Consider the following 55,453-nt stretch of genomic DNA (forward strand, 5'->3'; position numbering starts at 1 on the left):
CGGCACCGAGGTGGCACGCGCGTCCATGCCTTGCAGCGCTTCCACCAACCGCAGGTTCTGCGCCTGGAACACCTTGCGCACGATCGCCAGCGCTTCGGGCGAGGTCACCCGCAGGCCGTTGACGGTCTCCTTCACGATGCCGGCGGCAGCCAGTTCCTCGTCCAGCTGCGGGCCGGCACCGTGCAGCACGATGGGCGTCAGGCCCACCTGCTGCAGGAAGGTCAGCGACGAGGTCAGCGCGGACAGGTCGTCGCGCAGCACCGCGCCGCCGACTTTCACCACGGCAAAGCGCTTGGCGTCCAGCTGCGAGAAGCGCTTCAGGTACTGCTGGATTTCCTTCGCGCTGCCCATGCTCGAAAGCAGGCGCACGATGGTCTGACGGGTACTCTTGTTATGCATTTCCACGATCGACGATCCGGTAGATGGTTTCTGCGTACTGCTGCAATTGGTCCAGCGCCACCCATTCGTCGGCGCTGTGCGCCTGGGCGATGTCGCCGGGGCCATAGACGAAGGCGGTATAGCCAGCGGCGGAGAACAGCGCCGCTTCGGTCCAGAAGTCCACCGCGTTGCCGACCGGGATACCCAGCTCGTCGGCCAGGTCGCGCGCACGCAGGCGGCGCTCCTCGGCCCGCGCCGTGTCGCCTGCCGGCAGCGAAGGGCCGCGGAAGGTCTCCTCGAAATGCGCAGGCGCCGGTTCGGCCAAGGCGCGGAAGCTGTCCAGCAGGCCATCAGGCTGCATCGTGGGCAGCGGCCGCATGCCGAAGCGCAGCTCGGCGCTGGGGGCGATCATGTTGGCCTTGATGCCGCCTTCGATACGGCCGATGTTGAAGCGCAATCCGGTGAGGCCGCCGAAACGCTCATGCGACTGCGCGTCCACGAAATCCAGCGCCGCATCACCCCAGCGCACCGCCTGGTGCAGTGCGCTGTCGCTGGCCTTCTGCTCGCCCGAGGCGTGGCCGGCATGGCCGGCGAAGCGCATCAGCACCGACTGGATGCCGCGATGCGCCAGCACGGCCTCACCCTTGGTCGGCTCGGCAATGATCACTGCTTGATAGCTCCCCTCTCCCTTTGGGAGAGGGGTCGGGGGAGAGGGTACGGCCGGAGTCATACCGTTCGCTCCACCCTCACCCCGACCCTCTCCCACAGGGAGAGGGGGAAAAGCACGGAGAAAACCCGCGATGCACCGCGGATCGTTGGCTTCCTCATCGGTGGAGAACAACAGCGCCATGTCGCCGTCGCTGGCATTGGCCACGGCCACCAACGCCGCCGCCGCGCCCTTGATGTCACAGGCACCAAGGCCGATCGCCCGATCCGACGTGACACGCAACGCATGCGGATCGGCCGTCCACGCTGGCGAATCCGGCACCGTATCCAGATGCACGTTGAACAGGTATTTCGGCGCGCCGCGCACGGCATGCAGGCTCACCGCGCCGGCGCCGTGATCGGTCACAGTCACGTCGAAGCCGGGCAACTGAGCGCGCAGGTAATCGAAGATGCCGCCAGTGTCGATCACCCGCGGCGGGTTGCGCGTGTCGAAGCCGACCAGCGCACGCAGGTGCGCCAGAGTCGCCTCGAGCAACGCGCTCATCGGACAACCTCACGCTGCAAAGCCCCTCTCCCTGTGGGAGAGGGGTTGGAGAGAGGGTACGGGCGAAGCGAGGCTTCGAGGCACATCCGTACCCTCTCCCCCTGCCCCTCTCCCAAAGGGAGAGGGGAGTAGAGCTGAGCGCTCATGCCTTGTCGCTCCGATTTACCTCGGCCCACAGCGTGCTGCTCATGCCGAACAGCTTGATGAAGCCTTCCGCCTCTGCCACGCCCCAGTCGGCCGACTGCGCATAGGTGGCGCCCTTGGCGTTGAGGATGTGCTTCGATTCGATCGCCACCGCGTTGACCACGCCGCCATGCGTCTCCAGCGTCACTTCGCCATTGACGGTGGACTGGCTGGACGCAAGGAATGCTTCCAGGTCGGTCTTGATCGGATCGTGGAAGAAACCCTCGTACACCACCTCCACCCACTTGCGCGCCACATCGGGCTTGAAGCGGTTCTGCTGCTTGCTGAGCACGGCTTCTTCCAGCGCGCGGTGTGCGGTCAGCAGCGAAATCAGGCCGGGCGCTTCATAGATGATGCGGCCCTTCAGGCCGATGGTGGTGTCGCCGGTGTAGAGGCCGCGACCCACGCCGTAGGGCGCGAACAGGGCGTTCAATTTCGCCAGCAGCTTGTGGCCGGCGATCTTTTCGCCGTTCAGCGACACGGCTTCGCCATGCTCGAAGCCGATCTTCACCTGCAGCGGTTTGGACGGCCATTCGGCGCGCGGCTTGCACCAACCCACCGCACCTTCGCCCGGCGCCTGCCACTTGTCGATCTCGCCGCCGGACATGGTCAGGCCCAGCAGGTTTTCGTTGATGGTGTAGGCCTGCTGCTTGGCGCGCACGCCGAAGCCGCGCTCTTCCAGGAAGGCCTGCTCGTAGGCGCGCGTCTGCGTGTGTTCCTTCTGGATCTCGCGGATCGGCGCCACGATCTCGTAGTCACCCAGCGATTTCACCGCCAGGTCGAAGCGCACCTGGTCGTTGCCCATGCCGGTGCAGCCGTGCGCGATGGCGCGCGTACCCAGCTCGGCGGCGCGCTTCAGCGCGGCCTCCACGATCAGGTAGCGGTCGGACACCAGCAACGGGTACTGGCCCTGGTAGCCCTCGCCCGCCCATACGAACGGCTTGACGAAGCCGCTCCAGATCGCGGGGCCGCCGTCGACGGTGACGTGGCTGGCCACGCCCAGCTCCTTCGCGCGGTTCTCGATGAAGGCGCGCTCCTCGGCGTCCACACCGCCGGTGTCGGCGAACACGGTGTGCACGGCCCAGCCGCGCTCCTTGAGGTAAGGCACGCAGAAACTGGTGTCGAGGCCGCCGGAAAAGGCGAGGACGATGTCTTTGCTCATGGCTTGCGGAATCCTGATCGGGAAGATGTCAGTCGGAAGAAACGACGATGCGCGGTTCGCAGCGCACCGGGAAATTCACGGAATTGGCAATGAAACAGGCATGGTGGGCCGACTCGTGAGCCGCTTCGGCCTTAGCCGGGTCGCTGGTCGCGCTGATTGTGACGGTGGGATGCAGGACGACCTCGGTGAAACGGCCGCCATCACCTTCGGTGACCATGGTGCCTTCCGCGGCGTCGACATAGCCGGTCACCACCACACCCGCCACCGTCGCCATGTGCAGGTAGGACAGCATGTGGCAGGTCGACAAGGCGGTGACCAGCATGTCCTCGGGGTTGTGCTTTGCGGCGTCGCCCCGGAAGCTCGGGTCGGACGACCCGGCCAGCGGCGGCTTGCCCTCGATACGGATGACGTGGTCGCGGCTGTAGTTGCGATAGCCGTCCGTGCCGCTGCCGAGGTTGCCGGTCCATTCCACGTCGACACGATAGTGATGCTGATGGTTCACAGTGCGGACTCCTCGCGTTTGCTCATCAGGGTGGCCAATTCCAGGTCGCCATCGCCGTCGCGCTGGCGCAAGCCGGCGATCACCCCTTCGCGGTTGCGCGCGGGGTGGTTCTGGCTGAGCTTGAACTTGCCCTCGATGCGCTCGATCGTGACTTCGATACCGACGATCGCGCCCAGCAATTTCTCGACGTGATCATCGGGTGCGTCACTGATTTTCCACGGCTGGGGCTGGCCGGATTCATGGTGATCGGTGAGCGCTTCCAACTGGCGGCGAACCCATGCCGCGTCATCGACCACACGCAGCCGGCCATGCACGTGCACCACGGTGTAATTCCAGGTCGGCACTTCGCGCCCGGTCTCGTGCTTGCTCGGATACCAGTTCGGGCTGATGTAGCCCTGCGGCCCCTGGAACACCACAAGCACCGGCGCGCTATCCATCGCCACCAACTCATTGCCACGGGCGACATGTGCCTGCAGCGCGTCGCCGTTCCATTCGAACGGCAGATGGTTCGCCACCAACCCACCCTGCGCCTGCACGACCACGGTGGCGAACGGATAGGCACGAACCAGATCGCGCAAAACCTCGCTGCGTGTTTCGCGAAATGACGTGGGCGCGTACATGGTGGCTGGCTCAGCCCTGGCCGATCAGCGAGGCCATGACCGCCTTCTGCACGTGCAGGCGGTTCTCGGCTTCATCGATGGCGATGCATGCGGGCGAATCCATCACCGCATCGGTGGCCTTGATGTTCCGCCGCAACGGCAGGCAATGGCTGAACAGGCCGTTGTTGGTCAGCGCCATCTTCGCTTCGTCGACGATGAAGTGCTTGCTGGCCTCGCGGACGGGCTTTTCCTGCTCCCAGCGACCGAAATAAGGCAACGCGCCCCAGCTCTTGGCGTAGACCACGTCGGCGCCGCTGTAGGCCTCTTCGATATTGTGACTGACCTTGAGCGAGCCGCCGTTCTGCTCCGCGTTCAGACGTCCATACGCCATGTAGCGCTCGTCCAGCACGTAATCCGGCGTGGGGCACAGCAACGTGACGTCCATGCCCATCTTGGTGGCGATCAGCAAGGCGGAGTTCGCCACCGCGGTGTTCAGCGGCTTGGGATGGTAGGTCCAGGTCAGCACGTACTTCTTGTTCTGCAGGTTGCCCAGGTGTTCCTTCAGCGCCAGCGCATGCGCCAGCTCCTGGCAGGGATGGGTGATCGTTTCCATGTTGATCACCGGCACCGTGGCGTAGTGCGCGAATGCCTTGATCACGGTGTCCTGGCGGTCCACTGCCCAGTCCTGGAATTTGGGAAACGCGCGCACGGCGATCAGGTCGACATAGCGCGAAAGCACGCGCGCCACCTCGGCGATGTGTTCCTCGGTGTCGCCATCCATCACGCTGCCGACTTCGAACTCGATCGGCCACGCATCCTTGCCCGGCTGCAACACCACGGCATGCCCGCCCAGCTGGAACGCACCCAGTTCGAAGCTGGTGCGCGTGCGCATCGAGGGGTTGAAGAACAGCAACGCGATCGACTTGCCGGCCATTTGCTGCCCGCCGGGCGAGCGCTTGAATTCGGCGGCTTGGGTCAGCAGCGCGTCGATCTCGGCGCGGCTGTAATCCTGGGTGGTCAGGAAATGTCGAGGTGCCATGGGGCGATACCTTGAGTGAGAGTCAGCCAATAGATACGTGTGAAACCAATTCCGAAAACGCAAAAACCCGGCACGAGGGCCGGGCTTTTTCGTCTATCCGCATAATTAACGTGCGCGACTGCCTACCCGGCCGAAAGTCGGTACCGCGGTCGGCGCGCGCGCGACGTCATGCCAGCGGCCATGCGGGCGCTGGTGAGGACGTTGGCGGTATAGACGGCTATGGACATGCGCGGAAATCGGTGATCAGCGTTGAACATGAACATGCATGATGGCGGGAATTTCGCTGCCTTGCAACAAAAATCTGCCGCCAGCCGCACACGCGATGCAAACGAATACGCCGCCCGAAGGCGGCGCATTCCGGTGACGCTGGCGCGGGTCAATCGGCCGGCTGCACGTTCACCCGGACCCGAAGCCGTTCGCCCGGATCGTAATTGAGCCGGGACACGTAGACCTCGCCCCGATATTTGTATTCGACGTCGTAGCCAACGATACGGCGCTGCTCGCTGACCGTGCTGACCTGCCGGCACTGCGTCTGCGTGGTTTCATACGTGCCGCCATGGTTGGACGCACGATTGCCCACGGCACCGCCCGCCACCGCGCCTGCCACGGTCGCCGCGCGGCGTCCATCGCCCTTGCCCACGGTGTTGCCCAGCACGCCACCGACGACGGCGCCGAGGATCGTGCCCGCGGTGCTGTTGCCGCGCTCCTGATGCACCACTTGCTGGTCGTAGCACTCCTGCCGCGGCACTTCGGTCTGGGTGATGGCCGACACCGGATCGACGCGCAATACGTCGGCCCAGCCGTAATGCGTGTTGTCGTCGCCATTGGCGTAGCGCCCGTCCTGGGCCTGGACGCCCGTCGTCGCCAAGGCCAGCAACAGCATGGGAAACAGCAGCTTGGTCATTACGAACTCCGATCAATAAGCACTGCAAGGATTGCGGTTGCTCCGTCATTGCAACAAATTCACGCTGAATAAACGCTTAGAATCAGCGGGTTCCGCCCGCCCCGCTTACACCTTGTTAAGATGCCGGGCTGCCGTAAAACGCCAGCACGCTTGTTCTCCATCGCGGATGCTCCAACCCATGCCGATTTCGCTCTACAACGGCCTCACCCGCCGGCTCGAACCCTTTGTTCCGCTCGACCCGCAACGGGTAACGATGTATGTGTGCGGCCCCACCGTCTACAACTTCGTGCACATCGGCAATGCGCGCCCGCCGGTGGTGTTCGATGTGTTGGCGCGGCTGCTGCGGCGGCATTACCCGCAGGTGGTGTACGCCCGCAACATCACCGACGTCGACGACAAGATCAATGCCGCCGCTCAGCAACAGGGCGTGCCGATCACCACCATCACAGACCGCTTCGCCCAGGCCTTCCGCGACGACATGGCCGGCCTCGGTGTGGCCCCACCGGACATTGAGCCGCACGCCACCGCGCATATCGGCGAGATCGTCGCGATGGTCGAGCAGTTGCTCGCCAGCGGCCACGCATACGCCGCCGAGGGTCATGTGCTGTTCGATGTGGGCAGCTACCCGGCGTACGGCGAGCTGTCCGGCCGCGACACCGAGGAATTGATCGCCGGTGCGCGGGTGGACGTGGCGCCCTACAAGAAAAGCCCTGGCGACTTTGTGCTGTGGAAGCCGTCCACCCCGGAACTGCCCGGCTGGGACAGCCCGTGGGGCCGTGGTCGTCCCGGCTGGCATATCGAATGCTCGGCGATGAGCGCCGCCCACCTGGGCGAAACCATCGATATCCACGCCGGCGGCATCGACCTGCAGTTTCCGCATCACGAAAACGAGATCGCCCAATCCACTTGCGCGCATGGCGGCAAGGCGTTCGCCCGTTACTGGCTGCACAACGGCATGCTCACCTTCGGCGGCCGCAAGATGTCCAAGTCGCTGGGCAACGTGCTGCTGGTGCACGAACTCCTGCAGCAGCATCCGGCCGAGGCGCTGCGCCTGATGTTGCTGCGCGGCCATTATCGCCAGCCGCTGGACTGGTCCGACGACGCCATCCAGCAGGCGGTAAACACGCTCGATGGCTGGTACCGCGTGCTGCGCGACCTGGACGGGATCGACCTCCCCGAAGGCGCGCTGCCGGCTCCGCCCGCCGTCGAGGCCGCGCTGTGCGATGACATCAATACCCCGCAGGCGCTGGCGGAGTTGTCGCAACTGGCCGATGCCGCGCGCCAGGCCGGCACGGCCGCGGCCAAGGCTGAGCTGCTCGGTGGCGGTGCCTTGCTCGGCCTGCTGCAGCAGGCACCCGAAGCATGGTTCCAGCGCGGCGGGGAAACGATCGACGCCGTCCACATCGAAGGTCTGTTGCAGCAGCGCCGCGACGCCCGCGCCGCGCGCGACTTCGCCCGCGCGGACGCCATCCGCGCCGAGCTGGACGCGCTGGGCATCGTGATCGAGGACAGCGCCCAAGGAACCCGCTGGAGCGTCAAGTGAGGGTTATGGATGCGCCGATGAGCCAGCCGCATCCCCCCGCCTCCATCCGTTGCGCGATAATGAGCCGATGAATACGCAAACCAGCGCCGACGAGGCGCAGCAGGAAATCGCCGAGGAATTCGCCTATTTCGGCGACTGGACCGAGCGTTACCAATACCTGATCGACCTGGGCAAGCAACTGCCGCCGTTTCCGGAGGAGCACAAGACCGAGGACTACCGCGTGCTCGGTTGCCAGTCGATGGTCTGGCTGGTTCCCAGCGGCGATGCCCAGTGCATGCATTTCGAGGCGATCAGCGATTCGGCCATCGTTTCCGGCCTGATCGCGTTGGTGCTGCGCGTGTACTCGGACCGCCCGGCACGGGACATCATGGATACCGAACCCGCCTTCATCGGCACCATTGGCCTGGCCAAGCACCTCTCGCCCACCCGCTCGAACGGGCTGGCATCGATGCTGGCGAAATTGAAGGGCTACGCCGCGCAGGCACTGGCCTAGCCGCACGTCCACGACTGCGCATCGAGCGCACTCGCCGCGCGTACGCCGGCAAAGAAAAAGCCCCGCTTCAAGCGGGGCTTTTTCATGCCATTGAACCAAAGCCATCAATCGCCCATCTGCTTCTGCAGATGTTCGCGACGCTCCTGCGCATCGAGCGACAAGGTGGCGATGGGGCGGGCATCGAGCCGGTCCACACCGATTTCCTCGTCGGTCTCCTCGCAGAAGCCGTAGCTGCCTTCCTCGATCCGGCGCAACGCCTTGTCGATCTTGGAAATCAGCTTGCGGTAGCGGTCACGCGTGCGCAGTTCCAGCGAGTTTTCGGTTTCGCGGGTGGCGCGCTCGGCCTCGTCACCGACATCGCGCACTTCTTCGCGCAGGTTGTCCATGGTCTGGCGCGATTCTTCCACCAACTGGTCGCGCCAGTCGCGCAGCTTGTTGCGGAAGTAGGCCAGGTGCTGCGGGTTCATGTACTCCTCGTCGGAGGACGGACGATAACCCTTGGGCAAGGCGATGACGCTGGTGGAAGGCAGCGCGTAGCGCCCGTCTTCCCGAGTGACACCGTTTTCAAGCTTTTTTGTAGCCGATTTATTCATTGATGATGACGAATTTTTATGATTATGGTGAGAGGCATGGTGCGCGGGAGCCGGGGCCTTCCGCGGGGTCACCATGGCGATGGCACTTGCCACCTTGCCTTTGTAAAGCGCGGTGGTGGAAGCCGGAACAGCCTGTTTGTTGGGTGCAGCCACCGGTGCGGGCCGGGGAGCGGATTTGGCCGACACGGCAGCCTTTGCCGTTTTGTCCTTGGTCGGCAGCGGCGCCTTGGGTTTCGAAGCAGGCTTCGAAGCAACCTTCGCCGCGGGTTTTGCCGGTGGTGCAGACTTCTTCGCTACCGGCTTGATGGGGGTTTTCGAAACCGTCGAACGCCTGGATGCTGGTTTCTGCGCCGACTTCTTTGCGACCGCCGGTTTGACCGACGCCTTCGTCACAGCTTGCTTCACAGGGGCTTTTTTTGCCACCCCTTTCTTCGGCACGCTCTTTGCGCTAGCCGGTTTGGCAGACGCTTTCGCTGCCGGCTTGGCCGTGACTTTCTTTGCCGTCACAGCAGCCGACTTTGCCTTTTTCACGGTCGCCGGCTTGCGTGCCGCCGTGGTCTTTGCGGCGGGCTTCGCCGCAGCGGCCGGGCGCTTGGCGGTTGCCGACTTCGCCACGGGCTTGGCTTTGCCGCCCTTGACGGCGGCAGCCTTGGGCTTGCCGGCCGACTTGGTCGGAACCTTGTCCTTTTTAACCTTGGCAGCGGTCGAACTACGCGTCGTATTCGCCATATTCCTTCACCGTTTTTGGCCGTGGCGGCCGGGAGTTATAGCCCATGTGCCCTACACCGGCAAGCTCGATTCTGGAATACTCGTGGCACTGAATTCCCCAGCTCGCCGCGGTTACGTCTGTCTTGACCCGATTGATACTGTTGTTGCTCCGTTTCTACAAGCGTTGGCTCAGCCCACTGCTGGGACCGCGCTGCCGATTTCATCCCAGTTGCTCTGATTATGCACGTATCGCGGTGACGCGCTTCGGCCCGTGGCGTGGAAGTTTGTTGACCGGCTGGCGACTGCTGCGCTGCCAGCCGCTGTGCACGGGTGGTGAGGATCCGGTGCCCGAGCATTTCCACCTTGCCCGCTGCCGATCACACGACCACACCACCGGTCCCCATTGACCGTCGAGCGGCGACATTACCCGAGATCCAGCGACGCCGTCGCTGATCCCGCCCCTGCATTAGATCGCGACCGTCGGCTCACCTGACGCAACGGGTTCGTGCGCGGAACGCGGCGTGATCAGCAAGGCCAGCAACGTCACCACCGCTGCCGCGGCAAGGTAATAGCCGACGTAGGCCAGGCCACGCGTCGCCGCCAGCCAGGTGGCGATATACGGCGCCAGCGACGCACCGAAAATGCCCGCCATGTTGAACGCCAGCGATGCGCCGGTATAGCGCACCGCGGTGGGAAACATCTGCGCCAACGCCGTGCCCAGGGGGCCGTATGTCAGCCCCATCACACCCAGGCCCAGCGAAAGGAACAGGAGAACGCTGGTCATGCTGCCGGCCGTGAACAGCGGCGCGAAACCGATACCGAAAGCCAGGATCAGCAAGGTGGAAAGCACCATCGCCAGACGCGCACCGTAACGATCGGCGAAGATGGCCGACAGGGGGATGGTGATACCGAACAGGATCACGCCGAGCATCTGCAGCAGCAGGAATTCTTCGCGCGAATAACCCAGCCGCGTGGTGGCCCAACTCAGGGCGAACACCGTCATCAGATAAAACAATACGAACGTGGCCAGCGCCGTGAAGGTACCGGCCAGCAGTGCCCGCGGATGGTGGGCGAGCACCGTCAGCATCGGCATGCGCACGCGCTCATGGCGCGATATCGCGCGGGCGAAGTCGGGCGTCTCGTGCAGCTTCAGCCGCATCCACAAGCCGATCACCACCAGCGCCGCGCTGCCCAGGAACGGAACGCGCCAGCCCCAGGCGAAGAATGCGGCCTCGCCGATACCCTGGGTCAGCCACAAGAACATGCCGGAAGACAGGAAGAAGCCGATCGGCGCACCGAGCTGCGGAAACATGCCGTACCACGCACGCTTGCCCGGCGGCGCATTCTCGGTCGCCAGCAACACGGCGCCGCCCCACTCGCCACCCAGACCCAGACCCTGGCCGAAACGGCACAGCGCCAGCAGCACGGGCGCAGCCACGCCGATGTCCGCATAGGTGGGCAACAAGCCGATGGTCACGGTGGAAATGCCCATGGTCAGCAAGGCCGCCACCAGGGTCGCCTTGCGCCCGACGCGGTCGCCGAAGTGGCCGAACACCGCCGAACCGATCGGGCGCGCGAAGAACGCCAGCGCAAACGTGGCCAGCGATTCCAGCGTGGCCGAGGTGGCGTCCGCCGCGGGGAAAAACAGCGTCGGGAAAATCAACACCGCCGCTGTGGCGTAGATGTAGAAATCGAAGAACTCGATCGTGGTGCCGATCAGGCTGGCAAAAAGAATGCGGCGCGGCGAATTGACCGGCACGACCTCGGTGTCACTCATGCCATGGCTCCCCTGTTGGCTGGACGGCAATTCTGACAGAGCGCAGCCCGCCGCGGCATCATCGCGGTTCATCGCGGATGGCCGTCCATTCGAGGGCTTGCTGGTGGGTCAGGCCGCCGGCAACAGGCTGCGTTCGCTGGCCATGCGGTAAAGCTCGAGCTCGGAACCGGCACCGAGTTTCCCCATCACGCTGGCCCGATGGATATAGACGGTTTTCTGGCCAATACCCAGCTCGGCGGCCACCTGCTTGGGCGCACGTCCGGCGGCAAGCAGCAGAAACACTTCGCGTTCGCGGGCCGTCAGCCGGTGGATGGGATCAAGCGCGTCGCCTGGCCGTTCCGCACGCCGCTTGCGGATATCCGAGCTCAGGAAGCTCTCGCCATTCATCACGGCGCGCAGCCCCGCCACCAGTTCCTCCGGCGCCACGCCCTTGGTCACGTAGCCGCTGGCGCCACGGCGCATGGCTTCGGAAATGTACGGTTCGCCATCGTGCATGCTCAGCACCACGATGCGGGTCTGCGGCGCCACGCTCAGCAGATGCTCGATCAGCGGCAACCCGCTGCCGTCAGGCAACGACAGGTCCAACGCCACGAGATCGGGGAGCCACTGGGTTACCGCTTCCACCGCGTCGTCGGCGCAACGGCATTCGGCGATCACGTCCAGATCGGGCTCAAGCTCGATCAGGCGCTTGAACCCTTCGCGGACGATGGCGTGGTCGTCAACCAGAACGATACTGTGCATGACCCTACTTTACACACGCGCGTGCGCCACGGCACGACTTCCACTTCCTAAGGAACCACCGCCGCGACATGGTGCCGCACATGTACCATCGCGCCATGCTATCGAAGTCGTTCCTCACGTCATGTCTCGGCCCCATGCTGGGGCTCGCTTATTTCCTGGCGTGGATGGCGCTGTGGCCCACGGCGCAGCCATTCTGGATGTTGCCGTACGGGCTGCGATTCGGCGCCCTGCTGCTTGCACCCATGCGTTATTGGGGCTGGCTGCTGGGCGCGGAATGTGTCGCCTCGTTCGGCATCGTCATGAACCAGGGCGCGCCCGCCGGCTGGAACGGTCTCCTTTTCGGCGAACTGCCGGACATGCTGGTGATGGCCGGCGGCTTGTGGCTGGTGCGCCGGTTCGGCTGGCAGGTCACATTGAATACACCCCAGCAGATGGCGCGGCTGCTGTTGATCGTGCTGGTGCTGGTGGCTGCCACCGCGATCACCGACGCCACGGCGCTCACCGCGCTCCATCGTGGCAGCGACCAGATGCTGAGGATCCTGGGCGAACAACTGCTCAGCCATTATCTGGCGATTCTCCTGCTGGTCCCCCTGATGGTGATGCTGTTGCAGGATCGACTGGACCGCGGGGCGCTGATCAGCCTGTTGATCGACGGCGTGCTGGTGATGCTGCCTTCGATGGCAATCCTGCTTCTGCTGTCGCGACAGGCCGCTCCCGAGCCGCAATTCGCCCGCGTGCTGTCGCTGGCACCAATCCTGTATTTCGCGTTCCGGCATGGCTGGCGCGGAGCCAGCCTGGCCATGCTGGTCACCAGCGTGGGCATTACCCTGGCCGAGCACCGCCTGGGCTATGCGCCCTCGACCGCATCGGCCTATCTGCTGCTGGCGGTGGCGGGTACCGGCGCCATCATGCTGGGATCGGCCACCGACGCCTTGCGCGAGAGCAGCGCGTACGTGGCCGAGCAGAACGCCTACATGGGGGCGGTCAATTACCACCTCGACCAGCTCACCGGCCAGCTGCGCAATGCCGCGCGCGGCAACCTGCGCGCCGACGAAAACCAGCGCAGGCACCTGGCCGCCGAACTCCACGACGAACTGGGGCAGAACATCACCGCCATCCAGACCCACGTGAAACTGGCGGAAGCGCGCCTGCGGCAGGCCGGGCTGGAAGACATCAGCAGCTCGATCAACACCATCCTGGGGCATATGCGGCGGGCCCTGCATCGGCTGCTCGACGACTTGCGCCCCGCGGTGCTGGACGAGTTCGGCCTGATGCGCGCGCTTGACGAAGGCCCGATACGCGACTTGCTGACCACCGCCGGCATCGCGTACCACACGGACCTGTACGGCGATCCACGTCAGCTCGACGAGGACATCCGCACGGCGATCTATCGCCTGGCGCAGGAAAGCGCCACCAACGCCGTCAAGCACTCCGGCGCCACCGAATTCCGCTTGCGCCTGCGCATTGGCAAACGCCAGGGCATCGCGCTGGCCCTGCTGGACCTGCGCGACAACGGTACCGGCCTGCCCGCTCGCGTACCTCGTGGCGGACGCGGCCTGCAGGGCATGCGCGACCGGGTGACCTCACTGGGTGGGGATTTCAGGCTGCACCCGCAGCAGCCCGGCGTTCACCTGCGGATCCTGCTGCGAAACAGCAACGGTGGCGCCGACCCTTCCGCGCTGGCGTGAGGCGCAGCGAACAAAGAGCCTGCCTGACCGGATGCCACCGATGTCCTTGAGCTTCAAGGCGGAGGCCACGGTGAATCACCGCGTCACCTAGGAATTTTTCCAATATCCGGCCCGTGAAAGCTTCGTTAGTATCGTTCCATCGATGTGGGGGAGCCACCATCGCAAGATGGTGTATCGAAGCAACCGTGGGGACGGGCGCTTCGAGAAAAACGGCAGGATGCCGTTTTTGCCGCGACTTGTGGCGTACCCGATGCCAGCGAGCAATTCGCTGAATCGGAGCTCGACAGGTAACGGAACAACCGCAGGCGGACAGGAGTCCAACTGCGGTTTTTTTTGTGCTTTTTTTGTCCCCCTACCCGGATCTTGCCGAGTGCCGCCAGGCGGCATCAGCGCCCGGGGACCGAAGGCTCAGGCCTTCCCGGCCCGCCGCTTGGGACGCACGTAGAGAACCAGGCTGTGGTCCTCGATAACGTAGCCATGCCGGGCCGCGATTTCGTGCTGCAGCCGCTCGATCTCCTCGCTGACGAACTCAATCACTTTTCCGCTGTCCACATCGATCATGTGGTCATGATGTTTGCCGCGGTCGAGTTCGTAGACAGCCTGGCCGCCCTCGAAATTGTGCTTGACGACGATGCCTGCTGCCTCGAACTGGGTCAGCACGCGATAAACCGTCGCCAGGCCGATGTCTTCCTGATGGGCCAGCAATTTCTTGTAGACGTCTTCGGCGGTGAGATGATTGCCCTCCTCCTCGTCGAAGATCTGCAGGATGCGCATGCGCGGATGGGTGACCTTGAGGCCAACCCGACGCAATTCCCTGGTTTCCTGTTCCATCACTGACCTCCAGGCGCACAGCGCTACCGAAACGGTAGTGTATCATCCGACACCTTTATGATTGGGACGCACCACGCATGCAAAAGCTGATCTCCCTGCTGGTTTTCACCATGCTGGCGGTCTCCATCGCCGGCTGCCACATCGTCTACACACCCGATGTGCAACAGGGCAACCTGCTCGACAAGAAGACGGTCGATCAGCTGAAGCCGGGGATGACCAAGCGTCAGGTGCTGGTGCTGATGGGCACACCGTCGGTGGCCACGCCCTTCGAGCAGAGCCGCTGGGATTACGTGTCCACGCAGTCGCATCGCGGTGGCCCGATCAAGATACGCACCCTCACGCTGACCTTCAACAACGACACGCTGGTACGTACCGAAGGTGACTTCTTCCCGCAGGACGCGGAGAAGCTGCTGGAAGACAGCAAGAAGTATCACGCCGACTATCCGGTCAACGAAACCGAGGGCGACAAGAGTGAGAAGCCGAAACAGGACGACGGCGGTTTCGGCGCGGGCGCCAGCAGCGGCGGGGATAACGACGACGGTCAATGACCGTGTGAAGTAACCGGCCGGGCACGCCCGGTACGGTTTCTCAGCGGCGCCGCGCCCGCCGCCGACGCGCTTCCATGGGGTCGAGCACGAGCGGCCGGTAGATTTCCACCCGGTCGCCTTGGCCAAGCACCTGATCTGGGGATACCCGACGCGAGAAAATACCCAGTCGCGTCGGGTCAATCGTGCCGACTCGCACGTCCCTTTCCAGTTCCGAAGCAGTGACCGCTTCCATTACCGTGCTGCCAGCCGGCAATTCCAGGCGACGAACGATCTGCCGCGTTGCATCGGCATACACCACTTCCACCGTAATCGCGGAGCCGTCTGGCGTGGCGTCATCCATACAGGCGCTCGGCCTCCCGGCAGAAGTCGTCGACCATGCGGTTGCCCAGGCTCTGGAAACCCAGCTTGAGCAAGGCACCGCCGAAGCGGCCAGCGAATTCGAAATCCAGTGCCAGCGCCACCTTGCAACCGCTGTCACCGAGCGCGGCGAACGTCCACACGCCATCGAGCGAGCGGAACGGGCCACCGACCAGCCGGATGTCGATGCGCTGCGGCGGCTCGGCCGTGTTGCGGGTGGTGAAGCTGTGGCGCAGGCCGGCGAAATTCAGATCCAGCCGTGCTTCCAGCACGTTGCCCTCGCGTTCGATCACTTCCGACGAAGCGCACCAGTTGAAACGCTTTGGGTATGCTTCCACATCATTGACCAGATCGAACATCTGCTCGGGCGTAAAGCGCACCAGCGCACTGCGACGAATTTCGATCACGGCAGCCTCTTCAAATCATCAATGGCCTGGCCCCTTCCGCGGTCGCGTCAACAGCAGGGCCGAAAGGCGAGAGTTTAACGGACATGGCCAAAACGAAGGACAAGGACACCAAGGGCAGCGGCACCATCGCGCTCAACAAACGCGCGCGCTTCGAGTACCACATCGACCAGCGCTTCGAGTGCGGCGTGGCCTTGCTGGGTTGGGAACTGAAGGCATTGCGCGCCGGCCGGATCAACTTCGGTGACAGCTACGCGGTGGTGCTGAAAAACGAGATCTTCCTGGTCGGCGCCTCGATTCCGCCGTTGATCAGCGCGTCCACCCACGTGATCGCCGAGGATCGGCGCACCCGCAAGCTGCTGCTGCATCGCAAGGAGATCGACCAGCTGGTCGGCGCCGTCGAGCGCAAGGGCTACACCCTGGTGCCCACCGCGATGTACTGGAAGGGCAACAAGGTGAAGGTGGAAATCGGCTTGGCCCGCGGCAAGCAGGAGCACGACAAGCGCGACACCGAGAAACAGCGCGACTGGCAGATCGAGAAGCAGCGCACCATGCGCTCGCACAATCGCGCCTGAGGGCTCAGCCGATCAGCTTGATCTCGCGCAGCCGCTGCATGAGGTACTCGTGCGCGGTGATCGAGGTGTCATAGCGGCGCGGGTTGTCCGGCGTGATGCATGACGCCAGCGGATCGAGCACCACGTCCGGGTTCGGGTGCAGGAAGAACGGCACCGAATAGCGCGGCTTGCGCGCATTCTCGTTCGGCGGATTGACCACCCGGTGCGAGGTGGACGGAAACACGTGGTTGGTCAGCCGCTGCAGCATGTCGCCGATGTTCACCACGATGGCGTCGCCCTCGGTGGTGATCGGCAGCCACTTGCCGTGGCTCAGCACTTCCAGCCCCTCGGCGCTGGCGCCGACCAGCAAGGTGATCAGGTTGATGTCCTCATGCGCGCCGGCGCGCACGTTGGGGATGTCGATGGTGTCGTCGATCGGCGGATAGTGGATCGGGCGCAGGATTGAATTGCCGACGTCGGTCTTGTCCTCGAAGAAGTTTTCAGGCTGCTCGATGTGCAGCGCCAGCGCGCGCAGCACGCGGCTGCCGAGATCGTCCAGCGCCCGGTACAGGCCGTAGCCCCAGCGCTTGAAATCCGGCACCTCGGCCGGCCATACATTCGGCGGCATCACGTCAGCGAACTTCGAATCGCGCGGGATCTCGCGACCGATGTGCCAGAACTCCTTGAGGTCGGCGTACTGGCTGTCCTTGGCCGTTTCCACCTTGAACGGCGTGTAGCCGCGCGCGCCGCCGCTGCCGGGGACGTGGTACTTCAGCTTGGCTTCGGCAGGCAGCGCGAAGAAGCGCTGGAACGCGTCGTAGGAGCCGTCGATCAGCTCGCGGGCGATGCCGTGGCCGCTGATGCAGCAGAAGCCGAATTCGCGATACGCCGCGCCCAGTTCGGCGACGAAGGCGTCGCGGTCGCTGTCGTAGCGGCGGATATCGAGGGTGGGAACGTGTTGCATGGCTGTAGTCCAGTTGGGCCCGCATGGGCGGTGCACGTCGGGCCTACCATGGCGACCCGTACAACTACAGGTTCACGAACGTTCGGCCACCGATTTTACTATCCCCGCCAGCTTCTCCGCCAACGATTGCACCTCGTCGGCGTCGGCGCCCTCGATGGTGACGCGCACCAGCGGCTCGGTACCCGACGCACGCAAAACCACCCGGCCGCGGCCGCGCAGCACGTTTTCCACCTCGGCCTGCGCCTGGCGCACCTCGACACTGTCCAGGGACTCGCGGGCACCGTTGGCGCGCACGTTCAACATCACTTGCGGCAGTTTTTTCAGCCCCGCGCGGGCGCCGGCCAGGTCCTGGCCGGTTTCCCCCAGCGCTTCCAGCACGGCCAGGGCCGAGACGATGCCGTCGCCGGTGGTGGCCCGGTCCAGGCACAGGATATGGCCGGAGGTTTCACCGCCGAGCATGCCCTGGTGCTGCTTGAGTTGCTGCATCACGTAGCGGTCGCCCACATTGGCGCGGATCAGCGGCACAGCGATGTCCGCCAGCGCCAGCTCCAGGCCGTAGTTGCTCATCAACGTGCCCACCACCGGGCCGCGCAGCAGGCCGCGCCGATGCAGGCTGTGGGCCAGCACATAAAGGATGTCGTCGCCGTCGGCCAGCGCGCCGTGGCGGTCAACCAGCACCACGCGATCGCCATCGCCATCGAAGCCGATGCCGATGTCGGCGTGATGCTCAAGCACCGCCTGCTGCAGCGCCTGCGGGTGGGTGCTGCCCACGCCATGGTTGATATTGAAGCCGTCGGGCTTGTCGCCGATGGACACCACCTCGGCGCCCAGCTCGGCAAAGACGCGCGGTGCCACCTGGTACGTCGCGCCGTGGGCGCAATCGAGCACCAGCTTCAGCCCGCGCAGGCTGAAATCCTCGGGCACGGTGGCCTTGCAGAATTCGGTGTAGCGCGCCACCACGTCGGTGAGGCGGCTGGCCTTGCCCAGCTTCTCCGACGCCACGGTGACGAAGTCGGCATCCACTTCCTGCTCGATCGCCAGCTCCACCTCGTCGGACAGCTTCTCGCCGTCGGCGGAGAAGAACTTGATGCCGTTGTCGTGGTGCGGGTTGTGCGAGGCGCTGATCACGATGCCGGCGCTGGCGCGCATCGAGCGGGTGAGAAACGCCACCGCGGGCGTGGGGATCGGGCCGAGCAGGCCCACGTCGACGCCCGCGGCCACCAGGCCCGCCTCCAGCGCCGACTCGAACATGTAGCCGGACACGCGCGTGTCCTTGCCGATCAGGACCAGCGGGCGGCCCTTGCTGTTGCGCGCCAGCACGCTGCCGGCGGCGCGTCCCAGGCGCAGCATGAAATCCGCGCTGATCGGCCACTCGCCCACCATGCCACGGATACCGTCGGTGCCGAAATACTTGCGTTGCGTCATGGGGTTTCCTTGTCCATTCCCGGCCATCCGGCCGGCGGAAGAAGTGGATGGATCAATCGTCGTCGGGCCAGCGCGGCATCGCGCTCTTTTCCTCGCGGCGCGGCGCCGCGTCCAGCGCCTGCACCGGCTGCCACACCGCCAGCGCATCCACCGTGGCAGCCACATCATGAACGCGCACCATGCGCGCGCCGCGCTGTACCGCGATCAACGCGGCGGCGACCGAGCCGGCCACGCGCTCGGCAGGTACCTGCCGACCGGTCAGCGTGCCGATCATCGACTTGCGCGACAAGCCCGCGTACACGCCGCTGCCCAGCGAGGTGAAGCGATCCAGCGCGGCCAGCAGCGCCAGGTTGTGCTCCAGCGTCTTGCCGAAGCAGAAACCCGGGTCGACCATCACGTTCCTGCGCTCGATACCGGCCAGCTCGCAGGCGAACAGCCGGTCGGTGAGGAAGCGGTGCACCTCGCCGACCACGTCGTCGTAATGCGGCGCCTGCTGCATGCTGCGCGGCTCGCCCTGCATGTGCATCAGGCACACCGGCACGCGCAGCTCGGCGGCGGCTTCCATCGCGCCCTCACGGCGCAGTGCGTAGACGTCGTTGATCATGCCCGCGCCGGCGGCTACCGCCGCGCGCATCACCTCGGGCTTGGACGTGTCGATGGCGATGGGCACCTCGCTGCGCGAGGCCAGTTGTTCGATCACCGCGATGACGCGGTGCAGCTCCTCGTCCACCGGCACATCGGCCGCGCCCGGACGGGTGGATTCGCCGCCCACATCGATCATGTCGGCGCCCTCCTCCACCATCTGCAGCGCGTGCGCCACGGCAGCGTCCACGCTGTCGTGGCTGCCACCGTCGGAGAACGAATCGGGGGTGAGGTTGAGAATGCCCACCACGCGTGGGCGATCCAGCCGCAGTGGCCGGCCGTGGCAATCGAGTACGGGCGCCAGCAGATCCATCGACATGCAATTACCTCGTGGTGACGCCGCGCCGGGGCGACGTCACGGCGTGTGCAGCCCGCCCAGCTGGCCCATGAACTGGCGATAGTGGCGCAGTTCGCTGATGGAGTCGCGGATGTCGGACAGCGCCGTGTGCGCCGATTCCTTGCCGAAACTCTTGGCGATATCGGGCGCCCAGCGCCGCGCCAGCTCCTTCAGCGTGGACACGTCCAGGTTGCGGTAATGGAAGTAGCGCTCCAGCCGCGGCATCTCGCGATGCATGAAGCGGCGGTCCTGGCAGATGGAGTTGCCGCACATCGGCGACTTGCCCGGCGGCACCCAGGCGCGCAGGAAATCCACCGTGGCCTGCTCGGCCATGGCGTGGTCGGTTTCGGAAATCAGCACCTGCCGCCACAAACCGGATTTGTGATGCTGGTTCCGGTTCCAGCTGTCCATCGATTCCAGCTGGTCGATCTCGTGGCGGATGGCGAACACCGGGCCGTCGGCCAGCACGTTCAAATCCTTGTCGGTAACCACCGTGGCGATCTCCAGGATGGAGTCGTTGTCGGTGTCGAGGCCGGTCATCTCCAGATCGATCCAGATCAGGTTCTCGTCGTTGGCTTGGCTCATGGGTCCTCCTTGGGAGCGCCAGTTTATCAGCCTTGCCCCCGCTTGCCCGTGATCGGCGCGTGAGATGATTCATCCATGCAGACCTTTTTCTGGCACGACTACGAGACCTTCGGCGCCGACCCGCGGCGCGACCGGCCGGTGCAGTTCGCCGGTATCCGCACCACGCTGGAGCTGGAGATCATCGGCGAGCCGGTGATGTTCTACGGCAAGCCGCCGCGGGAAATGCCGCCCCATCCCGACGCCTGCATGATCACCGGCATCACGCCCCAGCTGGCTGAGCACGAGGGTGTGATCGAGGCCGAATTCGCCGCCCGCGTGCACGAGCAACTGGCCCTGCCCGGTACCTGCGGCGTGGGCTACAACTCGCTGCGCTTCGATGACGAGATCACGCGGCAGATGCTGTACCGCAATTTCTACGAGCCGTATGGGCGGGAATGGGAAAACGGCAACTCGCGCTGGGACCTGATCGACCTGGTGCGCCTGTGCCAGGCGCTGCGGCCGGAAGGCATCGTGTGGCCGACCCGCGAGGACGGCTCCCCCAGTTTCAAGCTGGAGCACCTGGCCCAGGCCAACCAGTTGAAACAGGAACGTGCGCACGATGCGTTGTCCGACGTCTACGCACTGATCGACTTGGCGCGGCTGATCCGCGTCCGCCAGCCGCGGCTGTGGGACTGGTATTACGCCCTGCGCCGCAAGCAGAAGGTGTTCGAGCTGCTGGACGTGGTGAATCGCACGCCGATGGTGCACGTGTCCTCGCGCTACCCCGCCAACCGGCATTGCCTGGCGCTGATCGTGCCGTTGGCGACGCATCCGACGCGTGCCGGCGAGATCATCGTGTACGACCTTTCCACCGACCCGGCCGAATGGCTGGCGCTGGACGAGGACGACATCGCCGACCGCATCTTCACCGCCCGCGCCGACCTGCCCGAAGGCATCGAGCGCATCCCGCTGCGTACCGTCCGCGCCAACCACGCGCCCGCGCTGGCGCCGCTATCTGTCTTGCAGGGCGTGGACACGGCGCGGCTGCAACTGGACGTCGATCGCTGCCTGGCCCACCGCGACGTCCTGCACGCGGTGGACGGGTTGGCGGAAAAGTTGCGCCGCGTATTCCAGCGCGCCGGCGCGTTGCCGCCGCCGGAAGACCCCGAGCTTGCCCTGTATGGCGGCGGTTTCCTGCCCGATGCCGACAAGCGCCTGCTGGCCCAGGTGCGCGCCACACCGCCGGAACAGTTGGGCGAGCGCGCATTCCCGTTTCGCGATGCGCGCTACCCGGAGCTGCTGTTCCGCTACCGCGCCCGCAACTGGCCGGACACGCTGGATGCGGACGAGCGCGAGCGCTGGCGGCAGTTCTGCCGCGACCGGCTCACCCGCCATACCCCGCTGACCGGTTTGACCCTCGACGATTACTTCGCGCGTCTGGCCGAACTGCGGGCCGACCCTGCCGCCCAAGGCAAATTGGCCCTGATCGACCAGTTGCAGGCCTGGGGCGAACAGCTTGCCCTCGACTTGCCGCTGTCTGCCTGATTCCTGCTTGCCTGATCCCCATCTGCCTGACCGCGACTCACTCTCCCCCAACGAAACGCCATGCCCACAAGCTATTTCACCCCCGCCACCTTCCGCTTCCTGCGCGCGCTCGACCGTCACAACGAGCGCGCGTGGTTTCACGCGCACAAGGACGACTACGAACGCCACGTGCGCGAGCCGTTCCTGCAACTGATCACCGACATGCAGCAACCGCTGGCGGCCATCAGCGAGCACTACCGCGCCGATCCGCGCAAGAACGGCGGCTCGCTGTACCGCATCTATCGCGACACCCGCTATTCCAACAACAAGCTGCCGTACAAACCCTGGCAGGGCTCGCGCTTCTTCCACGTGCGCCGCCACGAAATCCAGGCGCCGGGCTTCTACCTGCACATCGAGCCGGGCGACTGCTTCGCCGGCGGCGGCATGTGGCACCCCGAACCGGATGCGCTGAAGCACATCCGCGGGTTTCTGGTCGACAACCCGGCGGCATGGAAACGCGCCACGCGGGGCAAGGCATTTGGCGATCTGCAACTGGGCGGCGAATCGCTGATCCGGCCTCCGCGCGGCTACGACCCCACGCACGAGTTGATCGACGACCTGAAGCGCAAGGACTTCATCGCCTCCGCGCCCTTCAGCGAGGAACTGGCCTGCTCCAGCGAACTGCTGCCCTGGACGGTCGCCACCTTCAAGCAGGTCGCGCCGCTGGTCGACTACCTTTGCGCCGCGCAGGAACTGGAATTCTGAACCGCCACGGCGCTGCCCCGGGCCAGCAGCCATAGCGCCACGGCCGCACCGATCAACGCGGTGAACGCCACGTAATGCGCCGGCGCCAGCACCCCGGCGTGGTGCACCAGCAAACCGATCAGCGGCGGCGTCAGCCCGCCGAACAGCGCATAGGCGATGTTGTACGAAAACGACAGGCCCGAAAAACGCACGGCCGGCGGAAACGCCGCCACCATCACCGCCGGCACCACGCCCACCACGCCCACGGCGAAACCGGCCAGCGCATACAGCGCGATGAAATGCGCGCCGCCCGCCTGCAGATCCAGGTACAGCACATAACTGCTCAGCAGCAATCCGATCGCCCCCGGCAGCAGGGCGCGCGCATACCCGACGCGGTCGGCCAGCCAGCCGTAGAACAGGCAACCCAGCGCCAGCGCGAACGAGGCCACGCTGTTGCCCAGGAAGGCGCGCGCCGGCGCGATATGGAAGGCCGACTGCGCCAGCGATGGTGTCATCAGGATCACCACCACGATCGCCGCCGTGAGCATCCAGGTCACCAGCATCGACAGCAGCACGCCGGGCAAATGCCGCTCCAGCACCCGCTTCAGTGGCAGGCCGGAAACCAGTTCCTTGCGTGCCTGCATCGCCTCGAACACGGGCGTCTCGCTGAGCCATCGGCGCAACCAGACCGCAAGCAGGCCGAACACACCGCCGATCAGGAACGGCAATCGCCAGCCATAGTCGAGTACCTGCGCCGGCGTCATGCCGCGGTTGATCGATGCCGCGATCAGCGAGCCAATCAGGATGCCGACAGTCAGCCCCGAGGTCAGACTAGCGCAAGCGAAGCCAATCCGACGCTTCGGCACATGCTCAGCCACGAACACCCACGCACCCGGTACCTCGCCGCCCACCGCAATGCCTTGCACCACCCGCAGCAGCAGCAACAGCAACGGCGCCAGCATGCCGATCTGCGCGTACACCGGCAGCAGGCCGATGCACAGCGTGGGCACCGCCATCAGGAACACGCTGAGCATGAACATCTTCTTGCGCCCCAGCGTGTCGCCGTAATGCGCCATCACGATGCCGCCCAGCGGCCGCGCCAAGTAGCCGGCCGCGAAGATGCCGAATACCTGCAACTGCGCCAGCCAAGGCGCCGTTGCAGGGGGAAAGAACAGATGACCGAGGGGAATCGCGAAAAACACGAACACCACGAAATCGTAGAACTCCAGCGCACCGCCCAGCGCCGACAGGCCCAGCGTGCGGATGTCACGGCGATCAAGAGTCCGGTCGGCACCAGGGTCGCGGAAAAATTCGGGAGGTTTTGTTGCCATCAATCAGCACCTGATACCCGGCGGGGCGTTGCGCAAGATGATCAAGAATATCCGAGCTCGGTGATGGATCGCGGCACCCCACGCAAGTTGATTTGCTACGCTCTGGTCGCCGCCGACCGAGGCTTGGGGAGCAGCGGCGCCTGATGGTTCACGTTGACCGGGCTTTTCCTTTCACACCGTTGCAAGGAGCATTTCAATGAACATGGGCAAACGTATGACGGCCGAATTCTTCGGTACGTTCTGGTTGGTTCTGGGTGGTTGTGGCAGTGCGGTGCTGGCTGCCGGATTTCCCCAACTGGGTATCGGCTTCGCCGGTGTGGCATTGGCGTTTGGCCTGACCTTGCTGACCATGTGTTACGCCATCGGCCATATTTCCGGCTGCCACATCAATCCGGCGGTGACCTGCGGCCTCGCCGCCGGCGGCCGGTTTCCGCTGAAGGAGGTGGTTCCGTACATCGTCGCGCAGGTACTCGGCGGCCTTCTCGCGGGGCTGGTCCTGTACGTGATCGCCTCGGGCAAGCCCGGCTTCGATGCCGCGGCCAGCGGCTTTGCTTCCAATGGCTTCGGCGCGCATTCGCCGGGCGGCTATTCGATGGGCGCGGCCGCACTGTGCGAACTGGTGATGACCGGTTTCTTCATCTTCATCATCATGGGCGCAACGCACCGGAGTGCACCGGTGGGTTTTGCCGGCATCGCGATCGGCCTGGCGCTGACCCTGATCCACCTGATCAGCATCCCGGTCACCAACACCTCGGTAAACCCGGCGCGCTCCACCGGCGTGGCGTTTTTCCAGGGCGACTGGGCCGTGCACCAGCTGTGGTTCTTCTGGGTGATGCCCATCATCGGCGGCATCATCGGTGGGCTGATCTACCGTTATCTGTGGAGCGATCGGGACGCCCTGCCGGACATCAAGGGCGATACGGTCTGAGTTGATCCGGGCGCACGACGCGCAGCCCATGGGCCGCGCGTCATGCGCTCAAGCGTCGGCGAACGGGAACGCCAGCACGTCGGCGATCGCGTCGGTGCCGGCAAGACACATCAGCAGGCGCTCGACGCCGAGGGCCACGCCCGCGCAGTCGGGCATGGCGCCGAGTACGGCCAGCAGCTTTTCATCGAGCGGTACCTCCCGCGCGCCACGTTTGCGGCGCACCGTGTTGTCGCGCTCGAAACGCCCGCGCTGCTCAGTCGCGTCATTCAGTTCGTGATAGCCGTTGGCCAGTTCGTAGCGCCCCAGATACAGCTCGAAACGTTCGGCCAGCGGCGGCTCGCAAGGACGCACCCTGGCCAGAGCGCACTGGCTGGCCGGGTAATCGTGGATCACCGTGATGCGATCGGTCGGGAACGCCGGCTGCATTCGATGGGTGATCAACAGGTCGAGCCAGTCATCGCGCACCAGGCCGTCGGGATCGATGCCGAACTCGGCCAGCGGTGCGCGCAGCTCTTCCACGGTGGCCTGGTCGGGATCGATGGCCAACGCGTCCAGAAACAGTTGCCGATACGTCGTCACCATCACATCAGCGCGCTTGCCCGCCATCGCCAACGCCGCCTGCACCAGCGCGATGGTTTCCTCCATCAACCGATGGTGATCCCAGCCCACGCGGTACCACTCCAGCATGGTGAACTCGGGATTGTGCCGCCCGCCGGCCTCGCCATTGCGAAACACCCGGCCCAGTTCGTAGCAATCGCCGACGCCCGCCGCCAGCAACCGTTTCAACGGGTATTCGGGTGAGGTCCGCAGCCAGCGTTCGCGTGCGCCGGCGTCCACGTGGCCGCTGAAATGCGTGGTGAAGCTCTCGATGTTCGGCTCGGTGTTGCCGGCAGCGGAGAGGATCGGCGTTTCCACTTCCAGCACGTGGCGTTCGGCGAAAAACGAGCGAACCAGGGCATAGAGGCGCGCACGCAGATGCAGGGACGGCAGAAGCACGCTCTTCGTTTCGTCACTCATGCGTTGTCAGCAACGCCAGCAGTTGCGCCTCATCCCATACCGGCACGCCCAGCTCCTGCGCCTTGTCCAGCTTCGATCCCGCCGCTTCTCCGGCGACCACCACGCTGGTTTTCTTCGACACCGAACCGGAGACCTTCGCCCCCAGCGCTTCCAGGCGGGCTTTCGCGTCCTCGCGGGTGAGCGAAGCCAGGGTGCCGGTAAGCACGAAGGTCTGGCCGTCCAGCGGGGCGCGAGCTACGGCGGCCGTGGCGGGGATGGCATCCAGCAGACGCCGCATGGCCGTTTCCGTCTCGCGCAGGGTGGCCAGCGCCGATGGGTCGGCGAGATGGTTGTCCAGGGCGGCGGCGGCGGCTTGCGGCACGCCGGCCGTGATCCAGTGGGCAGCGCCGCCGGCCAGCAATTTGTCGACGCTGGGGAAATGTTCGGCCAGCACGCGACAGCTCTTGGGGCCGAGCTTGCTGACGCCGGTCAGGCCCAGCAATACACCCAGATCCAGCCGCTCGCGCAGCAGCGGTGACGGCGCCGCTTCATCGCTGAACACGATGCCGGCAGCCAGCAGGTCATCAACCACCTGCTGGTTGCCCTCCTGCGCAAAGAAACCAGCGATGGAGGCAGCCACTTCGTCGCCCACGTCCGGCAGCACGCGCAGCACGCTGGCCGGCATGCTGCGCACGAACTCCAGCCGGCCCAGCCAGCTGGCCAGTATCTTGGCGGTGCTTTCGCCGATGTGCATGATGCCCAGCGCGAAAAGGAAGCGGGGCAGCGTGGTCTGCTTGCTGGCCTCGATGCCGGCGACCAGGTTTTCGGCCCAGCGCGTCGCCACCTTGCCGGCCTTGACCGTTTCGGGCGTGGTGCCGTCGCGCTCGTCGAGCGCCTGTTTCATGGCCACGAAGCCTTCGACGGTGAGCGCGTACAGATCGGCCGGCGTATGCACGATGTCCAGTTCCACCAGCGCCTCGGCGAAGCGCTGGCCAAGACCTTCGATGTCCATCGCGCGGCGCGAGGCGAAGTGGATCAACGCCTCCGTGCGCTGGGCGCCGCACACCAGTCCACCGGAACAACGCCAGGCCGCGGCGCCCTCCTCACGCATCAGCGCGGAGCCACACACCGGACAATGCGCCGGCATGGTCCAGGGCACGGTGTCCGCCGGGCGTTGATCGGTCACGACGCGCACCACTTCGGGGATTACGTCGCCCGCGCGGCGCACGATCACGGTGTCGCCTACGCGCGCGTCGAGCCGCGCGACCTGGTCGGCATTGTGCAAGGTGGCGTAGGTCACGGTGACGCCGGCCACCTGCACCGGCTCCATCCGTGCACGCGGGGTTGCCGCGCCAGTGCGGCCGATCTGGATTTCGATGTCGAGCAACCGCGTGGTCTGCTCCTGCGCGGGGAATTTGTGCGCGATGGCCCAGCGCGGTGCCCGCGACACGAAGCCCATCTCGCGCTGGCCTGCATAGTCGTCCAGCTTGTAGACCACGCCGTCGATGTCGTACGGCAAGCTGTCACGCTTGGCGCCGATGCGCTGGAAATAGGCGATCAAACCATCGAAACCGCGTGTCGTATCCACCTCGGGCGATACCGGAAAACCCCACTCGCGCAACTGCTGCAAAGTGGCCGAATGGGTGGGCGGCAGCTCACCGCCTTCAACCACGCCGATGGCGTAGGCGAAGAAGCTCAGCCGCCGCTTCGCCGTGATCGCGGGATCGAGCTGGCGCAGCGAACCGGCGGCGCCATTGCGCGGGTTGGCCAGCGGCTTTTCGCCATGCCTGCGGGCGTAGTCGTTGAAGGCCTCGAAATCCTTGCGCAGCATGATCACTTCACCGCGCACTTCGAGCACGTCGGGCCAGCCCTCGCCGCGCATTTTCAGCGGGATGGCGCGCACCGTGCGCAGGTTCGCGGTCACGTCCTCGCCGGTTTCGCCGTCGCCGCGGGTAGCGCCCTGCACGAACACGCCGTGCTCGTAGCGCAGGCTGATGGCCAGGCCGTCCAGCTTGGGTTCCACCGAAAATACCGGCGCGCGGCGATCCAGCGTCTGCTCGATGCGTCGCTCGAATTCGGCGATCTCGTGGAAGCGTTCGCGTTCGGTATCGCCGGCCTGTTCGAACGCATTGCCCAGCGACAGCATCGGGATGGCGTGGCGCACTTCGGCAAAACCGCCGTGCGCCCGAGCGCCCACGGTGCGCGTGGGCGAGCTGGTCGAGGCCAGTGCGGGGTGTGCGGCTTCCAGCGCTTCCAGTTCCCGCATCAGCCGGTCGTAGTCGGCGTCGGTGATGTCCGGGTCGTCGAGGACGTGGTAGCGGTAGTTGGCCTGCTCGATCGCCGCCCGCAAGGTGGCGGCGCGGGCGATGGCTTCAGACGGGGGCGAGGGTTCGGTCATGCGCGTCTCCATGTCCCGCGCATTTTAGCGAGGCCGCGTGAACCCGCCGAGTCGCCGCTTCGGCGGCGACCCGGCAACGACATGCTCAGCGATGGAAGTGGCCAGCGGCTTCGGGCTGGTAGTCGATACCCAGCACGCGCAGCCGACGCTGATGGCCATCCGGCGTGGGCCAATCGATATGCTGGCCAAGCGACAAGCCGAGCAGCGCACTGCCCACCGGCGCCAGGATGGAAATGGTGCCCGGCGCGCCGGCGGCATTGGGGTACACCAGGGTCAGGGTGAGCTTCTCGCCGTTGTGCTCGTCTTCGAAACTGACGGTGGAGTTCATCGTCACCGTGTCGGCGGGCATGGCGGTGGGCTCGACCACCTCGGCGCGATCCAGCTCGGAGATCAGCGCGGCACAACGGGCCGCTTCGGCGGCGGGCAGCCGTTCCAGCAACGCTTCGATGCGTTCCATGTCGATGCGGGAGACAGTAATCGGTGGCTTGTTGCTCATGGCTCTTCCTGGTGCAGGCGGCGTTGCCGCACAAAAGCACACGCCGGAACGAAACCGCCCCGGCGCGTGTGGTCATTGTATGGCCGTCAGGACCTATGTAGTCACGATCGGCGGATGAAACAAGGGTAACTCTGCGCAGGACGCTCACGAAAAGCAAGCCGTCATGGCGGATACCATGCACCGCATGTCTGCCCCAGCGCCCGTGGATTCCCCGTCCGCTCCTGCTTTCGACCCGCCTGCGGCCGCTGTCGGCGAGCCGCCGCGGCTGTCGTCCCGCGTGCAGTTTCGCGGCCTGTTGTACCTGGTGGCCGCGGCGTTCTTCATGCAATCGCTGGATTCCACCGTGGTCAACACGGCGGTGCCGGCGATGGCCGGGGCGCTGGACGTGACGCCGCTGGGCATGCGCACGGCGTTGACCAGTTATGTGCTGACGCTGGCGATCCTGATCCCGGCTAGCCCGTGGCTCTGCGATCGCCTGGGCACGCGGCGGGTGTTCGGCATCGCGATCATGGTGTTCGGGCTGGGCTCGCTGTTGTGCGGGCTGGCGCAGACGCTGCCGCAACTGGTCGGCGCCCGCGTGCTGCAGGGCGTGGGCGGCGCCTCGCTGATGCCGGTGGGCCGCTACGTGCTGGTGCGCAGCATCGAGAAACGCGAATTCGTGCGTGCCATGAGTACGGTGTCCACCTTCGGCCTGCTCGGCTCGGTGCTGGGCCCGTTCATGGGCGGTGCGCTGGTCGAGTACACCTCGTGGCGACTGATCTTCCTGATCAACGTACCGGTGGCGATCGCCGGCTACTGGATGAACCGGCGCGACATGCCCGACTACCGGCTGGAACGCGCCAACCGCTTCGACTGGAGCGGTTTCATGATGTTCGCCGCGGCCTCGGCGCTGCTGCTGGTCGCCTCGGAGCTGGCCGGCAGCACGCCGGTGCCGTGGTCGCGCATCGGCTTGTACACGCTGGCGGCGGTGGCGCTGGGCGCCCTGTATGTGTGGCACAGCCGGCGCACCGCGCATCCGGTAGCCGACCTGAACCTGCTGCGCGTACGCAGCGTGCGCGTGGCGCTGGCCGGGGGCTTGTTCACCCGGCTGGGCATCTCGGGCATGTTCCTGCTGCTGATGCTGTTTCTGCAGATCGGATGCGGCTGGTCACCGCTGGCGGCGGGCCTGATGATGGTGCCGCAGGCGCTGGGGTCCATCATCGCCAAATGGGCGATCAACCGGGTGCTGGTGCATTTCGGCTACCGCCGGCTGCTGCTGGGCAACACCTTGATCGTGGCTGCGCTGCTGGCCATGTTTGCCCTGCTGGGCCCGACCACGCCGGTATGGGCCATCGGCCTGCTGGCGTTCTTCTATGGCGCTTTCGCCGGCATGCAATACACCGCGATGAATACGCTGATCTACACCGACCTCGACATCAAGCATGCATCGATGGCCTCGTCGATGGCCTCCACCGCGCAATACCTGGCGATGAGTTTCGGCATCGCGCTGGCCACCTTGTTGATGCAGGCGATGCTGGACGGCCACGCCCACGAGCAGTACGTGGTGGCGTTCCGCTGGACGGTACTGATCCTGGCGGCGATCACCGCCGGGGCCAGCCGCGTGTTCAGCCAGTTGCGGCACGATCGCCCGCCCGCCGGCGCCCCAGCGGCGGGTTGACGACCACCGCACGGCACCGCGCATGTAGCATGTCCGCTTCACCACGCGGACGTGTCACATGCATGACCCCAGCAGCATCCTGTTCACCCTGTTCATCGTTTTTGTGGCGGCCCAGATCGGTGGCGAAATTGCCCAGCGGCTGAAATTGCCCGGCGTGGTGGGCGAGATCGCGGCCGGTTGTGCCGTCGGCCCCTCGCTGCTCGGCTGGATCACTCCGGCGCAGATACTCCCTGGCACGCCGCTGGACGTGCTGGCCGAGGTCGGCGTGATCCTGCTGCTGTTTGCCGTGGGCCTGGAGACGCGGCTGGAGGATCTGAAAAAGGTCGGCAAGATTGCATTCGCGGTGGGCGTCATCGGCGTCATCGTGCCGTTCGCGATGGGCAGCGTGTGGGCCCACGGCAACGGTTTCGACTGGGACCGTTCGCTGTTCGTGGCCGCCGCCTTCGTCGCCACCTCCGCCGGCATCACCGCCCGCGTGCTGCAGGAGCTGGGCGCGCTGCAACGGGTGGAAAGCAAGGTGATCCTGGGCGCCGCCGTGATCGATGACATCCTCGCCATGCTGCTGCTGGGCGTGGTGGTGTCGCTGCAGGGCGGCGGATCGTTCGACGCGCTGCACCTGCTGATGGTGCTGGCCGGCGCCGTAGGCTTCATCGTGGTGATCGGCTGGGGCGGCGCCCGCGTGATGCGCTGGAACTCGCGCTGGCTGGATACGCCCATGGGCCCGCATTCGCCCCTGATGATCGTGCTGGCGCTGTGCCTGGGGCTGGCCTGCCTGTCCACCGTGTTCGGCCTGGCGGCGATCATTGGCGCCTTCCTGGCCGGCATGATCGCCTCGGAAACCCGCCAGCAGCACACGCTGGAACAACAGGTGAAACCGCTGCTGGCGTTGCTCACGCCGTTCTTCTTCGTGGTCACTGGCAGCAAGATCGACCTGCATGAACTGGCCGACGGCGACACCCTGATGATGCTGGCCGTGGTCACCGGGATCGCGGTGATTTCCAAGTTGGTCGGCGGCTGGCTGGGTTCACTGCCGTTGGGTACGCGCAGCGCCACCATCATCGGCTTCGGCATGGTGCCGCGCGGCGAAGTGGGCATCGTGGTGGCCACCCTCGGTCTCGCCGCCGGCGTGTTCGACAACCGCATCTACGCGTTGATCGTGGCCATGTCGCTGCTCACCGCCATGGTCACCCCACCGATCCTGGCGTGGTTGCTGAAACGGTCGGAAGTCAGCGACGGCACACCTTCGTAAGCGTCACGCGTACGTGATACCAGGCACAAAAAAAGCCGGAATCCTTGGGGATTTCGGCTTTTTCTGGACTGCGTTGTTGCTTGTATTGGTGGAGGTGGCGGGAGTCGAACCCGCGTCCGAGGATGCTCAATGCCCAGATCTACATGCTTAGCTCACCGTTCGATCTCGTTTCGCGACAAGCACGGTGGGCAAAGCGCACCGCGAAACCAGCCTGATTGATCTAGCCTAGAACCGCCAGGCAGCAGCGTTCGGCGATCTCATGATAATGACCCTACACCGACGAGCATGAGCACAAGTGGGTTCGGGGCTTACGCCTTAAGCGGCGAGAGCGTAGTTGTCGTCGTTGGCAACTATGAGTTTGCTGCTGGATTTACGAGGAAAGCTGCCCCCTCGGCATGCACCAAGTCATCTCACTACCCCCGTCGAAGCCAGGACACCCCCGGGGAAACGATATGACCAGACAAGTATATGGGGTCGCCGCGCGCGGCATCAATGCAAATCGCAGGCGGTTGCCGGTGCCGTTCAGGACGCTGGTGCCCGGGGCGGGGATCGAACCCGCATCGCCTTGCGGCGGAGGGATTTTAAGTCCCTTGCGTCTACCAGTTTCGCCACCCGGGCGCGGATGTCGGGTCATGCCGGACGCATCGGCCGGCGGCGCGAATCGTAACATGCGCGGTCCGCGATCCATGGCACTCGAAGCGGCGGCCGCGGCAACAAAAAACCCGCCATCGGCGGGTTCAAGTGGGCGTGCAACGTGCTGCGCAATGGAGGCCAAGGTCGGAATCGAACCGGCGTACGCGGATTTGCAGTCCGCTGCATGACCACTCTGCCACCTGGCCGTTGCGCAATTGCTTCTTAAAAAACAAAACCCCGGTGAACCGAGGCTTTGCAAAACTGGAGCGGGAAACGAGACTCGAACTCGCGACCCCGACCTTGGCAAGGTCGTGCTCTACCAACTGAGCTATTCCCGCATCTGAGCCGCGAATGATAGCAGAACGAGGGCCGATGTGAAGCCACCTTTGTGCAACGTCGGCGCCGTGACACCGACTTCGCGCAAGGACGGAGCCCGAACGGCCGCGGACAGCGACGATCCCGCCGTGTGCGGCGCTTACAATGTGTGCTCCCCCCGTCGTGAGCGGCGAACCGTGATGAGTGTCCTGGATACCCTGCGTGCCACCGTGGGTGACGCACATGTACGCGAAGGCACCGACGCCGCTCCCTATCTGACCGACTGGCGCGAGCGCTACCGCGGCCACGCGCTAGCGGTGGTGAGCCCCGCCTCCACCGACGAAGTCGCCGCCGTGGTGCGAACCTGTGCGACCGCCGGCGTGCCGATCGTGCCGCAGGGCGGCAATACGGGGTTGTGCGGCGGTGCCACGCCGGACGATTCGGGCCGCGCCGTCGTGCTCTCGCTGCGGCGCATGAATCGCATCCGCGCCATCGACCCGTACAACGACACCATGGATGTGGAGGCCGGCTGCGTGCTGCAGTCGGTGCAGGACGCCGCGCGCGAGGCCGGCCGGCTGTTTCCGCTGAGCCTGGGCTCCGAGGGTAGCTGCACCATTGGCGGCAACCTGGCGACCAATGCCGGCGGAACCCAGGTGCTTCGCTACGGCACGATGCGCGAACTGGCCCTGGGGCTGGAGGTGGTCACGGCACGCGGCGATATCTGGCATGGCCTGCGCGGCTTGCGCAAGGACAACACCGGCTACGACCTGCGTGATCTGTTCATCGGCAGCGAGGGGACGCTAGGTGTCATCACCGCCGCGACGTTGCGGCTCTACCCGCTGCCCGTGGCGAGCTGCACGGCGTTGGTGGCGCTGTCTTCGATCGACGATGCCGTCGCGCTGCTGTCGCTCGCGCGGCGCGGTCTCGGCGCCTCGCTGACCGGCTTCGAGTTGATGGCCGGCGACTGCCTCGCTTCGGTCACGCGTACTTTCCCCGCCCAACGGCTGCCCTTCGAGGGCGATGCCGCGACGCTGCCCTGGTATGTGCTGCTGGAGCTTTCCGACAGCGAAAGCGAGGCGCATGCGCGGGAGCGGTTCGAGACCGTCCTGGGCGACGCCGTCGCCAACGACGGTGCCCGCGACGTGGTGATCGCCAGTTCGTTCGCCCAGAGCCGGGCCTTGTGGCATCTGCGCGAAAGCATTCCGCTGGCGGAAAAGGCGGCAGGCAAGGCGGTGAAACACGACATCTCGATTCCCGTGTCGCGCATGGCCGAATTCGTGCGCGACACGAACGAAGCCCTGCAACACATCTTTCCCGGCGTGCGCCATGTCATCTTCGGCCATCTGGGCGATGGCAACCTGCATTACAACGTCGCCCCTGGTGCCGGCTGGACCGATATCGCCTTGCTGGCACGGCAGGAGGCGATCTTCGACGTGGTGCACGCCCACATAGGCCGCGTTGGCGGATCGATCAGTGCAGAGCATGGCATCGGCCAGCTCCGACGCGACGCGCTCGCGCAATTCAAGGATCCGATCGAGCTCGCCTTGATGCACACGATCAAGCACGCGCTGGACCCGCACGGCACCATGAACCCCGGCAAGGTGCTGATCGCCGATTCGTGAACGCCACTGCGCAACGGCGGCTCGACGTTCGATCAGGGCGCTGGTGGCAGCCAGGGTCCAAGCACCTGCTCGGCCAGCGCGGGCCAGTTCCGGTTCGCCGCCGGATTGGCCGGGCTGGGGTGAAGCAGATAGCGCACATCCGCGTCCGCGCCGAGTACGGCGGTGGCGCGCTGCTGCGCATAGCGTCCGATGCCCACCACAACGGATGGCTTCAATACATGGACCACGGCTGCCAGCGCGCTGTCGCACAGCGCCATCAGGGCGTCGGCTTCTGCCTTGTCCAGCCGCTCCGGAATGAGGTTGCGTCCATCCTTGAGAAAAAGCAGCGGACAGTAGTTCCAGACGAAAAAGCGCTCGAAGAACGCCTCGGGCGTACCCACGCGCGCCTGCGCCCAACGCCAGACGCGCGAGCCGCTGCCCTCGTTGCGATGGCAGGCCATGCCGAGGATCGGATAGCGGGGATGCTGTGGCGGCAGCGGTTCGCGCAGTCGCGACGCGATGTGGAACCAATCACGTACCATCGCCACGTCACCGAACAGCACGCCTGTCTGCGCCATCCCCCACGGTCCCGGATTCATGCCCAGCAGCAACACGCGCCCGCGTACGGCGCCGTAGCGCTGAAGGTATTCGCGGTGCGCGCTCCACGCATACACGAGCGGGTTATAGACATGGCTGGGCGTGTTCCAGCGCAACTGGTCGATGTCCCGCGCGAATTTTCGGACGATCTTGATCAGGCCGGTGGTGGTCATCTGTGGGGTGGAACGCAGCGGATAACGTGGCAGTGTAACGCTGGGGTAGGCAGTCAGCCGCCCGATATGTGCCTTCGGCTACGCTGGCGGGTGACAACCCGCTGTCTGCGGGCAACGAGGATATGGACAGCATGTCCAGCTGCATTTTGCTTGACCGGGGGTTCTACCAGCGCGACCCGCGCGAGGTGGCGCCGGCTTTGTTGAACAAGGTATTGCTGCGCGACGACGGGCGCAGCGGCCGCATCGTCGAGGTGGAGGCTTATTGCGGCGCCAACGACGCGGCCGCGCATACCTACCGCGGCAAGAGTCGGCGCAATGCCAGCATGTTCGGGCCAGCTGGACATATGTATGTGTACTTCACCTACGGCATGCACTGGTGTTGCAACGCCGTTTGCGGGGAAGTGGATGAAGGCGTGGGCGTGCTGCTGCGGGCGTTGGCGCCATTGACCGGCCTGGAGCGGATGCGCGCGGCGCGTGCGGCCTGTCGGCGCGACCGGGATTTGTGTCGCGGGCCTGCCCGCCTGTGCAAGGCGTTCGACATCGACGGAAGCTGCGATGGCCTCGACCTCGTCGGCGGGCTCGGCAGCCTGACCATCGTCGATGACGGCACGCCGCCACCGGCCAAGCCGATCGAAACCTCACGCGTAGGGGTTTCCCAGGCCGCCGACGAGCCATGGCGCTGGTACGTCGCCGATGAGCCCCACGTCTCGCGTCGGTAGGTCGATGTCGCGCAGGCGCGCGTCATCGAGACCGGTGGCGGCGGGAGATTCGTGAAAGCTGCCTCGTCGTAGCCGTTCTCGCGAGCCGCGCAGGACCCAGCCAGACGTGTCGATCGCAGATACAGGGACCAGGGCAGCGCGGCGAACGCCGCTTTCACCGAGCCCAGATCCGGAAACGAAAAAGGGAGCTTTCGCTCCCTTTTCGAGGAATCCGCGAGGGGCCCATCGGCCCGGCGGATCGAATTCTGGAGCGGGAAACGAGACTCGAACTCGCGACCCCGACCTTGGCAAGGTCGTGCTCTACCAACTGAGCTATTCCCGCATTGGAGCCGCGCATTCTAATACGTGAATCCGGAGCGTCAAGCGTTTTTGCTTTTTGCCGCTGATTGCGTGTCGGCGCTGAGGATCGGCCACGCCGCGCGCAGGTAATGCAGGCCCGACCAGATCGTGAGCACGCCGGCGATCACCAGCAGCGCTTCGCCGATGTGGTACAGCCGCAACGCCTCGGCGGCTTTCTCGTGCTGCACGATCAGCACCACCAGCGCCACCATCTGCATGACGGTCTTCAGCTTGCCGATGAAAGCCACCTTGACCGTGGCGCGCATGCCGATTTCAGCCATCCATTCGCGCAACGCCGACACGCTGATTTCCCGCCCCACGATCACCGCCGCGGTCACCGCCATCAGGATCCCGGGCCAGCCGCCGCGGTGCGATTCCACCAGCAGGAACAGCGTCACCGCCACCATCAACTTGTCCGCCACCGGGTCCAGGAACGCGCCGAAGGCGGAGGTGAGGTTCATGCGCCGCGCGAGGTAGCCATCCAGCCAGTCGGTGAACGCGGCCAGCAGGAAAACAACCGCCGCGGTGGCATTGTGGCCGGGGAACGGCAGGTAGAACACGACGACCATGACCGGCAGCAGTGCAACACGGAACAAGGTCAGCCAGGTCGGCAGATTGATGCGCATGATTCGATCCAGTGATTTGTCACAGTGTCTCACGCACGCGCGCAGTCGGTGAGTGAAAACTGCTGCGGTGTTCAGCCGTGCAACATGGCGTAGATGCGTTCGGCCAGCCCGCGATCGATGCCCTTCACCTGCATCAGCTCCTCGACACCGGCGGCTTCCACGCCCTGCATGCCGCCGAAGGTCTTCAGCAACGCCGAGCGGCGGCGCGCGCCGATGCCCGGCACGTCCTCCAGCACGCTGCGCTCGCGTGCCTTCTCGCGCCGCTTGCGGTGGCCGCTGATGGCGAACCGGTGGGCTTCGTCGCGTACTGCCGCCACCAGATGCAGCGCGGGCGATGAGGAACCGGGATGCAGTTCGCCGCCGAGGGTGCGATCGTCGCGCGCCAGCACCAGGGTTTCCTCGCCGGCGCGCCGGCCCGGCCCCTTAGCCACGCCGACCACCACGATGCCGCTGACGCCCAGGTCGTCCAGCACATCCAGCGCCTGCGCCACCTGGCCGGCGCCGCCATCGATCAACAGGATGTCCGGCCGCGCGCCCTCGCCTTCGGCCAGCTTGCGGAAGCGTCGGGTGAGCGCCTGGTGCATCGCCGCGTAGTCGTCGCCGGGCGTGATGCCGGCGATATTGAAGCGGCGGTAGTGGGATTTTTCCGGGCCCTCGGGGCCGAACACCACGCACGAGGCCACGGTGGCCTCGCCCATGGTGTGGCTGATGTCGAAGCATTCGATGCGCCGCGGCGGCTCGTCCAGGCCCAGCACCTTCTGCAGGTCGTCGAAGCGCGTACCCAGCGTCTGCCGACTGGCCAGACGACCCGTCAGCGAGGCCTGCGCGTTGCGCTGGGCCATCTGCAGGAAGCGCGCCCGTTCGCCGCGCACGCTGGCCTTCAATTCCACCGGATGGCCCGAGTGCTGCGCCAGCATGTCGCCCAGGATCTGCTGGTCGGCCAGGTCTTCACCCAGCACCAGTTCGCGCGGTACCGGCCGGTCGAGGTAGTACTGCGCGATGAACTGGGTGAGCACGTCGGCGGGTTCGGCATCCAGCGGCAGGCGCGGGAAGAAATCGCGCGTACCCAGGCTGATGCCGTTGCGGAAAAACAGCACGCTGACGCAGGCCATGCCCGCCTCGATGCAGCAAGCGAGCACATCCATGTCGGCGCTGGCGCCCTGCACGTGGTGCTGCGCCTGCAACTGGCGCAAGGTGGCCACCTGGTCGCGCAGTTTGGCCGCGCGCTCGAAGTTCAAGGCCTTGCTGGCCTGCTCCATCGCCTCGGCCAGCTCGTCGATCACGGCGCTGCTGCGGCCTTCCAGAAACATCTCGGCATGCCGCACGTCCTGCGCGTAATCGGCCACGCTGATCAGGCCGACACAGGGCGCGCTGCAGCGACCGATCTGGTACAGCAGGCAGGGCCGCGAACGGTTGCGGAAATAGCTGTCCTCGCACTGGCGCACCTTGAACAGCTTCTGCATCAGGCTGAGGCTTTCGCGCACCGCCCAGGTGCTGGGATACGGCCCGAAATAGCGTCCCGGCAGGTTGCGTGCGCCGCGGTGGAACGCCAGCCGCGGGTAGTCCTCACCGCTGGAGAGGTAGATGTACGGGTAGCTTTTGTCGTCGCGCAGCAGGATGTTGTAGCGCGGCTTCAGCGACTTGATCAGCTGCGATTCCAGCAGCAGCGCCTCGCCCTCGGTGCGGGTGACGGTGATCTGCACGCGCGCGATCTGCGCCACCATCGCGGCGATGCGCGGCTCCATCCGCGGCTTCAGGAAATAGCTACCCACCCGCTTCTTGAGGTTGCTGGCCTTGCCGACATAGAGCAACTCGTCCGCCGCGTTGAAGTAACGATAGACGCCAGGCGAGCCGGTAAGCGTGTGGACAAAGGCCTTGCCGTCGAAGGCCGGCGACGATGGTGACTGCATGTGCTGATTCTAGCCGTTTTGGCCAGGTACGCCGCGCCGCGGCAACGTGCGGTTCAGCGCTGACGCAGGCGCTCGATCAACCCGGCAACGCCGCGCTCGGCCAGATCCACGCACTGCCGAAAGCCCTCGGCTTCGCCGTAATAAGGGTCGGGGAAATCCTGTACCGACGTCACCCCGGCCCACGGCAGGAACAACGCGGCCTGCCCTGCGGCGCCGGGTCGTGCCAGGCGATTCAGTTCGAGCAGGTTGTCGCTGTCCATCGCCAGCAACCAGTCATGGCGATCGAAATCCGCCGACTGCAGTTGCCGTGCGCGATGGTTTTCGAGATCGAACCCCGCCGCGCGGGCCGCCGCACGCATGCGCGGGTCCGCGCCGTTGCCGGCATGCCAGCCGCCAGTACCACAGGATGCCAGCGCCACCGACAACCCGGCTTCGGCGCAGCGCTTGCGGGCCACGCCTTCCACCAGCGGCGAACGGCAGATGTTGCCGAGGCAGACGAACAGGATGCGCGGCGTGCTCATGCCTGGCTCCGCAACCAGGCTTCGGCACGCAGCAGGTCCGCCTCGGTATCGATGCCGGGCGGGAACGGTTCGGGCGACAGACGCACCGCGATGGCGTGGCCGTGTTCCAGCACGCGCAGTTGCTCCAGCGACTCGGCCTGCTCCAGCGGCGTACGCGAGAGCCGGGTGTACTGGCGCAGAAAGCCGGCCCGGTAGGCGTAGATGCCGATATGGCGCAGGAATGGCGTATGGGCGGGCAAGGCGTCACGACTTGCCGCGAATGCATCGCGCGCCCACGGCAAGGGCGCGCGGCTGAAGTACAGCGCACGGCCATTGGCGCCGCGCACCAGTTTCACCACGTTCGGGTCGAACAGCTCGTGTGCGTCCTCGATCGGCGCAGCCAGCGTCGCCATCGGCGCGTCGTCCTCGGCCAGCGCACGCGCCACCTCGCGGATGCCGGCCGCCGGCGCGAACGGCTCGTCACCCTGCAGGTTCACCACGATGGCATCGTCGGGCCAGCCGTAATGCGCCACGCATTCGGCCAGGCGGTCGCTGCCCGAGGCGTGGTCGGCGCGGGTCATGCACACTTCCACACCCTGCCCGGCCAACGCCTCGGCAATGCGCGTGTCGTCCACCGCCACCACCACCTGCGTGGCGCCGGCCTGCAACGCCCGCTGCGCCACGCGCGCCACCATCGGCACGCCGTCGATCGGCCGCAACGGTTTGGCCGACAGGCGGGTGGAACCGTAGCGCGCGGGGATGGCGACGATGAAGGAGGGATCAGGCATGGCGACCTCGGCAAGCAAGGCGCCAAGCCTACCTTGCCGCCCTGCAACAAGGTAGGAGCGCACCCTGTGCGCGATGCTCTTGCTGTTGCGAATTGCGAATCCCGCAAAAGCCATCGCGCACAGGGTGCGCTCCTACACGGATGCGATGGCGAAGCCGCAGGCGTTGGCCAATTCCCGGTAGCCGGGGAACGAGGTGGCGACATGGCTGCAATCGCGCACGTGCACCGGTGCGGTGGCGACCAGGCCGGCCACGGTGAAGCTCATGGCGATGCGGTGATCCATGTGGGTTTGCACTTCGCCGCCACCCAGCGCGCCGCCGTCGATGATCGCGCCGTCGGGCGTTTCCTCGATGCGTGCACCCAGCGCGCGCAGGCCGGTGGCCATGCTGGCGAGGCGGTCGGATTCCTTCACCCGCAGCTCGGCGGCGCCGCGCACCACCGTGCGACCGTTGGCCACCGCGGCAGCGATGAACAGGATCGGGAACTCGTCGATCATGTCCGGCACCAGCGCCTCGGGCAGTTCGATGCCGTGCAGCGGTGCGTGACGCACCAGCAGATCACCCACCGGCTCGCCGCCGCTTTCGCGGGGGTTTTCGATCTGGATATCCGCACCCATCAACCGCAGCGCCTGAAGCAAACCGGTGCGTCGGGGGTTGAGGCCCACCGCTGGCAGGCGCAGTTCGGAACCGGGCACGATGCTGGCCGCCACCAGGAAGAACGCCGCCGAGGAAAAGTCCGCCGGTACGTCGACATCGGTGGCATGCAGCGCGTGGCCGCCGTCGAGCTTCGCGCTGCCCGGCGAGAAGGTAATCGGCCAGCCGAACGCCGCCAGCATCCGCTCGGTGTAGTCGCGGGTGGGATGTGGCTCGATGATCTCGGTGCTGCCTGCAGCGTACAAGCCGGCAAGCAGCAAAGCCGATTTCACCTGGGCGCTGGCCACCGGCAACGCGTAGCGAATGCCATGCAATGGCTGCGCGCCATGGATATGCAGCGGCGGCAAACCTTCCTGCGTATCGATGCGCGCACCCATCTGGCCCAGCGGATCGGTGACCCGCCGCATCGGACGCTTCGACAGCGAGGCATCGCCGATCAAGGTGCTGTCGAACGCCTGCCCCGCCAGCAAACCCGCCAGCAAGCGCATGCCGGTGCCGGCGTTGCCGCAATCGAGCGGTTCCGCCGCGGCGCGCAAACCGTGCAGGCCCACGCCGTGCACCAGACGCTCGCCCCCGGCGGGCGTTTCGATCTTCACCCCGAGTTGCGACAGGACCGCCGCCGTGGCGCGGGTGTCCTCACCTTCGAGAAAACCGCGGATGCGCGACGTGCCATCGGCCAGCGCAGACAGCATCAGCGAACGATGGGATATCGACTTGTCACCGGGAATACGCACGCTGCCGTGCAATGGCTGGCCCTGGCCGCTGACCCAGTCAAATGAATTCACTCCACCCTCTCCTGCGTTCAAGGCAATGCCACCGGGTAGGAACCAAGCACGCGCACGGTGCCGGCGTTGCCATCGATCTCCTTCACCGCTGCCTGCACGCCCTCGTCGGAAATGTGGCCGGAGATGTCGATGAAGAAGGCGTACTGCCATTTGCCGGTGTGAGCCGGTCGCGACTCGATGCGGTTCATGCTGACCTTGTGCCTGGCCAGCGGGCTGAGCACGTCGTAAAGCGCGCCGGGTTTGTCGTTGACGGTGACCAGCAGCGAGGTGCGGTCGTTGCCCGACGGCGGGAACAGCGAGCGGCCGATGACCAGGAAACGGGTGGTGTTGTCGGCGCGATCCTCGATCGCCTCGGCCACGGTTTTAAGGCCGTACACACGCCCGGCGGTTTCGCCGGCGATGGCGGCCACGTCGTCGGCGTGGCGCGCCAGCCGTGCGGCCTCGGCATTGCTGCTGACGGCGATGCATTCCGCGGTGGGCAGGTTCAGCCGCAGCCAGCTCTTGCACTGTTGCAGCGACTGCGCATGGGCATAGACGCGCTTGACGTCCTCCAGCCGGCCGTTCTGCGAATGCAGGCACTGGTGCACGCGCAGCTCCACCTCGCCGCAGATGATCGCCTCGGAGGTGAGGAACAGATCCAGCGTTATCTGGATCATGCCCTGCCCGGAATTCTCCACCGGTACCACGCCGAAATCGGCATTGCCGGCGGCGACTTCCTGGAACACTTCCTCGATGCTGCCCAGCGGCAGGCTGTAGGCGGCGTGGCCGAAATGCTTGCGCACGGCCTGTTCGCTGAAGGTGCCCTCGGGGCCGAGGTAGCCGATCTTCAGGGGGTCTTCCTGCGCCAGGCAGGAGGACATGATTTCGCGGAACAACCGTACCATTTCGGTATCGGGCAGCGGGCCGTCGTTACGGTCGACCACCATGCGCAGCACGTGCGCCTCGCGCTCGGGGCGGTAATAGTCGATCGCGGAAAGCCCGGCGCCCTTCACCTGTGCCACTTCCTGCGCGCGGCGCGCACGCTCGGAAATCAGCTCCTGGATCTGGCGGTCGATGCTGTCGATGCGCTCGCGCATGTCACTCAGCGAGATCTTGGGGTCGCTCATGGTTCAGCCGCCTGGATGGAAAGAAGTCCAAATGATGAACGGGCATCTTGCCTGAAGAGCCCGTCCCCGGCCATTACCCGTGGCGCTTGGCAAAGTCCTGCATGAAGTCGGTCAGCGCCTCGACCGCTTCGAACGGCACCGCGTTGTACAGCGACGCGCGCATGCCACCGAGCGCCTTGTGGCCCTTCAGCGCGATCAGCCCGGCCGCTTCGGATTCCTGCAGGAAAGCGGCGTCGAGCGCGCTGTCGTGCAGGGTGAAAGGCACGTTCATGCGCGAACGCGCGGCCACGTCGACGGGGTTGCGGTAATAACCGCCCGAGCCATCGATGGCCTGGTACAAGGTCTCGGCCTTGGCGCGATTGCGCTCGGCCATGGCTGCCAGGCCGCCCTGCTCCTTCAGCCACTGCAGGGTCAGGCCGGTGATGTACCAGCCCCAGGTGTTGGGCGTGTTGAGCATCGAACCGGCGGCGGCGTGTTCGGCGTAGCGAAGAATCCGCGCCATCGGGCGCGTGGCCCGCTGCAGCAGGTCGCGCCGCACCACCATCACCACGAAGCCGGCCGGGCCGATGTTCTTCTGCGCGCCGGCGTAGATCAGTCCGAACCGCGAAACGTCGATGGGCTCGGACAGGATGTTGGAGGACATGTCCGCCACCAGCGGCACGTCGCCCACGTCGGGGACGTCGTGATACTCCACGCCGTGGATCGTTTCGTTGGAGGTGTAGTGCACGTAGGCGGCATTCGGATCGAGCTGCCACTCCGCGCGCGGCGGCATGCGCAGGTAGCTTTGCGCCTTGCTGCTGGCGGCCACGTTCACCCGCACGTATGGCGCCGCTTCACTGGCGGCCTTTTCGCCCCAGTGACCGGTGATCAGGTAATCGGCACTGCCGTCAGGGGCCGCCAGGTTCATCGGAATCTGGGCGAAATGCTGGGTGGCGCCGCCCTGCAGGAACAGCACCGCGTAATCATCCGGAATGGCCATCAGCTGGCGCAGGTCGGTTTCAGTCTGCGCAGCCAGTTCGCCAAAGCGCTTGCCGCGGTGGGATTGCTCCATCACCGATGCGCCGCTGCCGTTCCAGTCCAGCATGTCACGCTGCGCACGTTCGAGCACGGCCAGCGGCAACGCCGCCGGACCAGCGCTGAAATTCCAGATTCTGCTCACTGCGATGGCTCCCTAGGTAGGTCAAGTATTATGGCGCAGCGCAACAACCGCCGGTCAAGCGGCGCCATCAGAAACGGATCAGCAACACCATCGCGATACCCAGCGCCAGCACCGCTGCGGTAACGATGAGCCACCAGACTTCACCGCGCGGTCCGGCCACGACTTCGGGCGCGATCGGCAGGTGCAGTTCGGGCATGGGCGCCTCGGGCATCATGCCGGGCGCATCCACCACGAAGCGATGCGAGGCCACGCCAATCTGGTCGCCCGGCTGCAGCGCCAGCCGCCCGGTCACGACCCCGTTGACGCGCAAGGGGTAATTGGCCGAAGCCTGGCCTGCCTCCAGCATCAGTTCGCCGTCGTGCCAGAAAATGCGCAGCGATGCCTGCTCGCCCTGCGGCAGGTCGAGCGGCACGCGGCTCTGCGAGCCAAGTTCGAGGCTGTCGCGCAACGACAGCACGCGCCCCGACAGTGGCCCACCCACGGCCCGCAGCGCCACGGTGCAACGCCCTTCCTGCGACACCTGCAAGGCCGGGCGCCGCGCCGGGTCTTCGTCATCGCGCAACAGCATGCGGCAACCGCCCACGCTGACCACGTCACCAGCGCGCAGCAACGCCCGCTCGCGTACGGGGCGCGCGTTTACGTGGATGCGCGCGGCGGAGGAAAGCACCTGCAGCACCCAGCCGCGACGATCGTGCTGGATCCGCACGTGATGTTCCGCGGCATGGCTAGCCGCCAGCACCAGGTCGTTGTCGGGCGCGCTGCCGATGCGCAGTTGAGGCTGCGTCCAGAGGAAGTCCTCGCGGGCCGAACGGGGAAACTCGATGCGCATCGCTGTACCAGGCAGGAGAAGCGAAACTCTAGCATGCGCAAGCCGCCAAACCGCCGTGCAACCGAAGGCACCGCTGCCTTAAACTACGCGGCTTACTGCGGAGCGCGGCATGTCCAGAATCCAGCTGAAACGACCCCACCAGATGACGCCTGCCGAGGCCCGCTCGGTGATCGACCAGATCGCCGCGCGCATGCGCGAAAAGTTCGGCATGGCATGCGAGTGGCAGGGGGATGCGTTGCGCTTCACCCGGCCCGGCGTCAAGGGCGACATCGCCATCGGTGCCAGCGAGATCCTGGTCAACGCCGAACTGGGCCTGATGCTGTCGCCGATGAAAGGCATGATCGAGCAGGAAATCCAGCGCAAGCTCGACGAGCACTTCGCCTGACCCTGGGCGGTCGCGACTGATGATTCTTTGACCAGGGCCACATCCGTGGCATACTCGTCGGCTTACGCAGCCACGATGGCTGTGCACGAACACCGGACCACATGGCAAAAGACGACGTCATCGAAATGGAGGGTACGGTCCAGGAGACCTTGCCCAACACCATGTTTCGCGTACAACTGGAGAATGGGCATGTTGTCATCGCCCATATTTCCGGCCGCATGCGCAAGCATTACATCCGCATCCTCACGGGCGACAAGGTCAAGATCGAAATGACCCCGTACGACCTGAGCAAGGGGCGGATCACCTACCGCATGAAGTAAACCGGCGTGACGTAGTCAGCCCGTTGGCTTTGCCACGGCCTGCACTCAACTGGCGCGATCCGGATGCTCGAAGACAAAAGGCGGCGCAATGCGCCGCCTTTGTTTTGCCTCGCGTTTGAGCGCAGTTACCGGTTACACCACTACCGGAAACTTCTCGCTGGCCTCGCAATCGACCTGCAGCTCGCCGTCACACACGCTGAGCCGCACCTTGCCGCCGTCGGCCAGCTTGCCGAACAGCAACTCGTCGGCCAGTGCCCGCTTCACCTTCTCCTGGATCACGCGGGCCATCGGGCGCGCACCCATCTGTGCGTCGAAGCCATGCTCGGCCAGCCAGTGGCGGGCGTCCGCATCCACGTCCAGCACCACCTGCTTCTCGGCAAGCTGGCTTTCCAGCTCGATCAGGAACTTGTCCACCACACGCAGGATGTGCTCGAAATCCAGCGCGCTGAACTGGATGATCGCGTCCAGCCGGTTGCGGAACTCCGGAGTGAAGATGCGGCGGATCACTTCCATCGCATCGGACTCGTGCTTCTGTTCCACGAAACCGATACTGCGCCGCGAAGCCAGCGCCGCGCCCGCGTTGGTGGTCATCACCACCACCACGTTCTTGAAGTTGGCCTCGCGACCGTTGGTGTCGGTGAGCACACCGCGGTCCATCACCTGCAGCAGGATGTTGAACACGTCCGGGTGGGCCTTCTCGATCTCGTCCAGCAGCAGCACCGCATGCGGATGCTTCACCACCGCCTCGGTCAACAGCCCGCCCTGGTCGAAGCCGACGTAGCCCGGAGGCGCGCCGACCAGCCGCGACACGGAGTGGCTCTCCATGTATTCGGACATGTCGAAGCGGATCATCTCGATGCCCAGCTGCATCGCCAACTGTTTGGTGACCTCGGTCTTGCCCACACCGGTAGGGCCCGCCAGCAGGAAGCAGCCGATCGGCTTGGACGGATCGGCCAGGCCGGAACGGGCCATCTTGATCGAAGCGGCCAGCGCCTCGATCGCCGGGTCCTGACCGAACACCACCATCTTCAGATTGCGCTCGAGATTGCGCAGCACATCGCGGTCGGACGCGGAGACCTGCTTGGCGGGAATCCGCGCCATCTTGGCGACGATGTATTCCACCTCGCCCACATCGATGGTGCCGGTGCGCTCGTCATCCGGCAGCAGGCGCTGGCGCGCGCCGGCCTCGTCGATCACGTCGATCGCCTTGTCCGGCAGCAGCCGGTCGGGAATGTGCTTGACGGAAAGATCCACCGCGGCCTTCAGCGCCTCGTTGGTGTAGGCGACGTGGTGATGCTCCTCGAAGCGCGAACGCAGGCCCTTCAGGATCTCGATGCTGTCGGCCACGGTGGGCTCGACCACGTCGATTTTCTGGAAGCGCCGCGCCAGGGCGCGGTCTTTCTCGAACACGCCACGGTATTCCTGGAACGTGGTCGAGCCGATGCAGCGCAGCTCGCCCGACGCCAGCATCGGCTTGATCAGGTTGGACGCATCCATGGTGCCGCCCGAGGCGGAGCCGGCGCCGATGATGGTATGGATCTCGTCGATGAACAGGATCGCGCCCGGCTGCTTTTTCAGCTGGGTGATCACGCCCTTCAGGCGCTTCTCGAAATCACCGCGATACTTGGTGCCGGCCACCAGCGCGCCCAGGTCGAGCGACCAGATCGTGGCTTCCTCCAGCACCTGCGGCACTTCACCGTCCACGATGCGCTTGGCCAGGCCCTCGGCCAGCGCGGTCTTGCCCACGCCGGCCTCCCCCACGTACAGCGGGTTGTTCTTGCGGCGGCGGCACAGCACCTGGATGGTGCGTTCGATCTCGTCGGTGCGGCCGATCAGCGGGTCGATCTTGCCTTCCAGCGCCAGTTCGTTGAGGTTGCTGGCGAACTCGTGCAGCGGGTTGCCCTTGGCCTCGCCTTCCTCGCCCTCGCGCTCCTGCCCGCTGGCGGAACCGGCAGCCGGCTCTTCGCCGATTTTGGCGATGCCGTGCGAGATGTAATTGACCACGTCGAGGCGGGTGATCTCCTGCTGGTGCATGAAGTACACCGCGTGCGAATCCTTCTCGCCGAAGATCGCCACCAGCACGTTGGCGCCGGTGACTTCCTTGCGACCGGAGGATTGCACGTGATAAACGGCGCGCTGCAGTACGCGCTGGAAGCCCAGCGTCGGTTGCGTATCGCGCTCGTCGCCTTGCGGCAGCACCGGCACGGTCTCGGCGATGATGCGCTCGAGCTCGCTGCTCAAGCGTGGCAGGTCGACGCCGCAGGCGCGCAATGCGCCCAGCGCCGACTGGTTGGTGGTGAGCGCCAGCAACAGGTGTTCCACGGTCATGAACTCGTGGCGTTGCTCCCGGGCCTGCTTGTAGCAATGGCCGATGGTGACTTCGAGATCCTTGCTGAACATTCGGATCGACTCCGCTGAGGTTGGAAGCGACTTGTTGTCGCCATGCCCACCAAAATGGGGGTGCTCAAGCCTTTTCCATAGTGCACAACAATGGGTGCTGATGAGCGCGTGAATATTCGTTTACCTGGGTCACCTTGGTCTCGGCCACCTCCCGGGTAAAAACCCCGCAAACGCCGCGTCCACGAGTATGCACGTGCAACATCACCTGTACCGCCTGCTCCTGGTCGAGGTTGAAGAAGCCACGCAACACTTCAACCACGAAATCCATCGGGGTGAAGTCGTCGTTGAGCAGCAATACCCGAAACAGGGGTGGTCGCGCCACCTCCGGCTTGGCCGATTCCACCGCCAGTCCCCGGCCGTGATCATGTTCGTGTTCGGATTCGTGGGCCATGAGTTCTTGAGTGTTGTTTTCGATACCGAGTATACGCTGCGGTACTTGGCGCCCCGCGGCGAGAACTGCATGAGGTAATGGCACAATGGGCGCTTTTCCAGTGCCTGCCCATGCCTGATTCACTTACCCCGCGAAATGTCTGGTGTCCCCATGTCACGGTGGCCTGTGTCGTCGCCGATGGCGACCGCTACCTGATGGTGGAGGAAGATGCCTGCGGTCGCCTCGCCTACAACCAGCCCGCGGGCCACCTGGAAGACCACGAAAGCCTCACCGACGCCGCGTTGCGCGAGACGCTGGAGGAAACCGGCTGGACGGTCGAGCTGCAGCACCTCATCGGCGTGCAGCAATGGCGCAGTACCGAGCATGGCGAGAGCGTGGTCCGCTTCAGCTTCGCGGCGCGTGCCGTGAGCCACGACCCGGCCCGAGCGCTGGACACCGGCATCCATCGCGCGCTGTGGCTGACCCGCGCCGAAATCGCTGCCTTGGGCGATCGCGTGCGCAGCCCGCTGGTGCTGCTCAGCATCGACGCCTGGCTGGCGGGCCAGCGCTTGCCGTTGCAAACCCTGGACTACCTGCCGGGCAACCCGCCGGACACGCTCGCATGAAGGTGATGCTGGGTATTTCCGGTGGCGTCGATTCGTCGGTCGCCGCCTTGCTGCTGCAACAGGCCGGCCACGAGGTCGAGGGCCTGTTCATGCAGAACTGGGAGGAGGACGAGCGCAGCGGGCCGTGCACCACCGATGCCGACCGCAAGGACGCGGTGGCCGTATGCGGACGGCTGGGCATCCCGTTCCATGCGCGAAATTTCGCGGCGGAGTACTGGGATGGCGTGTTCGCCCATTTCCTCGACGAATACCGCGCCGGCCGCACACCCAATCCCGACGTGCTGTGCAACCGCGAGATCAAGTTCAAGACGTTCCTGCACGAGGCGCAGGCGCTGGGTGCGGAGAAGATCGCCACCGGCCACTACGCCCGCGTGGACCGGCGCGATGGTCGCTACCGGCTGCTGCGCGCCGTGGATGCGGCCAAGGACCAGAGCTATTTCCTGCACGCGCTAGGCCAGCAACAGCTGTCCGCCACGCTGTTTCCGCTGGGCGGCATCGAGAAACCGCGGGTTCGCGAACTGGCCCGCGAAGCGGCGCTGCCCACCCATGCCAAGAAGGATTCCACCGGCATCTGCTTCATCGGCGAACGCGATTTCCGCAGCTTCCTGGCGCAGTACATCCCTGCCCGCCCCGGCGAGATGCGCACGCCCGAGGGGGAACTGATCGGCGAGCACCAGGGTGCGATGTATTACACGCTGGGCCAGCGCAACGGCCTGGGCATCGGCGGGCGCCATGGAGCCAGTGGCGAGGCCTGGTTCGTGGTGGGCAAGGATGTCGCGAGCAATGTGCTGTACGTGGCACAGGGCGGCGAGAACCACTGGCTCCATTCGCACCGGCTGGAAACGGAAGCGCCGAGCTGGGTCGCCGGCGAGGCGCCCGCGCCGCACTTCCGCTGCACGGCGCGCACTCGTTATCGCCAGTTCGACCAGGCCTGCGAAGTCACGGTGCATGCCGACCGGTTGGAGGTACGCTTCGACGAACCCCAGCGCGCCGTCACCCCCGGCCAATCGGTGGTTCTCTATGATGGCGAGGCCTGCCTCGGTGGCGCCGTGATCGCCGCCACCGACGCCACCTATGGTGGCCTGCCACCTCTCCTCTTCTCTTGATCAGCGAGTCACGTTCTGGTGTTTGAAACTTTTTCGATGAATGAAGAGCGGGTGCTGGCGTTGGCCGGCATCTTCCAGGCGTGCTCGCTGGCGCAGAAGCTGGCCAACGAAGGGCGCTGCGACGACGCCGCGATGGAAGCGGGCGTGGCCAGCATTTTCCGCATCGACGCGCCGTCGGTGGTGGGCGTTTACGGCTCGGTGGCCACCATGCGGCCGGGCTTGCGCCGATTGGTGTCGCAACTGGACGAGAGCGACCGCGACATGGCACTGACGCGCATGGTGGTCACCGTGATGCGGCTGGAACGCAGCCTGTCCGCACGCCCGGACCTGCTTGAGCAGCTGCAGCAGGGCATCGTTGCGGCACAGCGCCAGGTGGAGCATTTCGGGCAGGCATCGCAGCAGGTCACGGGGCGGCTGGCGGAGCTGTATGTCTCCACCCTGTCTTTGCTGACCCCGCGCGTGATGGTCAACGGCAACCCGCAACAGTTGCAGCAACCGGCGGTGGTGGAGAAGATTCGCGCCAACCTGCTGGCCGCCGTGCGTTCGGCCGTGTTGTGGCGTCAGGTGGGCGGCCGCCAGTGGCAACTGCTGCTGTATCGGCGCCAGTGCAGCATGCTGGCGCGCGGATTGCTGACCGGCGCGATGCTGGACAACGGCTGAGCGGCGGCGCGCCGCCCTGTAGGAGCGGCTTCAGCCGCGACGCTCTTGTTTTGGAACTCCAGAAGCAGAAGCATCGCGGCTGAAGCCGCTCCTACAAAAAAGCAGTGCCGGGAACCCGCGTACTTAACCCAGCAACTTCAGCCCCGGACGCGCCCGCGCCAGCCGGCGCAGCAAGGTGGCAAATACCTGAAGGTTGTCCTGCCACGGCGACGCGTCGCGCCAGTACAACGCGATCTCGCGGCCCGTGGCCTGCCCTTTCAGCTTGGCCAGCACGATATTCGGCATCGACGCCAGCCGCTCATGCGCCAGCGCGGGCACCAGCGCGTAACCGCCACGCAGACTGACCAGCGCCGCCAGGCTTTCCAGACTCACATCCTGCACGTGGCCGTGATCGGCGCCATCCCCCCCCAGGCCGTCGGCGTGGCTCTCGGCCATCAGCGTGGCCTGGGCCGGGTCGAGCTGTTCCAGCGTCACGCTGCGCCGGCTGGCCAGCGCGTGGTCGGCGCGCAGCATCAGTTCCCACGGCTCGAAAAACAGCGGCTTCATCGCGATGCCGCTGATGGCGGGAACCAGCGGCGCCAGCACCGCATCCAGCTCACCTTCGTGCAGGCGGCGCAGCAGGCCACGCGGTTTGCCTTCGGAAATCACCAGCCGGGCACCCGGAAAATGCTGCGGGAACGGCGAAATGAGATGCGGCAACAGGTACGGCCCCAGCGACGCCGGCAAACCCAGCCGCAATTCGCCACCAAAGGCCACCGCGCCGGCCCGGGCCAGCTGCTGCAGGTGCTCGGCTGCAGCCAGCACCGCGTCGATCTGCTGCAGCAGGCGACGGCCGCCCGCGGTAGGCACGATGCTGCGGCCACCGCGTTCGAACAGCGGCGCGCCCAGCGCCTGTTCCACCTTCTGCACCTGGTGCGACAGGCCCGACGGACTGATGTGCATGGCGCGCGCGGCGCTGTTGAAACTGGCATGGCGATGCACCGCCTGCACCAGCGCGAGATCACGTAGCGACACTGCCGCCAGGGTGGTCGAAATCATCGAATGCTGCATGTCATCAAAAGCGTTTGCGCCACGGGTATGCGGACCCCATGCTGGGTGGACGGTCGCCGAAGTCTACTCGTCGCGCGGCATTGCATACGTTTCCGCCATTCCGTGACGCCAACCTGCGGGTATTCGTTCGCGAGTTCCCCGCGTTTGGGCGATAATTGGCAAATTTGCCGGGACGGCCAACCGTCGCCGTGGTCATCATCCCAGCCGCAGGATTCAGCCAGGAGCTTCCCATGAAAGACACCTTTTCCGCACGCGACACACTCGAAGTCAACGGCAAGCAATACGCCTTTGCCAGCCTCGCCAAGCTGGGCCAGCGCTTCGACCTGAAGCGGCTGCCGTATTCGATGAAGATCCTGCTGGAAAACCTGCTGCGCCACGAGGATGGCGTGGACGTGACCAGCAAGGAAATCGAAGCGGTCGCCACCTGGGACGCGAAGAAGGAGCCGGACACCGAAATCTCCTTCATGCCCGCCCGCGTGCTGCTGCAGGACTTCACCGGCGTGCCGTGCGTGGTCGACCTGGCGGCGATGCGCGACGCGATGAAGGCGCTGGGCGGTGACCCGACCCTGATCAACCCGCTGTCGCCGGCCGAACTGGTCATCGACCACTCGGTGCAGGTCGACGTGTTCGGCAGCGAAGACGCGCTGGAAAAGAACGTCGCCATCGAATTCGAGCGCAATCAGGCCCGTTACAGCTTCCTGCGCTGGGGCCAGAAAGCCCTCACCGATTTCAAGGTGGTGCCGCCGCGTACCGGCATCGTGCACCAGGTGAACCTGGAGCACCTGGCCCGCGTGGTGATGGCCAATGAGGTCGACGGCCAACAGTGGGCCTACCCGGACACCGTGTTCGGCACCGACTCGCACACCACCATGGTCAACGGCCTGGGCGTGCTGGGCTGGGGCGTGGGCGGCATCGAGGCCGAGGCGGCCATGCTGGGCCAGCCCTCCTCCATGCTGATTCCGCAGGTGGTCGGCTTCAAGCTGTCGGGCAAGCTGCCCGAGGGCGCCACCGCCACCGACCTGGTGCTGACCGTGACGCAGATGCTGCGCAAGCAGGGCGTGGTCGGCAAGTTCGTGGAATTCTTCGGCCCGGGCCTGCAGCATCTGGCGCTGGCCGATCGCGCCACCATCGGCAACATGGCACCGGAATATGGCGCCACCTGCGGAATCTTCCCGGTCGACGCCGAATCGCTGCGCTACCTGCGCCTGTCCGGCCGCAGCGACGAGCAGGTCGCGCTGGTCGAGGCGTACGCCAAGGCCCAGGGCCTGTGGCATGACGAGAACAGCCCGCACGCCGAATTCACCACCACGCTGGAGCTGGATCTGGCCGACGTCAAGCCGTCGATGGCCGGCCCGAAGCGCCCGCAGGATCGCGTGCTGCTGACCGACGTCAAGCAGAACTACAACGACAGCCTGGGTGCCACCACGGTCAATCGCGCGCCGAAAAACGGTGCGGCGGAGGCCTTTGCCAGCGAGGGCGGCGCCACCGCCATCGGCAACCCGAACAACACGATCGCCGACGGCCGTGTGCGGGTCGAGATGAATGGCGACAGCTTCAAGGTCGGCGACGGCTCGGTGGTGATCGCCGCGATCACTTCGTGCACCAACACCTCCAACCCCGCCGTGATGCTGGCCGCCGGCCTGGTCGCCAAAAAAGCCGCCGCGCGTGGCCTGAAGGCCAAGCCGTGGGTGAAGACGTCGCTGGCACCGGGCTCCAAGGTCGTCACCGATTATCTGGAAAAGACCGGCCTGCTGACCGAGCTGGAAAAAACCGGCTTCTACCTGGTCGGCTACGGCTGCACCACCTGCATCGGCAACTCCGGTCCGCTGCCGCAGGAAATCAGCCAGGCGATCAGCACCGGCGACCTCACCGTGGGTGCCGTGATTTCCGGCAACCGCAACTTCGAAGGCCGCGTGCACGCCGAAGTGAAGATGAACTACCTGGCCTCGCCGCCGCTGGTGGTCGCCTACGCGCTGGCCGGCTCGCTTGACATCAACCTCACCACCGAACCGCTGGGCCAGGGTTCCGATGGCAAGGACGTGTTCCTCAAGGACGTGTGGCCGAGCAACCAGGAAATCAGCGACCTGCTGGCCAGCGCGGTCACCTCGGACATGTTCAAGAAGAACTATGCCGACGTGTTCAAGGGCGACGAGCGCTGGAACGCGATCGCCTCGCCGGACGGCGCGCTGTACGCGTGGGACGAAGCGTCCACCTACATCAAGAACCCGCCGTACTTCGACGGCATGACGATGGAACTGAACAAGGTCGAGGACATCCACGGCGCGCGTTGCCTGGGCCTGTTCGGCGACTCGATCACCACCGACCACATCTCGCCGGCCGGTTCGATCAAGAAGGATTCACCCGCCGGTCGCTTCCTGATCGAGCGTGGCGTGCAGCCGATCGACTTCAACTCCTACGGCTCGCGCCGCGGCAACGACGACGTGATGGTGCGCGGCACCTTCGCCAACATCCGCATCAAGAACCAGATGCTGGACGGCGTCGAAGGCGGCTTCACCCGCCACGTCCCCAGCGGCGAGCAAATGGCAATCTATGACGCCGCGATGAAGTACAAGGCATCGGGCACGCCGCTGGTGGTCATTGCGGGCAAGGAATACGGCACCGGCTCCTCGCGCGACTGGGCGGCCAAGGGCACCTTGCTGCTGGGCGTGAAGGCCGTGATCACCGAGAGCTTCGAGCGCATCCATCGCTCGAACCTGGTCGGCATGGGCGTGCTGCCGCTGCAGTTCAAGGACGGCGAGAACGCCAAGACGCTGGGCCTGACTGGCAACGAAACGTTCGACATCAGCGGTCTGGATGACGGCCGTTCGAAGGAAGCCACCGTCACCGCCACCGCACCGGATGGCAGCACCAGGCAGTTCACCGTGCACGTGATGCTGTTGACCCCGAAGGAGCGCGACTTCTTCCGTCACGGCGGCATCCTGCAATACGTGCTGCGCCAGCTGGCAGGCAAGAAAGCCGCCTGAGTTTCAGTGCCACCTGGAAAAAAGGAGCGCCCCGAAAGGGGCGCTTTTTTTGAACCTGGCCATGCCTGGCGAATCCCGCGAACGGCCCTACATCACGCGTTTCCACGTCGCGGTGTAGCAACGCCAATCGCCATCCTCGTTGCGCCACGCCGATTCGACTTGATACACGCCCATCTGGTCAGGCAGCAGCTTGCCACCGCTGGTCAATGTGACCGTGAACGTGGCCACCATCCGCTCACCGCGGTGCTCGATCGACACCGGCCCCATCGTGACGCCGACATGGTCGCCGCGCAGCGCCAGCAAACGAACCATGCCGGTCAACTTGCGCCGGTCCAGCCTGCCGGCGTTGCCGTCGAAATCCTCGCTGAGCGGCTCGGCCAGATCCCCGGCCGAACCGGCCTCGGCTGCCTGCGCCATGGCGACGATCGCCTCGCGTACCCGCGTTTCATCCGGCGTGCGGCGACAGCCCGGCAGCACCAGCGCAAGCAGGACAAGCGCACCTGCGATGAGGATCGTTTTCTTCGGTCGGATCATGGCGGGACTCGTTGCGGTGCGGCTTGCCGCTATACGCGGGCGCATGTTCCAATGAATTGGAATGCGTGGTTGATGACGGATAGTGCCACCGTTGTGAATCCATGCGGTCCATGGTCATCGACAAACAGGGAACCCGAGCATGAGCAATGAGCGTCCGTGGCTGGCGAATTATCCGGCGGGCGTCCCCGCGCAGATCGATACGGGCCGCTACGCATCGGTGGTGGCCGTGGTGGAGGAAGCGTTCGCGCAATTCCGTCAGCGGCCGGCGTTCTCCAGTTTCGGCAAGCAGCTCAGCTACGGCCAGGTCGATGAGTTGAGCCGCCAGTTCGCCGGCTACCTCACCGGCGTCCTGAAGCTCGCCAAGGGTGATCGCGTCGCGATCATGATGCCCAACGTGCTGCAGTATCCAATCGTGCTGTTCGGTGCGCTGCGTGCGGGGTTGGTGGTGGTCAATACCAACCCGATGTACACCGCGCGCGAACTGAAACACCAGCTGGAAGACTCCGGCGCCAAGGCCATCGTGGTGCTGGACAACTTTGCGGCCACGCTGCAGCAGTCGCTGGCCGGCACGCAGATCGAGCACATTGTGACCACCGGCATCGGCGACATGCTCGGTTTCCCCAAGGGCGCGCTGATCAATTTCGTGCTCAAGCACGTCAAGAAGATGGTGCCGTCGTTCCGGTTGCCGCAGGCGGTGCGGTTCCGCGATGCACTGGCACGTGGCGCCACCCATCCACTGCCCGCGGTGACGCTCACGCGGGACGACCTGGCCTTCCTGCAATACACCGGAGGCACCACTGGCGTGGCCAAGGGTGCC

54 protein-coding genes, 4 tRNA genes and 1 other RNA gene (2 of these 59 only partly in view) are annotated in these 55,453 nt (G+C 65.5%); 20 read left to right on the forward strand and 39 right to left on the reverse strand.

Annotation, left to right across the window (positions count from 1 at the left end; translation table 11 throughout):
* From ASD68_RS05760 to ASD68_RS05790, 7 genes are all read right to left on the reverse strand, one after another.
* A protein-coding gene (locus ASD68_RS05760) for an acetylglutamate kinase (protein ID WP_056079934.1) crosses the window boundary here: on the reverse strand, positions 1 to 399 show its start. The gene continues 924 nt to the left of window position 1, outside the view; only the first 399 of its 1,323 coding nucleotides appear in the window; the start codon lies at positions 397 to 399; its stop codon lies beyond the left edge, outside the window.
* Positions 392 to 1,588: an acetylornithine deacetylase gene (locus ASD68_RS05765; protein WP_056604458.1), complete on the reverse strand. Its 1,197-nt coding sequence runs from the start codon at positions 1,586 to 1,588 to the stop codon at positions 392 to 394. Before ASD68_RS05765 ends, ASD68_RS05760 begins: the two co-directional genes overlap by 8 nt.
* Positions 1,589 to 1,730: 142 nt before the next feature.
* Positions 1,731 to 2,933 carry an argininosuccinate synthase gene (locus tag ASD68_RS05770; RefSeq protein ID WP_056604459.1) on the reverse strand — a complete coding sequence of 401 codons (1,203 nt, stop codon included), beginning with the start codon at positions 2,931 to 2,933 and terminating at the stop codon, positions 1,731 to 1,733.
* A gap of 28 nt (positions 2,934 to 2,961) precedes the next feature.
* The gene (locus ASD68_RS05775; RefSeq protein WP_056604461.1) at positions 2,962 to 3,435 is read right to left on the reverse strand and encodes an OsmC family protein; all 474 of its coding nucleotides are present in this window, start codon (positions 3,433 to 3,435) and stop codon (positions 2,962 to 2,964) included.
* Positions 3,432 to 4,055 carry an FMN-binding negative transcriptional regulator gene (locus ASD68_RS05780; protein ID WP_056604464.1) on the reverse strand — a complete coding sequence of 208 codons (624 nt, stop codon included), beginning with the start codon at positions 4,053 to 4,055 and terminating at the stop codon, positions 3,432 to 3,434. The genes ASD68_RS05775 and ASD68_RS05780 overlap by 4 nt, the downstream gene beginning before the upstream one ends.
* Positions 4,056 to 4,065: 10 nt before the next feature.
* Positions 4,066 to 5,073 (reverse strand): N-acetylornithine carbamoyltransferase, encoded by a 1,008-nt coding sequence (locus ASD68_RS05785; RefSeq protein ID WP_056604466.1) that lies wholly within the window; start codon positions 5,071 to 5,073, stop codon positions 4,066 to 4,068.
* Between the two features lie 376 nt (positions 5,074 to 5,449).
* Positions 5,450 to 5,977, reverse strand: a complete 528-nt coding sequence (locus ASD68_RS05790; RefSeq protein WP_056079947.1) for a glycine zipper 2TM domain-containing protein — start codon at positions 5,975 to 5,977, stop codon at positions 5,450 to 5,452.
* A gap of 178 nt (positions 5,978 to 6,155) precedes the next feature.
* On the opposite strand from ASD68_RS05790, the gene cysS reads away from it, so the two are divergent.
* Positions 6,156 to 7,520 carry a cysteine--tRNA ligase gene (cysS, locus tag ASD68_RS05795; protein ID WP_056604469.1) on the forward strand — a complete coding sequence of 455 codons (1,365 nt, stop codon included), beginning with the start codon at positions 6,156 to 6,158 and terminating at the stop codon, positions 7,518 to 7,520.
* 67 nt (positions 7,521 to 7,587) lie between these two features.
* Positions 7,588 to 8,013, forward strand: coding sequence for a SufE family protein (locus ASD68_RS05800; RefSeq protein WP_056604471.1), 426 nt, complete (start codon positions 7,588 to 7,590; stop codon positions 8,011 to 8,013).
* Between the two features lie 104 nt (positions 8,014 to 8,117).
* On the opposite strand, the gene dksA is transcribed toward ASD68_RS05800, so the two are convergent.
* On the reverse strand, positions 8,118 to 9,335 hold the full coding sequence (gene dksA, locus ASD68_RS17250) for an RNA polymerase-binding protein DksA (RefSeq protein ID WP_235578645.1): 1,218 nt from the start codon (positions 9,333 to 9,335) through the stop codon (positions 8,118 to 8,120).
* A 122-nt stretch (positions 9,336 to 9,457) separates the two neighbouring features.
* Here dksA and yidD point away from each other — a divergent pair, with 122 nt between their 5' ends.
* Complete coding sequence (gene yidD, locus ASD68_RS16555; protein WP_082520131.1) at positions 9,458 to 9,721, forward strand: membrane protein insertion efficiency factor YidD; 264 nt, start codon at positions 9,458 to 9,460, stop codon at positions 9,719 to 9,721.
* Between the two features lie 59 nt (positions 9,722 to 9,780).
* On the opposite strand, the gene ASD68_RS05815 is transcribed toward yidD, so the two are convergent.
* Positions 9,781 to 11,091 carry an MFS transporter gene (locus ASD68_RS05815; protein WP_056081009.1) on the reverse strand — a complete coding sequence of 437 codons (1,311 nt, stop codon included), beginning with the start codon at positions 11,089 to 11,091 and terminating at the stop codon, positions 9,781 to 9,783.
* 108 nt (positions 11,092 to 11,199) lie between these two features.
* A complete protein-coding gene (locus ASD68_RS05820) occupies positions 11,200 to 11,832 on the reverse strand; it encodes a response regulator transcription factor (RefSeq protein ID WP_056079954.1) in 633 nt (210 codons plus the stop codon).
* An 80-nt stretch (positions 11,833 to 11,912) separates the two neighbouring features.
* Here ASD68_RS05820 and ASD68_RS05825 point away from each other — a divergent pair, with 80 nt between their 5' ends.
* Positions 11,913 to 13,520 (forward strand): MASE1 domain-containing protein, encoded by a 1,608-nt coding sequence (locus tag ASD68_RS05825; protein WP_235578646.1) that lies wholly within the window; start codon positions 11,913 to 11,915, stop codon positions 13,518 to 13,520.
* Between the two features lie 408 nt (positions 13,521 to 13,928).
* Here the strand turns inward: ASD68_RS05825 and fur are convergent, their stop codons facing one another.
* Positions 13,929 to 14,351 carry a ferric iron uptake transcriptional regulator gene (fur, locus tag ASD68_RS05830; protein WP_007081897.1) on the reverse strand — a complete coding sequence of 141 codons (423 nt, stop codon included), beginning with the start codon at positions 14,349 to 14,351 and terminating at the stop codon, positions 13,929 to 13,931.
* 77 nt (positions 14,352 to 14,428) lie between these two features.
* Between fur and bamE the strand changes: the two genes are divergently transcribed.
* Positions 14,429 to 14,899 carry an outer membrane protein assembly factor BamE gene (gene bamE, locus ASD68_RS05835; RefSeq protein ID WP_056079957.1) on the forward strand — a complete coding sequence of 157 codons (471 nt, stop codon included), beginning with the start codon at positions 14,429 to 14,431 and terminating at the stop codon, positions 14,897 to 14,899.
* A gap of 40 nt (positions 14,900 to 14,939) precedes the next feature.
* Here the strand turns inward: bamE and ASD68_RS05840 are convergent, their stop codons facing one another.
* Both ASD68_RS05840 and ASD68_RS05845 read right to left on the reverse strand, forming a co-directional pair.
* Positions 14,940 to 15,239, reverse strand: a complete 300-nt coding sequence (locus tag ASD68_RS05840; RefSeq protein ID WP_056604473.1) for an RnfH family protein — start codon at positions 15,237 to 15,239, stop codon at positions 14,940 to 14,942.
* Complete coding sequence (locus ASD68_RS05845) at positions 15,232 to 15,663, reverse strand: type II toxin-antitoxin system RatA family toxin (RefSeq protein WP_056604475.1); 432 nt, start codon at positions 15,661 to 15,663, stop codon at positions 15,232 to 15,234. Before ASD68_RS05845 ends, ASD68_RS05840 begins: the two co-directional genes overlap by 8 nt.
* An 83-nt stretch (positions 15,664 to 15,746) precedes the next feature.
* Between ASD68_RS05845 and smpB the strand changes: the two genes are divergently transcribed.
* Positions 15,747 to 16,235 (forward strand): SsrA-binding protein SmpB, encoded by a 489-nt coding sequence (gene smpB, locus ASD68_RS05850; protein WP_056604477.1) that lies wholly within the window; start codon positions 15,747 to 15,749, stop codon positions 16,233 to 16,235.
* 4 nt (positions 16,236 to 16,239) lie between these two features.
* On the opposite strand, the gene ASD68_RS05855 is transcribed toward smpB, so the two are convergent.
* The 4 genes from ASD68_RS05855 to orn all read right to left on the reverse strand — a co-directional run bounded on the left by ASD68_RS05855 (position 16,240) and on the right by orn (position 20,167).
* On the reverse strand, positions 16,240 to 17,178 hold the full coding sequence (locus ASD68_RS05855) for a 2-oxoglutarate and iron-dependent oxygenase domain-containing protein (protein ID WP_056604479.1): 939 nt from the start codon (positions 17,176 to 17,178) through the stop codon (positions 16,240 to 16,242).
* 72 nt (positions 17,179 to 17,250) lie between these two features.
* Positions 17,251 to 18,603 carry a phosphoglucosamine mutase gene (glmM, locus tag ASD68_RS05860; RefSeq protein ID WP_056604481.1) on the reverse strand — a complete coding sequence of 451 codons (1,353 nt, stop codon included), beginning with the start codon at positions 18,601 to 18,603 and terminating at the stop codon, positions 17,251 to 17,253.
* 52 nt (positions 18,604 to 18,655) lie between these two features.
* The gene (gene folP, locus ASD68_RS05865) at positions 18,656 to 19,564 is read right to left on the reverse strand and encodes a dihydropteroate synthase (RefSeq protein WP_200945329.1); all 909 of its coding nucleotides are present in this window, start codon (positions 19,562 to 19,564) and stop codon (positions 18,656 to 18,658) included.
* Between the two features lie 36 nt (positions 19,565 to 19,600).
* Entirely contained in the window at positions 19,601 to 20,167 is a 567-nt protein-coding gene (gene orn, locus ASD68_RS05870; protein ID WP_056079971.1) for an oligoribonuclease, read from the reverse strand.
* Between the two features lie 75 nt (positions 20,168 to 20,242).
* Here orn and sbcB point away from each other — a divergent pair, with 75 nt between their 5' ends.
* Together sbcB and ASD68_RS05880 are read left to right on the forward strand one after the other, a co-directional pair.
* Positions 20,243 to 21,691 carry an exodeoxyribonuclease I gene (gene sbcB, locus ASD68_RS05875; protein ID WP_056604483.1) on the forward strand — a complete coding sequence of 483 codons (1,449 nt, stop codon included), beginning with the start codon at positions 20,243 to 20,245 and terminating at the stop codon, positions 21,689 to 21,691.
* Between the two features lie 60 nt (positions 21,692 to 21,751).
* On the forward strand, positions 21,752 to 22,435 hold the full coding sequence (locus ASD68_RS05880) for a DUF2461 domain-containing protein (protein ID WP_056604485.1): 684 nt from the start codon (positions 21,752 to 21,754) through the stop codon (positions 22,433 to 22,435).
* Here the strand turns inward: ASD68_RS05880 and ASD68_RS05885 are convergent.
* Positions 22,402 to 23,745 (reverse strand): MFS transporter, encoded by a 1,344-nt coding sequence (locus ASD68_RS05885; RefSeq protein ID WP_056604486.1) that lies wholly within the window; start codon positions 23,743 to 23,745, stop codon positions 22,402 to 22,404. The two genes, ASD68_RS05880 and ASD68_RS05885, sit on opposite strands and share 34 nt — an antisense overlap.
* A 196-nt stretch (positions 23,746 to 23,941) precedes the next feature.
* On the opposite strand from ASD68_RS05885, the gene aqpZ reads away from it, so the two are divergent.
* Complete coding sequence (aqpZ, locus tag ASD68_RS05890; RefSeq protein WP_056604488.1) at positions 23,942 to 24,673, forward strand: aquaporin Z; 732 nt, start codon at positions 23,942 to 23,944, stop codon at positions 24,671 to 24,673.
* A 48-nt stretch (positions 24,674 to 24,721) separates the two neighbouring features.
* On the opposite strand, the gene epmA is transcribed toward aqpZ, so the two are convergent.
* The 3 genes from epmA to rnk all read right to left on the reverse strand — a co-directional run bounded on the left by epmA (position 24,722) and on the right by rnk (position 28,563).
* Positions 24,722 to 25,690, reverse strand: a complete 969-nt coding sequence (gene epmA, locus ASD68_RS05895) for an EF-P lysine aminoacylase EpmA (protein WP_056604490.1) — start codon at positions 25,688 to 25,690, stop codon at positions 24,722 to 24,724.
* Complete coding sequence (ligA, locus tag ASD68_RS05900; protein ID WP_056605225.1) at positions 25,683 to 28,067, reverse strand: NAD-dependent DNA ligase LigA; 2,385 nt, start codon at positions 28,065 to 28,067, stop codon at positions 25,683 to 25,685. The genes epmA and ligA overlap by 8 nt, the downstream gene beginning before the upstream one ends.
* Positions 28,068 to 28,152: 85 nt before the next feature.
* On the reverse strand, positions 28,153 to 28,563 hold the full coding sequence (gene rnk, locus ASD68_RS05905; RefSeq protein ID WP_056079987.1) for a nucleoside diphosphate kinase regulator: 411 nt from the start codon (positions 28,561 to 28,563) through the stop codon (positions 28,153 to 28,155).
* Between the two features lie 265 nt (positions 28,564 to 28,828).
* Between rnk and ASD68_RS05910 the strand changes: the two genes are divergently transcribed.
* A complete protein-coding gene (locus tag ASD68_RS05910) occupies positions 28,829 to 30,220 on the forward strand; it encodes an MFS transporter (protein ID WP_056605228.1) in 1,392 nt (463 codons plus the stop codon).
* Between the two features lie 58 nt (positions 30,221 to 30,278).
* Positions 30,279 to 31,469 (forward strand): cation:proton antiporter, encoded by a 1,191-nt coding sequence (locus ASD68_RS05915; RefSeq protein WP_056079989.1) that lies wholly within the window; start codon positions 30,279 to 30,281, stop codon positions 31,467 to 31,469.
* Positions 31,470 to 31,555: 86 nt separating this feature from the next.
* Here ASD68_RS05915 and ssrA read toward each other — a convergent pair.
* The 4 genes from ssrA to ASD68_RS05930 all read right to left on the reverse strand — a co-directional run bounded on the left by ssrA (position 31,556) and on the right by ASD68_RS05930 (position 32,440).
* Positions 31,556 to 31,910, reverse strand: a transfer-messenger RNA (tmRNA) gene (gene ssrA / locus ASD68_RS16560).
* A gap of 90 nt (positions 31,911 to 32,000) precedes the next feature.
* Positions 32,001 to 32,087, reverse strand: a tRNA-Leu gene (locus tag ASD68_RS05920).
* A 147-nt stretch (positions 32,088 to 32,234) separates the two neighbouring features.
* A tRNA-Cys gene (locus ASD68_RS05925) sits at positions 32,235 to 32,308 on the reverse strand.
* Positions 32,309 to 32,364: 56 nt separating this feature from the next.
* Positions 32,365 to 32,440: transfer RNA gene (locus ASD68_RS05930), tRNA-Gly, on the reverse strand.
* Between the two features lie 177 nt (positions 32,441 to 32,617).
* On the opposite strand from ASD68_RS05930, the gene ASD68_RS05935 reads away from it, so the two are divergent.
* A complete protein-coding gene (locus ASD68_RS05935) occupies positions 32,618 to 34,039 on the forward strand; it encodes an FAD-binding oxidoreductase (protein WP_056604492.1) in 1,422 nt (473 codons plus the stop codon).
* Between the two features lie 32 nt (positions 34,040 to 34,071).
* On the opposite strand, the gene ASD68_RS05940 is transcribed toward ASD68_RS05935, so the two are convergent.
* Positions 34,072 to 34,788 carry a uracil-DNA glycosylase family protein gene (locus ASD68_RS05940; RefSeq protein ID WP_056604495.1) on the reverse strand — a complete coding sequence of 239 codons (717 nt, stop codon included), beginning with the start codon at positions 34,786 to 34,788 and terminating at the stop codon, positions 34,072 to 34,074.
* A gap of 131 nt (positions 34,789 to 34,919) precedes the next feature.
* On the opposite strand from ASD68_RS05940, the gene ASD68_RS05945 reads away from it, so the two are divergent.
* Positions 34,920 to 35,507: a DNA-3-methyladenine glycosylase gene (locus ASD68_RS05945; RefSeq protein WP_200945330.1), complete on the forward strand. Its 588-nt coding sequence runs from the start codon at positions 34,920 to 34,922 to the stop codon at positions 35,505 to 35,507.
* Between the two features lie 246 nt (positions 35,508 to 35,753).
* Here ASD68_RS05945 and ASD68_RS05950 read toward each other — a convergent pair.
* The 9 genes from ASD68_RS05950 to ASD68_RS05990 form a co-directional block, all read right to left on the reverse strand.
* Positions 35,754 to 35,829, reverse strand: a tRNA-Gly gene (locus tag ASD68_RS05950).
* Between the two features lie 37 nt (positions 35,830 to 35,866).
* Positions 35,867 to 36,472, reverse strand: coding sequence for a CDP-diacylglycerol--glycerol-3-phosphate 3-phosphatidyltransferase (gene pgsA / locus ASD68_RS05955; RefSeq protein WP_056080002.1), 606 nt, complete (start codon positions 36,470 to 36,472; stop codon positions 35,867 to 35,869).
* A 71-nt stretch (positions 36,473 to 36,543) separates the two neighbouring features.
* The gene (gene uvrC, locus ASD68_RS05960) at positions 36,544 to 38,382 is read right to left on the reverse strand and encodes an excinuclease ABC subunit UvrC (protein WP_056604497.1); all 1,839 of its coding nucleotides are present in this window, start codon (positions 38,380 to 38,382) and stop codon (positions 36,544 to 36,546) included.
* 53 nt (positions 38,383 to 38,435) lie between these two features.
* Entirely contained in the window at positions 38,436 to 38,903 is a 468-nt protein-coding gene (locus tag ASD68_RS05965) for a low molecular weight protein-tyrosine-phosphatase (RefSeq protein WP_056604499.1), read from the reverse strand.
* Positions 38,900 to 39,670 (reverse strand): 3-deoxy-manno-octulosonate cytidylyltransferase, encoded by a 771-nt coding sequence (gene kdsB, locus ASD68_RS05970; RefSeq protein WP_056604501.1) that lies wholly within the window; start codon positions 39,668 to 39,670, stop codon positions 38,900 to 38,902. The genes ASD68_RS05965 and kdsB overlap by 4 nt, the downstream gene beginning before the upstream one ends.
* 132 nt (positions 39,671 to 39,802) lie before the next feature.
* Positions 39,803 to 41,107: a 3-phosphoshikimate 1-carboxyvinyltransferase gene (aroA, locus tag ASD68_RS05975; protein WP_056604502.1), complete on the reverse strand. Its 1,305-nt coding sequence runs from the start codon at positions 41,105 to 41,107 to the stop codon at positions 39,803 to 39,805.
* Positions 41,108 to 41,124: 17 nt separating this feature from the next.
* A complete protein-coding gene (pheA, locus tag ASD68_RS05980; RefSeq protein WP_007081875.1) occupies positions 41,125 to 42,213 on the reverse strand; it encodes a prephenate dehydratase in 1,089 nt (362 codons plus the stop codon).
* Between the two features lie 73 nt (positions 42,214 to 42,286).
* Complete coding sequence (gene serC / locus ASD68_RS05985) at positions 42,287 to 43,372, reverse strand: 3-phosphoserine/phosphohydroxythreonine transaminase (RefSeq protein ID WP_056604504.1); 1,086 nt, start codon at positions 43,370 to 43,372, stop codon at positions 42,287 to 42,289.
* Between the two features lie 67 nt (positions 43,373 to 43,439).
* Positions 43,440 to 44,201, reverse strand: coding sequence for an FHA domain-containing protein (locus ASD68_RS05990; protein WP_056604506.1), 762 nt, complete (start codon positions 44,199 to 44,201; stop codon positions 43,440 to 43,442).
* A gap of 109 nt (positions 44,202 to 44,310) precedes the next feature.
* Between ASD68_RS05990 and ASD68_RS05995 the strand changes: the two genes are divergently transcribed.
* Together ASD68_RS05995 and infA are read left to right on the forward strand one after the other, a co-directional pair.
* Entirely contained in the window at positions 44,311 to 44,586 is a 276-nt protein-coding gene (locus ASD68_RS05995; protein ID WP_040670856.1) for a polyhydroxyalkanoic acid system family protein, read from the forward strand.
* 101 nt (positions 44,587 to 44,687) lie between these two features.
* Complete coding sequence (gene infA, locus ASD68_RS06000; RefSeq protein WP_007081871.1) at positions 44,688 to 44,906, forward strand: translation initiation factor IF-1; 219 nt, start codon at positions 44,688 to 44,690, stop codon at positions 44,904 to 44,906.
* 132 nt (positions 44,907 to 45,038) lie between these two features.
* Here the strand turns inward: infA and clpA are convergent, their stop codons facing one another.
* Entirely contained in the window at positions 45,039 to 47,306 is a 2,268-nt protein-coding gene (gene clpA, locus ASD68_RS06005) for an ATP-dependent Clp protease ATP-binding subunit ClpA (protein WP_056604508.1), read from the reverse strand.
* Between the two features lie 64 nt (positions 47,307 to 47,370).
* Entirely contained in the window at positions 47,371 to 47,697 is a 327-nt protein-coding gene (gene clpS / locus ASD68_RS16565; protein WP_007081869.1) for an ATP-dependent Clp protease adapter ClpS, read from the reverse strand.
* A gap of 110 nt (positions 47,698 to 47,807) precedes the next feature.
* Here clpS and ASD68_RS06015 point away from each other — a divergent pair, with 110 nt between their 5' ends.
* The 3 genes from ASD68_RS06015 to hflD are packed head-to-tail and all read left to right on the forward strand — an operon-like array spanning position 47,808 to position 50,068.
* Complete coding sequence (locus tag ASD68_RS06015; protein WP_056605231.1) at positions 47,808 to 48,302, forward strand: NUDIX hydrolase; 495 nt, start codon at positions 47,808 to 47,810, stop codon at positions 48,300 to 48,302.
* Entirely contained in the window at positions 48,299 to 49,408 is a 1,110-nt protein-coding gene (gene mnmA, locus ASD68_RS06020; protein WP_056604510.1) for a tRNA 2-thiouridine(34) synthase MnmA, read from the forward strand. Before ASD68_RS06015 ends, mnmA begins: the two co-directional genes overlap by 4 nt.
* 36 nt (positions 49,409 to 49,444) lie before the next feature.
* Complete coding sequence (gene hflD, locus ASD68_RS06025; RefSeq protein WP_007081866.1) at positions 49,445 to 50,068, forward strand: high frequency lysogenization protein HflD; 624 nt, start codon at positions 49,445 to 49,447, stop codon at positions 50,066 to 50,068.
* Between the two features lie 123 nt (positions 50,069 to 50,191).
* Here hflD and ASD68_RS06030 read toward each other — a convergent pair whose 3' ends face one another.
* Positions 50,192 to 51,118 carry a LysR family transcriptional regulator gene (locus tag ASD68_RS06030; RefSeq protein WP_056604512.1) on the reverse strand — a complete coding sequence of 309 codons (927 nt, stop codon included), beginning with the start codon at positions 51,116 to 51,118 and terminating at the stop codon, positions 50,192 to 50,194.
* Between the two features lie 230 nt (positions 51,119 to 51,348).
* On the opposite strand from ASD68_RS06030, the gene acnA reads away from it, so the two are divergent.
* Positions 51,349 to 54,102: an aconitate hydratase AcnA gene (gene acnA, locus ASD68_RS06035; protein WP_056604514.1), complete on the forward strand. Its 2,754-nt coding sequence runs from the start codon at positions 51,349 to 51,351 to the stop codon at positions 54,100 to 54,102.
* An 87-nt stretch (positions 54,103 to 54,189) separates the two neighbouring features.
* Here the strand turns inward: acnA and ASD68_RS06040 are convergent, their stop codons facing one another.
* Complete coding sequence (locus ASD68_RS06040; RefSeq protein WP_056080042.1) at positions 54,190 to 54,636, reverse strand: hypothetical protein; 447 nt, start codon at positions 54,634 to 54,636, stop codon at positions 54,190 to 54,192.
* A 139-nt stretch (positions 54,637 to 54,775) separates the two neighbouring features.
* Between ASD68_RS06040 and ASD68_RS06045 the strand changes: the two genes are divergently transcribed.
* Positions 54,776 to 55,453: the 5' portion of an AMP-binding protein gene (locus ASD68_RS06045; protein ID WP_056080045.1), read on the forward strand. It continues 1,020 nt past the right edge of the window; the window shows 678 of its 1,698 coding nt (coding positions 1-678); it begins with the start codon at positions 54,776 to 54,778; its stop codon lies beyond the right edge, outside the window.

The organism is Rhodanobacter sp. Root627, assembly GCF_001427835.1.
Taxonomy (GTDB): domain Bacteria; phylum Pseudomonadota; class Gammaproteobacteria; order Xanthomonadales; family Rhodanobacteraceae; genus Rhodanobacter; species Rhodanobacter ginsenosidimutans.

Bases quoted from the DNA above. Each gene is read 5' to 3' on its own strand.
- ASD68_RS05945 (WP_200945330.1), top strand. From the start codon at position 34,920: ATGTCCAGCTGCATTTTGCTTGACCGGGGGTTCTACCAGCGCGACCCG.
- ASD68_RS05880 (WP_056604485.1), top strand. From the start codon at position 21,752: ATGCCCACAAGCTATTTCACCCCCGCCACCTTCCGCTTCCTGCGCGCG.
- ASD68_RS05995 (WP_040670856.1), top strand. From the start codon at position 44,311: ATGTCCAGAATCCAGCTGAAACGACCCCACCAGATGACGCCTGCCGAG.
- ASD68_RS06030 (WP_056604512.1), bottom strand. From the start codon at position 51,118: ATGCAGCATTCGATGATTTCGACCACCCTGGCGGCAGTGTCGCTACGT.
- ASD68_RS05855 (WP_056604479.1), bottom strand. From the start codon at position 17,178: ATGCAACACGTTCCCACCCTCGATATCCGCCGCTACGACAGCGACCGC.
- ASD68_RS05990 (WP_056604506.1), bottom strand. From the start codon at position 44,201: ATGCGCATCGAGTTTCCCCGTTCGGCCCGCGAGGACTTCCTCTGGACG.
- infA (WP_007081871.1), top strand. From the start codon at position 44,688: ATGGCAAAAGACGACGTCATCGAAATGGAGGGTACGGTCCAGGAGACC.
- ASD68_RS06040 (WP_056080042.1), bottom strand. From the start codon at position 54,636: ATGATCCGACCGAAGAAAACGATCCTCATCGCAGGTGCGCTTGTCCTG.
- ASD68_RS05780 (WP_056604464.1), bottom strand. From the start codon at position 4,055: ATGTACGCGCCCACGTCATTTCGCGAAACACGCAGCGAGGTTTTGCGC.
- acnA (WP_056604514.1), top strand. From the start codon at position 51,349: ATGAAAGACACCTTTTCCGCACGCGACACACTCGAAGTCAACGGCAAG.
- folP (WP_200945329.1), bottom strand. From the start codon at position 19,564: ATGTCGATGGATCTGCTGGCGCCCGTACTCGATTGCCACGGCCGGCCA.
- ASD68_RS05840 (WP_056604473.1), bottom strand. From the start codon at position 15,239: ATGGATGACGCCACGCCAGACGGCTCCGCGATTACGGTGGAAGTGGTG.
- dksA (WP_235578645.1), bottom strand. From the start codon at position 9,335: ATGGCGAATACGACGCGTAGTTCGACCGCTGCCAAGGTTAAAAAGGAC.
- ASD68_RS05915 (WP_056079989.1), top strand. From the start codon at position 30,279: ATGCATGACCCCAGCAGCATCCTGTTCACCCTGTTCATCGTTTTTGTG.
- mnmA (WP_056604510.1), top strand. From the start codon at position 48,299: ATGAAGGTGATGCTGGGTATTTCCGGTGGCGTCGATTCGTCGGTCGCC.
- hflD (WP_007081866.1), top strand. From the start codon at position 49,445: ATGAATGAAGAGCGGGTGCTGGCGTTGGCCGGCATCTTCCAGGCGTGC.
- ASD68_RS05935 (WP_056604492.1), top strand. From the start codon at position 32,618: ATGAGTGTCCTGGATACCCTGCGTGCCACCGTGGGTGACGCACATGTA.
- smpB (WP_056604477.1), top strand. From the start codon at position 15,747: ATGGCCAAAACGAAGGACAAGGACACCAAGGGCAGCGGCACCATCGCG.
- kdsB (WP_056604501.1), bottom strand. From the start codon at position 39,670: ATGCCTGATCCCTCCTTCATCGTCGCCATCCCCGCGCGCTACGGTTCC.
- ASD68_RS05940 (WP_056604495.1), bottom strand. From the start codon at position 34,788: ATGACCACCACCGGCCTGATCAAGATCGTCCGAAAATTCGCGCGGGAC.
- ASD68_RS05770 (WP_056604459.1), bottom strand. From the start codon at position 2,933: ATGAGCAAAGACATCGTCCTCGCCTTTTCCGGCGGCCTCGACACCAGT.
- epmA (WP_056604490.1), bottom strand. From the start codon at position 25,690: ATGAGTGACGAAACGAAGAGCGTGCTTCTGCCGTCCCTGCATCTGCGT.
- clpA (WP_056604508.1), bottom strand. From the start codon at position 47,306: ATGTTCAGCAAGGATCTCGAAGTCACCATCGGCCATTGCTACAAGCAG.
- ASD68_RS05790 (WP_056079947.1), bottom strand. From the start codon at position 5,977: ATGACCAAGCTGCTGTTTCCCATGCTGTTGCTGGCCTTGGCGACGACG.
- cysS (WP_056604469.1), top strand. From the start codon at position 6,156: ATGCCGATTTCGCTCTACAACGGCCTCACCCGCCGGCTCGAACCCTTT.
- ASD68_RS05965 (WP_056604499.1), bottom strand. From the start codon at position 38,903: ATGAGCACGCCGCGCATCCTGTTCGTCTGCCTCGGCAACATCTGCCGT.
- uvrC (WP_056604497.1), bottom strand. From the start codon at position 38,382: ATGCAGTCACCATCGTCGCCGGCCTTCGACGGCAAGGCCTTTGTCCAC.
- sbcB (WP_056604483.1), top strand. From the start codon at position 20,243: ATGCAGACCTTTTTCTGGCACGACTACGAGACCTTCGGCGCCGACCCG.
- pheA (WP_007081875.1), bottom strand. From the start codon at position 42,213: ATGAGCGACCCCAAGATCTCGCTGAGTGACATGCGCGAGCGCATCGAC.
- ASD68_RS05820 (WP_056079954.1), bottom strand. From the start codon at position 11,832: ATGCACAGTATCGTTCTGGTTGACGACCACGCCATCGTCCGCGAAGGG.
- ASD68_RS05785 (WP_056604466.1), bottom strand. From the start codon at position 5,073: ATGGCACCTCGACATTTCCTGACCACCCAGGATTACAGCCGCGCCGAG.
- pgsA (WP_056080002.1), bottom strand. From the start codon at position 36,472: ATGCGCATCAATCTGCCGACCTGGCTGACCTTGTTCCGTGTTGCACTG.
- ASD68_RS06015 (WP_056605231.1), top strand. From the start codon at position 47,808: ATGCCTGATTCACTTACCCCGCGAAATGTCTGGTGTCCCCATGTCACG.
- ASD68_RS05825 (WP_235578646.1), top strand. From the start codon at position 11,913: ATGTACCATCGCGCCATGCTATCGAAGTCGTTCCTCACGTCATGTCTC.
- ligA (WP_056605225.1), bottom strand. From the start codon at position 28,067: ATGACCGAACCCTCGCCCCCGTCTGAAGCCATCGCCCGCGCCGCCACC.
- glmM (WP_056604481.1), bottom strand. From the start codon at position 18,603: ATGACGCAACGCAAGTATTTCGGCACCGACGGTATCCGTGGCATGGTG.
- bamE (WP_056079957.1), top strand. From the start codon at position 14,429: ATGCAAAAGCTGATCTCCCTGCTGGTTTTCACCATGCTGGCGGTCTCC.
- orn (WP_056079971.1), bottom strand. From the start codon at position 20,167: ATGAGCCAAGCCAACGACGAGAACCTGATCTGGATCGATCTGGAGATG.
- aqpZ (WP_056604488.1), top strand. From the start codon at position 23,942: ATGAACATGGGCAAACGTATGACGGCCGAATTCTTCGGTACGTTCTGG.
- ASD68_RS05765 (WP_056604458.1), bottom strand. From the start codon at position 1,588: ATGAGCGCGTTGCTCGAGGCGACTCTGGCGCACCTGCGTGCGCTGGTC.
- fur (WP_007081897.1), bottom strand. From the start codon at position 14,351: ATGGAACAGGAAACCAGGGAATTGCGTCGGGTTGGCCTCAAGGTCACC.
- ASD68_RS05800 (WP_056604471.1), top strand. From the start codon at position 7,588: ATGAATACGCAAACCAGCGCCGACGAGGCGCAGCAGGAAATCGCCGAG.
- rnk (WP_056079987.1), bottom strand. From the start codon at position 28,563: ATGAGCAACAAGCCACCGATTACTGTCTCCCGCATCGACATGGAACGC.
- ASD68_RS05885 (WP_056604486.1), bottom strand. From the start codon at position 23,745: ATGGCAACAAAACCTCCCGAATTTTTCCGCGACCCTGGTGCCGACCGG.
- ASD68_RS05815 (WP_056081009.1), bottom strand. From the start codon at position 11,091: ATGAGTGACACCGAGGTCGTGCCGGTCAATTCGCCGCGCCGCATTCTT.
- clpS (WP_007081869.1), bottom strand. From the start codon at position 47,697: ATGGCCCACGAATCCGAACACGAACATGATCACGGCCGGGGACTGGCG.